The following is a 57,347-nucleotide window of genomic DNA, read 5'->3' on the forward strand; positions in this document are numbered from 1 at the left end:
CGGGACACCCGGGGCCCCCGGGCCCCTGCCGGCCCGCCCCGCCCCCCCCCCCCCCCCCCCCCCCCCGGCCGGCACGAGCCGCCGTGGATCCCGGCGCCGAGCCGGCACGGCCATCCGGCCCGGACCAGGCAAAGCCCTCCCGCCGGGGCCCGCACCGGAGAGTCACCCGTGGTCCCGCCGCGATGCGGCACGGCCCCGGCACCGGATCCCCGGGGAACCCGGCCCGGACCGGCGGGGAGACCCGGCAACGGCATCGGCCTGGCACTGCCGACCCGCCCCGGCCCGGCACGGCCCGGCGTCCCGCAGGGACCCCGCGCCGACCCCCCGCACCCGGCGGCGAGCAACGAGCCGCAGCGCGGGATCACCCGTTCGGCGGCACAATGGCCCCATGCGTACGCTCCGCGCATTCACGGCAGCCGGAGCAGCCGCCCTCCTGGCCACGGCCGGGACCGCGACCGCCGCCCCGAGCCCGCCGCCCGCGCCCACCGCCCAGCTCACCGACGCCCAGGTCGACACGGCCGTGCGGAGCCTCGACGCCACCGTCGCCGAGATGATGCGCCGCACCGGGGTGCCCGGCGTCTCCGTCGCCGTCGTCCACGACGACGAGGTGGTCTACCTCAAGGGCTTCGGTCTGCGCCGCGTCGGCGACCCGGCCGCGGTGGGTCCCGACACCGTCTTCCAGATCGCCTCGCTCTCCAAGCCGGTCTCCTCCACCGTCGCCGCCGGGGTCCTCAAGGACCCGGCCGACTTCGACCGGCACGCGGAGCTGCCCGGCTTCGCCCTCAAGGACCCCTGGGTGACCTCCCACGTCACCACCGCCGACCTGCTCTCCCACCGCAGCGGCCTGCCCGACCACGCCGGCGACCTCCTCGAAGACCTCGGCTACGACCAGGCGTACATCCTCGACCATCTGCGCCTGGCGCCCCTGACCCCCTTCCGCGCGAGCTACGCCTACACCAACTTCGGGTTCACCGCCGCCGCCGAGGCCCTCGCCCGCTCCCGCGGCGTGAGCTGGCAGAAGCTCAGTTCCGACACCCTCTTCAAGCCCGCCGGCATGACGCACACCAGCACCGAGTTCCAGGCCTTCGTCGACGCCCCCGACCATGCCGCCACCCACGTCAAGGCCGTGCCCGACGGCACGACGGGGGACGCCGCCTGGATCCCCCGCTACGTCCGCGACCCCGACGCCCAGGCCCCCGCCGGCGGAGTGAGCAGCACCGCCCGCGACATGTCCCGCTGGCTGCGGCTCCAGCTCTCCGGCGGCACCCTCGACGGCAAGCGGATCATCCCCGCCGACACCCTCGCCCGCACCCACCTCCCCGAGATCGTGTCGCAGCCGCCCGCCTCCCCCACCGGCCGGACCGGGTTCTACGGGCTGGGCTGGAACGTCAACTACGACGACGCGGGCCGCCTGCGCCTGAGCCACTCCGGCGCCTTCGAACTCGGCGCCAACACCAGCGTCGGCATGCTCCCGCTGGAGCGGCTCGGCATCGTCGTCCTCACCAACGGCGCCCCCGTCGGCCTCCCCGACGCCATCGCCGCCGACTTCTTCGACACCGCCGAACACGGCAAGGCCACCACCGACTGGCTGGCCCTGACGGGCGCCCTCTACGCCCAGATCAACGCGGAGGGCCGCTCCCCCACCGACTACGCCCACCCGCCCACCGGGGCGAAGCCGGCCGGGGAGGACTCCACCTACACCGGCACCTACGACAACCCCTACTACGGCAAGGCCACCGTGGCGGCCACGAGCGAGGGCAAGCTGACCCTGTCCCTCGGCCCGGAGCCGATGGTCTTCCCCCTCACCCACTACGACGGGGACACCTTCAGCTACGAGACCACCGGCGAGAACGCGGTCGGCCGCACCGGGGTGTTCTTCTCCCCCGCCGACCGCACGGTCCGCATCGAGCACCTGGACGCCGACCACCTGGGCACCTTCACCCGGGGCTAGGGGTCGGACCCAGGCCGTCGGGAACGACCCGGCCGCATAGCCTGTACCCGGTGAAGCGCAGATCCCACATCCCCGACGCGCCCCTGCCCCAGGTCTCCGGCATCGACCCGGTCCGCATGCGGCTGCCCCCCGACCCGGACGGGACCTGGCCGGACCTCGGCTCCTACCTCACGGCACGCTACGAGGGCACGCGCGGCGCCGAGTCCATGGCCCGCCTGCTCCAGGACGGCCGGGTGCTGGGCCCCGGCGGCCGGGTGCTGCGGCCGCGGGACCCGTACGAGCCCGGCGCCTTCCTGTGGTTCCACCGGGACATGCCGCCCGAGCCCGTGGTGCCCTTCCCCATCGGGGTCGTCTACCGCGACGAGCACCTGCTGGTGGCCGACAAGCCGCACTTCCTGGCCACCACCCCGCGCGGCAGCCACGTCTTCCAGACGGCCCTGGCCCGGCTCCGGGTGGAGCTCGGCCTGCCCGCGCTGAGCCCCGCTCACCGGCTGGACCGGATGACCGCCGGGCTGGTGCTGTTCAGCATCCGCCCCGAGGACCGGGGCGCCTACCAGCTGATGTTCCAGGAGCGGCGGATCCGCAAGGAGTACGAGGCGCTCGCGCCCCACGACCCGGCGGTGGAGTTCCCCCGGACCCTGCGCAGCCACATCGAGAAGGTCCGCGGGGTGATGGCGGCGACGGAGGTCGCGGGCGCCGAGCCCAATGCCGAGACCCTGGCCGAACTCCTCGCGGTCAAGGGGGACACCGGGCACTACCGGCTGACCCCGCACACCGGGCGCACCCACCAGCTGCGGGTCCACATGAACAGCCTGGGCCTGCCGATCCTGGGCGACCCGGTCTATCCGGTGGTCCGCGACCCGGCGCCCGACGACTACCGGCGCCCGCTCCAACTCCTGGCCCGCACACTGGAGTTCACCGACCCCGTCACCGGGATCGCGCACCGCATCGAGAGCGCCCGCACCCTGCGGGCCTGGGAGGACCGGCCCGGCTGGGAAGCGGGATCCGGGGACCGGTGCTGAGGCACCCGGCCCAGGCCGAGACGGCCTAGGGGGCCACGTCCGCGATCCGCAGCGCGGCGTCGGCGGTGGCCTCCGCGAAGGCGGCCACCGGGCGCCCCGGATCGGAGCGGTGGATCAGCATCACGCCTTCGATGAGCCCGAAGACGAGGTCGTTGCGGAGCACCAATCCGGCCTTGTCACCGGCGAGTTCGGCTCCGACATGGGTCCCGTCGAGCAACTCGCGGTAAATGTCCTTGAGTTCCTGTCGCATCCGGCGGAAGCGGGCGAAGCGCGCGCCGGCGACCTCGGGCAACAGGTAGAGCGCGCCCAGGTTGTACGGACCGCCGCACAGCAGCATCACGTCCGAGCGGCACAGCTCCCAGAGCCGGCGGCCGGCGGGCCGGTCCGCTTCCCCGGCCAGCCTGCGGGCCAGCTCCAGGGAGGGCGCGACCGTGGACTCCAGGAGTTCGGCGAGGAGTTCCTCCTTGCCGGCGAAGTAGTGGTACATCGTGGCCTGGCGCATTCCGGCCCGTTCGGCCACCGCCCGCGTGGTCGTCGCCGCATACCCCTTCACCGTGAACAATTCGGCCGCCGCGTAGAGGAGTTCCTCGCGCGGCGGCCGCCCGCTCGCCGGTCTCAGCTGATCGGCGCGCGGCCGACCGACCCGTCTCGGCCCGTCATCCGTTCCACCAGTCATGGCCCGATTTTCCCACGGGACACGCCGAAGCGATCATGGCAAGAGGTGAGATCCGGCCATGACCGCTTCTGGAGGAACCTACAAATCCGGCTACCCCACCGAGCTGTAGGCCACCACACCGCGCAGCAGCGCGTCCACGGCCTTGCGGGCGTTGCGGGCCACGGTGCTCCCGCCCTCCGAAGACGGCGGCGCCGAAGAGGAGGGCGCCGCGGCGGCCACCTGCCCCAGCACGTCGATGACCTGCTTGCACCAGCGCACGAAGTCGCCGGCCGGCATCTCCGCCTCGCGCAGCACCTCGTCCAGGCTCTTGTCGGAGGCCCACTGGTACACCGCCCACGCGAAGCCGAGGTCCGGCTCGCGCTGGCCCACGCCCTCCGCCTGGTTGATGCCGTGCTCCTCCTCGAGCGCGTCGAGCCGGCCCCAGATGTGGACCATCTCGCCGAGCGCGGCCTTCGCCGCACCGCCCGGCACCTTCGGCGCGACCGCGTCGTCGGACTGCCGTGCCTCGAAGACCAGCGCCGAGATGCAGGCGGCCAGTTCGGCCGGGCTCAGCCCCTCCCAGACACCGGCCCGCAGGCACTCCGACGCCAGCAGGTCGAGCTCTCCGTAGAGCCGCGCGAGGCGCCGCCCGTGCGGGGTCACCTCGTCCTCGCGCAGGTAGTCCAGGTCCGTCAGTAGCGCGTGGATCCGGTCGAAGGTCCGGGCGATGGTGTTCGTCCGGCCCTCGATGCGCTGCTCCAGCTGCCGCGTGTCCCGCTGCAGCCGGTGGTAGCGCTCCGCCCAGCGCGCGTGGTCCTCGCGCTCGTCGCAGCCGTGGCACGGGTGCGCCCGCAAGGCGGTGCGCAGCCGCGTGATCTCCCGGTCGTCGGCCGCGGCCGCCCGGCCGCCCCGGTGCCGCTCCACCGTGATGTGCCCGGCCTTGCTCCGCAGCTGGGACGCCAGGTCCCGACGGGACTGCGGGGAACGGGCGTTGAACGTCTTGGGGATCCGCATCCGCTCGATGGCCTCGACCGGCACCGGGAAGTCGATCCCGGCGAGCCGCTTGACCTGCCGCTCCACGGTGAGCACCAGCGGGCGCGGGCCCTCGGTGTACTCGTGCCCGCGGTGCCCGTTCGACCGACCGGCCGGCACGCCCGGGTCCAGCACCAGGGCCAGCCCGGCGAACTTGCCCGTCGGCACGTGGATGATGTCGCCCGGCTTCAGCTTCTCCAGCGAGGTCGCCGCCTGCGCCCGCCGCTGGGCGGCGCCCTGCTTGGCCAGGTCGTTCTCACGGTCCTTGAGGTCGCGGCGCAGCCGCGCGTACTCCTCGAAGTCCCCCAGGTGGCAGGTCATGCCCTCCCGGTAGCCGTCCAGGCCCTCCTCGTTGCGCTGCACCTGCCGGGAGATCCCGACGACCGAGCGGTCGGCCTGGAACTGCGCGAAGGAGGTCTCCAGCAGCTCGCGCGAACGGTGCCGCCCGAACTGCTGGACCAGGTTGACGGCCATGTTGTACGAGGGCTTGAAGCTGGAGCGCAGCGGATACGTACGGGTACCCGCGAGCCCGGCCAGGCCCGCCGGGTCCATGCCCCGCTGCCACAACACCACCGCGTGGCCCTCGACGTCGATGCCGCGCCGCCCGGCCCGCCCCGTCAGCTGCGTGTACTCGCCCGGGGTGATGTCGGCGTGCTGCTCGCCGTTCCACTTGACGAGCTTCTCCAGGATGACCGTGCGCGCCGGCATGTTGATGCCCAGCGCCAGGGTCTCGGTGGCGAAGACGGCCTTCACCAGACCCCGTACGAACAGCTCCTCGACGACCTCCTTGAAGGTGGGCAGCATGCCCGCGTGGTGCGCGGCGATGCCCCGCTCCAGCCCTTCGAGCCATTCGTAGTAGCCCAGGACGTGCAGGTCCTCGGTGGGGATGGACGCGGTCCGCTCCTCCACGATCTCGCGCACCTTCAGGCGCGCGGTGTCGTCGTTGAGCCGCAGCCCGGCGTACAGGCACTGCTGGACGGCGGCCTCGCAGCCGGCCCGGCTGAAGATGAAGTTGATGGCGGGCAGCAGCCCGTCACCGTCCAGCCTCGCGATGACCTCGGGACGCGAAGGGGTCCAGATCCGGCCGCGGGAGCGCCGCTCGCGCTCGCGGTCGGCCTCGCGGACCATCTTTCCGCGCCGCCGGTCCTTCGGGCTGTACCGGCTGCTGTTCTCCTCCCGCGCCATCCGCAGCAGGTCGGGGTTGACCTCGCGGCGCGCGGAGCCGCGGCCGCCGTGGTCGGAACCCTCCTCGAACAGGTCGTAGATCCGCCGGCCCGCCATGACGTGCTGCCACAGCGGTACGGGCCGCTCCTCGGAGACGATCACCTGGGTGTCGCCGCGCACGGTGTCGAGCCAGTCGCCGAACTCCTCGGCGTTGGAGACGGTGGCGGAGAGCGAGACCAGGGTCACCGACTCGGGGAGGTGGATGATCACTTCCTCCCAGACGGCTCCGCGGAACCGGTCGGAGAGGTAGTGCACCTCGTCCATCACCACGTAGCCCAGACCGTTCAGCGCCTGCGAGCCCGCGTACAGCATGTTGCGGAGCACTTCGGTGGTCATGACGACCACCGGGGCATTGGCGTTGACGCTGTTGTCACCGGTGAGCAGGCCGACCTTGTCGGCGCCGTAGCGCTTGGCGAGGTCGGCGTACTTCTGGTTCGACAGGGCCTTGATGGGCGTGGTGTAGAAACACTTGCGGCCCTGTTGGAGCGCCAGGTGCACGGCGAACTCGCCGACGATGGTCTTGCCCGAGCCGGTCGGCGCGGCGACCAGGACGCCCTTGCCGGCCTCCAGTGCCTTGCAGGCCTCGATCTGGTAGGGATCCAGGTCGAATTCGTACATCTCGCGGAAGGGCGCCAGGGCGGAGGCCTCTTCGGCGGCGCGGATCCGGGCAGCGGCGTACCGCTCGGCGGGAGAAAGTTCTTCGGTCATCTTGTCTTCGAGCCTACCCGCCGCCCCTGACAACAGTCGCGATCTTTTGCGCGGGCCCGGACCGCCTACGCCAGGAGCCGCAGGGCCGCCGGGACGCACTCGGCGCTCACCGGGAGCGGACCCAGCGGCTCGCCGTCCGCGTAGGCCGTGATGCCGGCCGCCTCCAGGGTCACCTTCGAGGCCCGGTGCACGGTCACCTTCGGATGGTCGAGGTGGGTGCCCTTGTAGACCCGGGGGAACACCTTCAGCAGGGTGGTGCGGCTGCAGTCGCCGACGACGGTGACGTCGAAGAGCCCGTCGTCGGGCACGGCGTCCGCGCATATCCGCATGCCACCGCCGTAGGACGAGCCGTTGCCGACGGCCACCAGCGTGGCCTCGGTCTCCAGGACCGGGCCGCCGTCCAGGGTGATCCGGTACGGGAAGGGCCGGAAGGCGGCCAGTTCCAGCGCCATCGCCAGGTCGTACTTGAACCGGCCGGCCGGCAGCCGCATCCGGTTGCCGCGGTCGTTGACCCGCGAGTCGAAGCCGGAGCACAGCACGGTCCCGTACCAGGTACCGCCGGAGCCGTCCCCCGCCCCCACGCCTTCCCCGGCCCCGGAACCAGCCCCGGCACCGGCTCCAACCACCCGGCCCAGGTCGATCTCGCGGACCCGGCCCTCCTTGAGCGCCTCGGCTGCCAGCCGGCCCGCCCGCGCGGGTTCCCGTACGGGCAGTCCCATCGCGCGCGCGAAATCGTTCCCGGTGCCCACCGCCACCACCCCGAGCGGCACCGCCGTGCCCGCGAGCGCCTGCAGCGCGAGGGAGACCATCCCGTCGCCGCCGACCGCGATCACCGCCCCGGTGCCCTCGCGCACGGCGGTCCGCAGCCGGGCCAGGGCATCGGGGGCATCGCCGCCGACGACGCTGCGCACCGAGAAACCGGCCTCACGCAGCGCGGAAGCGGCCGGCTGCGCGGCGTGCGCGGCCCGGCCGCTTCCGGCGGTGGGATTGACGAAGAGGGTGATCTCAGCACTCACCCGCGGGAATGTACCCGTCGGGGCGGACCCTCGTCGATCAGGTGGCGTCGTCGTAGCCGTTGATCCGCTGGCGTCCGCCGTCGGCCTGCTCGGGCAGGGCGCCCGGGGCCGCCACGGGCTCGACCGCGCCCACGGTCGCGGGGGTCAGGTCCACCTCGGAGGCCTCGTCGTCGTCGAGGCCGGCGTCGGGGTTGTTGCGGGCCCGCCGGCGGTCGTTGAGGTAACAGAGCAGCAGCGCGATGAAGTACAGGGTGACGATCGGCGCGGCCAGCGCCAGCATCGTCAGCGGGTCACCGGTGGGCGTCGCGAACGCCGCGAAGATCGTGATGCCCAGCACCATCGCCCGCCACCAGCTCGCCAGCCGCTTCGCGGTCAGCACCCCGGTGACGTTGAGCAGGATCAGCAGCAGCGGCAGCTCGAAGGCCAGGCCGAAGACCACGATCATGCGCGTGATCAGGTCGAGGTAGTCGTCCACCGGCAGCAGGTTGCTCGCGTTCTCGGGGGTGAACTCCAGCAGGATCACCGCGGTCTGCGGCAGCACCTTGTACGCGAGGACCGCGCCCGCGCCGAACAGCGGAGCACCGACCGCCACGAAGCCCACGGCGTACTTGCGCTCGTGGTTGTGCAGCCCTGGGGCCACGAAGGCCCACAGCTGGTACAGCCACACCGGCGCGGAGAGCACCACACCGGCGGTGAGGGAGACCTTCAGGGCGATGGAGAACGGCGCGATGAGGCCGTTGACCGTCATGGCGGCGCAGGGCTTCCCGTTGCGCTGCGCGACCACGCCGTTGGCGCAGCCGACGGAGTCCAGGATCGGCTTCATCATGAAGTCGATGAGGTCCTTGTAGAAGAACGCGGCCACGATCGTGATCACGAGGATCCCAAGAACCGCCTTCATCAGCCGGTTTCTCAGCTCACGCAGGTGCTCGACAAGGGGCATCCGCCCTTCGGCGTCCTTCGCCTTCTTGTCCAGCTTCTCCTGCTTGCGGGCAGACTTGAGCAACCCACGTCCCTTGTCTCGTTGCAGTTGACTGATGCGGGCGCGACCGGAAGACCGGCCGCCGTCAGCCCTGCGTGGTGTGGTTGGGCTCGTTCACGGGGCGGGCGCTGGTCACGTCACCGGGCGAGGCCTGGATCGTGCGCGGGGCCGTGGCCTGCTGCTGGGGCGCCGGGTCGGCGACGGAAGCGGCGGTGGCGGCGTCCTCCGCCTCCCCCTCCTTCTTCATCGCCTTCGCCTCGCTCTTGAGGATGCGGGCGGACTTGCCGAGCGAGCGGGCCATGTCGGGAAGCTTCTTGGCACCGAACAGCAGGAAGATCACGGCGACGATCAGGAGGATCTCGAGGGGCTTCAGGTTGCCGATCATGTGTGTCTTCCTTCTCACCGAAACGGCTGGTTGAGGTAGTCGAGGCGGCTCTGACCGAGATCGGTGAGCCGTTCTGACATGGATCGTAACCCCCGGGGGTTAACGCCTGGCAATGCCCTGGGGTATCACCGCCTGCGTGGTCAGACAGTACGACGGTTGCCCGACGATGGCTATGGCCGCACGGAGCGCCCGGCCCTGGCCAGGCCCGTAGCGGCCTGCTCCAGGTCCGCGGAGGCGTCCGCGATCCGGCGCCCGGCGTCCGCGACCTGGACGGAGAGCCGGCGCACCTCCGCGAAGACCCGCACGGCGAGCACGGCGAGGACGGCGAGCCCGAGGAAGCCCAGAGCGATTGCGAACATCGGCCACAGCATGTGACGAGCCTAGGCCACCGCGCGCCTCACACGCTGCGCAGGGTGCTCACGCCGCCGCCCGTCAGAAGTTCCACGATCCGCTCCCCGGCGGGCTTGCGGACCGCTGCCGCGCACTCGGGACAGGTGAAGGAATAGAAGGTCGTACGCCGGCTGCCGCCGATGGCGAGGCGCAGCGCGCCCGCGTCCAGCTCGAAGCGGGCCCGGCAGTCGGGACAGGACGCCTTGAACGCGACCGACATCGCGCGGATCCCCCCTCGGCCCCTCAGCCCCGGTCCCCGTCGTCGCTCTCCACGGCCCCGCCCTCATAGGCGGCGAGCGCCTCCCGGGCCGCCCGGCGGGCGCTGTCCGCCAGCTCCACGGGGGCCACGATCCGCCCCTCCCGGCCCAGCCGCAGCGCCAGGCGCCGCAGCGAGCCCGGATCAGGGGTGCGCAAGGTGATCCGCAGACCCCCCTCGGGCAGCTCCTCCGCACTGTCGTGCGGGTAGTACTCCGCCACCCAGCGCCCGCCGGGACCCACCTCGACCACGACCTCCGGGTCCTCGGCGGCCGGCTGCACCAGCCCCTCGGACAGATCGCGGGGCTCGATGGCCGGCGGCTCGGCCCGCTCGTCGAGCAGCCGGATCTCCGCCACCCGGTCCAGACGGAAGGTCCGCCGCGCCTCGGAGAGGTGGCACCACCCCTCCATGTAGGTGTGCCCGACGGCGAACAGCCTGATCGGGTCGACCTTGCGCTCGGTGAGCTCGTCGCGCGCCGGCGAGTAGTAGCGCAGCCACAGGCGGCGCCGCTCGGCGATGGCCCGGTCCACGTCGGCGAAGACCCCGCCCTCGGACTCGAAGGTCACCGACAGCCGGGAACTGGCCCCGGCGACCTCGCCCGCGGCCGCCTCCAGCTTCGCGGTGGCCCGCAGCAGTGCCTGGCGGTCCCCCTCGCGCAGCCCCGGCAGCGTGGCCACGGCCCGGGCGGCCACCAGCAGGGCCGTCGCCTCGTCCGCGGCCAGCCGCAGCGGCTCCGCGGTGGACTCCCCCGAGGCATCGGGGTTGCGCCACCAGATGCGCTCCCCGTCGGTGTCGATGTCGAGCAGGTCACCGCCCCGGAAGCTGGTCCCGCACATGGGCAGCACGTCGAGGTCCGAGATCAGCTCGTCCTCGGTGATCCCGAAGGCCCGGGCCACGTCCGCGACGTGCGCACCCGGGCGCTCGCGCAGGTACGTCACCAGGGACAGCATCCGGCGCGTCTGGTCGATGGCGTTGGCAGCCATGCTGGTACGTCTCCCCCTCAGGGCGTTGCTCACTGATCTTGCCCGGGTCCACCCGGTCGACCCGGTCCACCCGCTCCCGCACGGCTCCGCGCGGCCCGCGCCATCGCGCCGTCCGCCGGGCCGGCCCTAGCCCTTGGGCCCTAGCCCTTGGGCCCTAGCCCTTGGCCACGGCCCGCAGCCGGTCCACGACACCCGCCCGCAGGTCCGCCGGCTCCAGCACCACGACGTCGGGGCCGAACTCCACCAGCCAGGCGTCCAGCCCGTGCCCGTACGGGATCTCCAGCTCGTCCCAGCCCTCGCCACCGGCCCCCTCGCGCACCGCCGTGGCCCTGGACCGCAGCGGATATCCCGCCCCCGCCCGCAGCCGGATCAGCGCGGAGCGCTCCGCGCTCTCCCCGGCCCAGCTCGCCACGGTCTCCCGTACGGTCACCACGTCCGGGACCTCGGCGGTGTACTTGGCGGCCCGCGAACGGACCTTGCCCGTGATCCGGGAGAGCCGGAACACGCGCTCCGCCCCGCGGTCCCGGTCGAAGCCCGCCAGGTACCAGTGGCCGCGCCAGCACTCCAGGGCCCACGGCTCCACCTGCCGCGTCTCGGGACGCGCCGCGGTGGACTTGCGGTAGTCGAAGACCACCGGCCGCCGGTCGCGGCAGGCCAGCATCAGCGGCTCGAAGGCCGCCTCGTGCACCGGGATCCGCGGTTCGATCGCACTGTGCTGGCCCTCGTACGGGTCCGAGGCCTCCGGCATGCCGCCGGCGCGCAGCTTCTGCAGCGCGCCACTGGCCGCACCGGCGAGCCGGGCCTGCTGCCACACCTTGGCGGCGAGCCCCAGGGCCGCGGCCTCCTCGGCGTCCAGCGCCACGGGCGGCAGCCGGTTGGAGTCACGACGGGCCAGGTAACCCGTGTCGCCCTCGAGGTTCTCCACGGTCTCGATGACCAGCCCGAGCTCCCGCAGATCATCCTTGTCCCGCTCGAACATGCGGTTGAAGGACTCGTCGTTCCCGGCTTCCATGTAGGCCTCGATGGAACCGCGCAGTTCCCGCTTGCTGAGCGGCCGGCGCGTCCCCAGCAGACACAGCGCCAGATTCATCAGCCGCTCGGCCTTGGCAATCGCCATCGACGCCCATCCGCCCTTCCAGACCTTCGAGTCGTGTCCCCGGTACACCCTCGTGACCGCTGACCGTACCGCCCCGGCGGTCCAGGGCAAAAGCGAGGGCCCCCGCCTTCAAGGCGGGGGCCCCACACGCTTTCACAGCGGACCGATCAGGCGCCCATCAGGTCGCACACGAAGATCAGCGTCTCGCCCGGCTTGATGGCCGCGCCGGCACCACGGTCGCCGTAGGCGAGGTGGGCCGGGATGACCAGCTTGCGGCGGCCGCCGACCTTCATGCCCTGGATGCCCTGGTCCCAGCCGGAGATGACCTGGCCGATGCCGAGCTGGAACTGCAGCGGCGCGCCGCGGCCCCAGGAGGCGTCGAACTCCTCGCCGGTCGAGTAGGCCACGCCCACGTAGTGGACGGAGACCCGGGAACCGGCCTTGGCCTCGGCGCCCTCGCCCTCCCAGATCTCCTCGATCACGAGGTCCGCCGGGATCGGGAAATCAGGGAAGTCGATCTCGGGCTTCTCGAGCTTGTCGCTCACGGAACTGCTCCTCAAAAACTTACGAACAGGGGGACAACCTGGACAGTCTTACACCACGGCCAGGATGTCGAGGCTGAAGACCAGCGTCGAGTTGGCCGGGATGGTGCCCTGCTCCTTGTCGGCGAAACCCTGGTCCGGCGGGATGACCAGCAGGATGCGGCTGCCGGTCTTCTTCCCCACGATCCCGTCCTTCAGACCCTTGACCTGGAGCTCCGCCAGCGGCCACGTCACGGAGGCCCCGGTGGCGTACGTGCTCTCGAAGGTCTTGTCGTCCTTCCACGTCTTGCCGTGGAACTTGACCACCACGCTGTCGGTGTCCTTCACGACCGCGCCGTCGCCCTCCAGGACGTAGTTCGAGACGAGCTTCGTCGGCGCCGCGGCGTCCTTCGGAACGGCCACGGAGACTTCCTTGCCGTCCGTGTTCGTACCGACCTTCGGCAGGGCGGCGTCCGTCTGCGGGACCTCCTTGCCCGTGGCCGAAACCGGGATCGAGGTGCCCTTGACGATGTCCACGACGAAGACCAGCGTGGCGTTCGGCTTGATCTTCTCGCCCGAGCCCTGCTCGCCGTAACCGAGGTCCGGCGGGATCACGAGCTCCAGCCGGCTGCCGACCTTCTTGCCCAGCAGGCCCTGGTCCCAGCCCTTGATGACCTGGCCCTCGCCGACGGTCACGTCGAACGGCTTGCCCTTGCCGAAGCTCTGGTCGAACGGCTCCGTGCCGTCCCAGACCTGGCCGAGGTAGTTGACCTGGGCGATGTCGCCCTTCTTCAGCGCCGGGCCGTCACCCTCGCTGATGGTCACCACCTTCAGTTCCTTCGGCGGCTTCCCCTCGCCCTTCGACAGGGTGGGGGTCTCCCCGAACTTGGCACCCTTCGTGATCGCGGGCGCCCCGTTCTTCATCTGGGCGGAGTCGGAGCCGCTGTCGCCACAAGCCGCTGTCGACAGCAGCAGAAGGGGTACGACAAGCAGGCCGGCAAGTCGGCGCACGTGTTCCTCAGATCTCAGACGGCACATAGGTCGTCGCCACTCTAAGGCGTGGACAGGGCCCCGTACGAGATCCGTACGAGGCCCTGGCCAAGATCAGTGCGATGTCACACGGCGCCAACCGGCGCCCTGCAACTCCTCACATCCCCCTACATTCCCGCGATCAGCTTCTCCACCCGGTCGTCCACCGACCGGAACGGGTCCTTGCACAGCACCGTGCGCTGCGCCTGGTCGTTCAGCTTCAGATGCACCCAGTCGACCGTGAAGTCCCGCCGCTGCTCCTGCGCACGACGGATGAAGTCACCGCGCAACCTCGCGCGCGTCGTCTGCGGAGGCACCGACTTGCCCTCGAAGATCTTGAGGTCGTTGCAGATCCGCGCCGCCTGCCCCTTGCGCTCCAGCAGGTAGTACAGCCCGCGCCTGCGGTGGATGTCGTGGTACGCGAGGTCTATCTGAGCCACCCGCGGATTCGACATCGTCATGTTGTGCTTCGCCCGGTACCGCTCGATCAACTGGTACTTCATCACCCAGTCGATCTCGGTCCCGATCCGGTCCAGGTCCTCCGCGTCGATCGCGTCCAGCGTCCGGCCCCACAGCTCCAGCACCTGGTCCACGACACCCGTACGGATGCCCCGGCGCTCCGCGAAGTCCACCGCCTTGTCGTAGTACTCCCGCTGGATCTCCAGCGCCGAGGCCTCCCGACCGCTCGCCAGACGCACCTTGCGCTGACCCGTGATGTCGTGACTGACCTCCCGGATCGCCCGGATCGGGTTCTCCAGCGTCAGGTCCCGCATCACCGTGCCCGCCTCGATCATGCGCAGCACCAGATCGGTCGCCCCGACCTTCAGCAGCATGGTCGTCTCGGACATGTTCGAGTCGCCCACGATCACGTGCAGACGCCGGTAGCGCTCCGCGTCCGCGTGCGGCTCGTCCCGCGTGTTGATGATCGGCCGCGAACGCGTCGTGGCCGAACTGACACCCTCCCAGATGTGCTCGGCCCGCTGACTCACGCAGTAGACCGCGCCCCGGGGCGTCTGCAGCACCTTGCCCGCACCACAGATCAGCTGCCGCGTGACGAGGAACGGGATCAGAATGTCCGCGAGCCGGGAGAATTCCCCGTGCCGGGCCACCAGGTAGTTCTCATGGCAGCCGTACGAGTTTCCCGCCGAGTCGGTGTTGTTCTTGAACAGATAGACGTCGCCCGCGATTCCCTCCTCGTGCAAGCGACGTTCGGCGTCGACGAGAAGGCCTTCGAGAATGCGCTCGCCGGCCTTGTCGTGGGTGACCAGTTCGATCAGGTTGTCGCATTCGGGAGTTGCGTACTCCGGATGCGAACCCACGTCGAGGTAGAGGCGGGCGCCGTTCCGCAGGAAGACATTGCTGCTGCGGCCCCATGACACAACACGGCGGAAGAGGTAGCGCGCCACTTCGTCAGGAGACAGTCGGCGCTGTCCCCTGAACGTGCACGTGACGCCGTACTCGTTCTCCAGCCCGAAAATGCGGCGGTCCATGACTGAACATTACGCCTTCTGCTCTGTTCTGAAACCGAGTTCGCAGCCGCCGTTTCGATCATTTTCCCGAGAGGCCACCCCGGCGACCGCCCGACACGCACCCGAAACGCGCCCCCCGCGCGCCCGCCACACGCCCGCCGACCCGCCTAAGACCCCGTCACCGAAGCCTCCGCGGAACCCTCCAACGGCCCCGCCGACCCGGCCCCCGGCTCCCCACCCGGCCGCCCCGACACGGAACCCGCCACCGCACGGCTCGCACCCGGACGCGCCAGCACCCGCTGAGTCAGCGTCAGCACCAGCAGCGCCGCCGCACCCGCCACGCTCGCCACCGCGAACCCCGCCGCCGTACCCCCCCACTCCACCGAAGGACCCGCCGCCGCCGTACCCATCGCCGCACCCACCCCGAAGAACGTCACCAGCCACGAGAACGCCTCCGTCACCGTGCCCACCGGAGCGTGCCGGTCCACCACGATGAACGCGCACGCCAGAGCCGGAGCCAGGAACACCCCCGCCAGCGCCGCGAACCCCGTCATCGCCACCACACCCGGCACCAGCATCAACGGCAGGTAACACACCGCCAGCAACGCCACCAGCAACCGAAGCCGCCGCTCCGGCGCCCCCGCCCACTGCCGCGCCCCGTACAGCACACCACCGAACAGCGCGCCCAGACCCAGCGCCGCCATCAGCCAGCCGTACACCGCCTGGCCCCCGTGCTCGTCCGCGTACGCCACACCCGCCACCGTGATCGACCCCAGCGCCGTCCCCACGAAGAAGAACGCCCCCAGCAACGCCAGCAGACCCTTCGAACGAAGCGCCCCCAGCCAGTGCGCCTCCCGCGGCTCCGAACGCCACGTGCGCGAAGGCTCCGACACCACCACCGACAGCGCCCCCAGCACCCCGACCCCGTTCAGCACCAGCAGCGCCACCGCCGGATCCCACAACGCCACGCACAGCGTCACCAGCAACGGCCCCACGGTGAACATGACCTCCTGGGCCACCGCGTCCATCGCGTACGCCGCGTGCACCCGCTCCTCCTTGCCGCCCAGCACGCTCGGCCACAGCGCCCGCAGCCCGCCCTCCAGCGGCGGCGTGAACAGCCCCGCCACCACCACCGCCGCGTACGCCACCGCCACCGACCCGGTACCGGACAGCGCCAGCCACACCATGCCCAGCGCCGACACCACCGCGGCGGGCAACTGCACCCGCGGCTGCCCGAACAGGTCCACCGCCCGCCCCAGCAACGGCTGCCCCACCGCGTTGGACACCCCGTACGCGGCCGCGAGCGCCCCCGCCAGGCTGTAGCTGCCACCCTCCGCCCGGATGAACAGCACGATCGCTATCGGCCCCACCCCGTTCGGCAGCCGGCCTATGAGCGTGCCCACCAGCAGCCTCGCGGCATGCCGGGTCTTGAGCAGCTCCGCGTAACCCGCGGCCATGTCCGCCCCCTCTTCCGCCCGGACCCAGCCGGGAACCACCCAAGTAATACGTATAACGTGACCGGTCATACGTACCATGACCACAGTCGGACGGTCCACCCACCCGACCCCCACACCCCCCGTGACCTCGCACTACAGGAGCACCGTGTGACGAGACCCACCAGCCGCGACGTGGCCACCGCCGCCGGGGTCTCCCAGGCCACCGTCTCCCTCGTCCTCGGCGACAAATGGCGCGGCCGCGTCTCCGAACGCACCGCCGACCTGGTCCGCGAAACCGCCACCACCCTCGGCTACCGCCCCAACCTCGCCGCCCGCAACCTCCGCCTCGGCTCCACCCGCACCGCCCTCCTCGTCGTCCCCGCCCTCACCAACGAATTCTTCGCCCGCGTCTACACCGGCGCCGCCCGCATCGCCGCCGAACACGGCTTCGGCGTCGTCCTCTACCCCTCCCCCGACGGCACCGGCCCCGCCCGCGACCCCTTCGCCTCCGCCCGCGCCGCCCTCGACGGAGTCATCGCCTCCTCCATGGCCGCCGACGCCCTCCACGCCCTCGGCGGCGACGGACTCCCCCTCGTCATGCTCGACAGCGACCCCACCGCCGACACCGCCCACGCCCACGTCAACCTCGCCATCGCCGACGGCATGCGCCAAACCGCCGAACACCTCCTCACCCACGGCCACCACCGCTTCCTCCACCTCGCCTCCGCCATCGGCTCCTGGACCTTCACCGTCCGCGCCAACGCCCTCGCCGCCCACCTGCCGCCCCCCGCCGAGCTGCGCACCGTACGGGCCCACCTCAGCGTGGAAGCCGCCCGTACGGCCATGGAGACCGCCCTGGACACCTCCGCGGACCGCCGCCCCACCGCCGTCGTCTGTGACGACGACATCCTGGCCGCCGGCGCCTGCAAAGCCGCCCGCCGCCTCGGCCTGCGCATCCCCGAGGACCTCTCCGTCACCGGCTTCGACGACCTCGCCCTCGCCACCGCCGTCGAACCCGAACTCACCACCGTCCACCTCCCCGCCGAACGCGTCGGCGAACAGGGCATGACCGCCCTCCTCGCCGTCCTCGAAGGCACCCCCTGGACCCCGGTCGACATCCCGGTCCACCTCGTCGTCCGCGACTCCACGGGCCCGGCACCGAGCATCTGAGCCTCCGAGAACGTCCGGGAACGCGAAAGCGCCCCCGACCCGAAGGCCAGGGGCGCCCACTCAGCACTTCTCGCGACTACTCGGCTTCCTCTTCGGGAGCCTCGTCGTTCGACACGGCATCCGCCTGAGCGGCCGCCGGAACGTCCGCCTCCAGCAGCCGCGACAGCTGCCGGCCGCGGATCCGCTTGAACTTGCGCTGCTGGGCCCGCGTACGGTCCAGCACCGCCACCTCCAGCCGCTCCGCCGGAATCGACTTGTCCGTACCGTTCGCCTGGCTCGACAGCGCCTGCACCGCCAGCTTCAGCGCCTCGGACAGGGTCATCCCGTCCTGGTGCCGCTGATCGAGGTAGGTACTGATCTGCTCGGCGTTGCCGCCGACGGCCACGGACCCGTGCTCGTCGACGATCGACCCGTCGTGCGGCAGCCGGTAGATCTGGTCCCCGGCAGCCGTCGCGCCGACCTCGGCGACGACCAGCTCCACCTCGTACGGCTTCTCCCCGGCGCTCGAGAAGATCGTGCCGAGCGTCTGCGCGTAGACGTTCGCCAGCCCACGGGCCGTCACATCGTCGCGGTCGTAGGTGTATCCACGCAGATCGGCGTACCGCACACCGCCGATGCGCAGGTTCTCGTACTCGTTGTACTTGCCGGCGGCCGCGAAGCCGATCCGGTCGTAGATCTCGCTGAACTTGTGCAGCGCGCGGGACGGGTTCTCACCGACGAACACGATGCCGTCGGCGTACTGGATGACAACGAGGCTCCGACCGCGGGCGATGCCCTTGCGGGCGTATTCCGCCCGGTCGGCCATGGCCTGCTGGGGTGACACATAGAACGGAGTCGACACCGGCTTTCCGTCCCTTTCTTCTGGACGACGAGGAGGTCAGAGGGTCAGAGCAGGGCGGCGCGCGGACCGTCGGGCTGCTCCAGCCGGCGGTTCGTGATCTTGCGGGCCAGCTCCGAGGACTCCTCGTCGGTCAGCCTGCGGAATCCCTCGTCGGTCATGACGGTGACGATGGGGTAGATGTGGCGGTAGAGGTCCGGGCCACCGGTCGCCGAGTCGTCGTCGGCGGCGTCGTACAGCGCCTGCACGACCAGCGTCGTGGCCTCCTCCTCCGTCAGCTTGGAGTGGTACAGCTTCTTCATCGAACCGCGGGCGAAGATCGAACCCGAACCGGTCGCGGCGTAGCCGTGCTCCTCGGAGCGGCCGCCGGTCACGTCGTACGAGAAGATCCGGCCCCGCTCCTTGGCCTCGTCGTACCCCGCGAAGAGCGGCACGACGGCCAGACCCTGCATCGCCATCCCCAGATTGCTCCGGATCATGGTCGACAGCCGGTTGGCCTTACCTTCGAGACTGAGGGTCGTCCCCTCCACCTTCTCGAAGTGCTCCAGCTCCAGCTGGAACAGCTTCACCATCTCCACGGCCAGACCGGCGGTGCCGGCGATGCCGACGGCGGAGAACTCGTCCGCCGGGAACACCTTCTCGATGTCCCGCTGCGCGATCATGTTCCCCATGGTCGCCCGCCGGTCACCGGCGAGGACGACCCCGCCGGGGAAGGTGGCGGCCACGATGGTCGTCCCGTGCGGCGCCTCGATGACCCCGTCGGGCAGCTTCCGGTTGCCCGGGAGCATCTCGGGCTGGTGCGCGCCCAAGAAGTCCATGAAGGACGACGACCCCGGCGTCAGGAAGGCTGCCGGCAGACGCCCTGTGCTTCGAATGTTGGGTTCCACAGGTTTCCTTCCACGTAAGCGGCTGCACGCCTCAAGACGTCCGGCCGATCCTTGAGTTGCCCGATTCCTGCGTTGCAGCCGAAGCAAAGTACGCCTCGGACCTTACCCGTCTGATGATCGTGATCAACATGCTCCGCCGGAGCCTCTTGGCAGATCACGCAGACCCCGCGCTGGGCGGCGATCATCTGGTCACGCTCGGCCTCGGTGATGCCGTAGTGCCGCTTGAAGTAGGAGGCCCGGTTCCGTTGCGCGCGGCACTCGCGGCAGTAGCTGGCCCAACCGTCCGAGCTCGTCTTGTTCCGCTCCCACTCCGCGTGGGACTTGATCTCCCCGCATTGGGGACACCGCTTGTGGCCCGACGGCACGGGAATCTTCTCCCGCACCGTCCGCCCCTTCGCTTCCTGCTGCCGTTTGTAGTGGTCAGCCTGGCACTCACGGCAGTACGCCTGAAAGCCGTCCCGCATCGCGCGATTACTCGCGAATGCCTCGAATGGCTGAACGCGCTTACAGCGCGAGCAACGCTTCATCCCTTCAGGCGCCGCCTCGGCCACACAACCCCCCGGGCCTACGATCCGCAGGTCTAACTAGCCCCGGACCTTTACTCGCCGCCCTTTTGCACGAACGACCTCACGAAATCCTCGGCGTTCTCTTCCAAGACATCGTCAATCTCGTCAAGTACCGAGTCGACGTCGTCGGAGAGCTTTTCCTGTCGCTCCTTGAGGTCGGTCGATTCTTCGACCGCGGCCTCCTCGACCTCCTCGGTCGAGCGCTGCGCCTTCTGCTGTCCGCCGCCGGTGTCCTTGGTCGCCATGTCTAGCTCACCCCGCTCGGTTCGCACGCTCACGTGAAAGACCCCGCGAATTCGGGATCCCTCAAGATCAGACTCTACGTCGGACCCTACAAGGAGGGCCCGACATCCGTCCCGGTACTTTCATAACGTCCGGATGTGTTCATGATTCCCGGGCCGGGGGCCTTTCAGCCCCCGCGCCGGGTACCGGAAAGGCCTCAGCGCCCCGACAGCACCCGCACCAGGTCCTCCGCCGTGCGGCAGCGGTCCAGGAGCTCCTTCACGTGGGCACGGGTGCCCCGCAGGGGTTCCAGGGTCGGGACCCGCTGGAGGGAGTCGTGGCCCGGCAGATCGAAGATCACCGAGTCCCACGAGGCCGCCGCCACATCGTCCGCGTACTGCTCGAGGCACCGCCCCCGGAAGTACGCCCGGGTGTCCTCCGGCGGCTTGCTCTGCGCCCGTTCCACCGCCGTCTCGTCCAGCAGCCGCTTCATCTTGCCGCGGGCCACCAGGCGGTTGTACAGCCCCTTCTCGGGCCGTACGTCCGCGTATTGGAGGTCCACCAGGTGCAGGCGGGCCGCGTCCCATTCCAGGCCGTCCCGGCGCCGGTAGCCCTCCAGGATCTCCCGCTTCGCGATCCAGTCGAGCTCCCCCGACAGGCTCATCGGGTCGGTTTCCAGCCGGCCCAGTACGTCCTCCCAGCGGGCCAGCACATCCTTGGTCTGCTCGTCCGCGTCGGAGCCGAAACGCTCCTCCACGTACTTCCTGGCCAGCTCGTAGTACTCCATCTGGAGCTGTACGGCGGTCAGCGTCCGCCCGCTGCGCAGCGTGATCAGGTGCTGGAGGTCGGGGTCGTGGGAGACCTGGTGGAGGGTGCGTACGGGCTGGTCCACGGCGAGGTCGACGTTGATGTAGCCGTCTTCGATCATGGACAGGACCAGTGCGGTGGTGCCGAGCTTGAGGTAGGTGGAGATCTCGGAGAGGTTGGCGTCGCCGATGATCACGTGGAGCCGGCGGTACTTCTCCGCGTCCGAGTGCGGTTCGTCCCTCGTGTTGATGATGGGGCGCTTGAGGGTGGTCTCCAGGCCGACCTCGACTTCGAAGTAGTCGGCGCGCTGGCTGATCTGGAAGCCGTGTTCGCGGCCGTCCTGGCCGATGCCGACGCGGCCGGCGCCGGTGAAGACGAGGCGGGAGACGAAGAAGGGGGTGAGGTGGCGCACGATGTCCGAGAAGGGGGTTTCCCGCTTCATCAGGTAGTTCTCGTGCGTGCCGTAGGAGGCGCCCTTGTTGTCGGTGTTGTTCTTGTAGAGGTGGATGGGCTGGGCCCCGGGGAGCTGGGCGGCCCTGACCGCCGCTTCGGCCATGATCCGCTCGCCGGCCTTGTCCCAGAGGACGGCGTCGAGCGGGTTGGTGATCTCCGGGGAGCTGTATTCGGGGTGTGCGTGGTCCACGTAGAGGCGTGCGCCGTTGGTGAGGATCACGTTGGCGAGGCCGATGTCCTCGTCGGTGAGCTGGCTGTGGTCGGCGGCCTCGCGGGCGAGGTCGAAGCCGCGGGCGTCCCGCAGCGGGTTCTCTTCCTCGAAGTCCCAGCGGGCGCGTCGCGCCCGGTGCATCGCCGCCGCGTAGGCGTTGACGATCTGGGACGAGGTGAGCATGGCATTGGCGTTCGGGTGCCCCGGAACGGAGATCCCGTACTCCGTCTCGATCCCCATTACTCGCCGTACGGTCATGCGGCCCTCCTTGCCCGGCGGCGCTCCCGTTCGGGAGCGGCGCTCAAGTACCGCTGGTGCTCCGGTGCGTCGTGTGCGGTGCCCGTCCCCGCACTGCGCGACCTGCGGTATGGAAGAGCCTAGAACCACTCCGCGCTGGTGGGGAGATCATTTCAGTCATTGACTTTGCCCTGTCACCGGCTGAAAAGAGCGTTTGGTAAAGCAGTCGGCTGCGGGTGCCCTTGCCGGGCGCCCGCAGCCGGCCCGCTTTGTCAGAGGTACTGACCGGTGTTGGCCACCGTGTCGATGGAGCGTCCGGTGTCCGCGCCTTGCTTTCCGGTGACGAGGGTGCGGATGAATACGATCCGCTCGCCCTTCTTTCCGGAGATTCGGGCCCAGTCGTCGGGGTTGGTGGTGTTGGGCAGGTCTTCGTTCTCCTTGAACTCGTCCACGCAAGCCTGGAGGAGGTGGGCGACGCGAAGGCCCTTCTGGTTGTGCTCGAGGAAGGCCTTGATGGCCATCTTCTTCGCACGGTCCACGATGTTCTGGATCATCGCGCCCGAGTTGAAGTCCTTGAAGTAGAGGACTTCCTTGTCGCCGTTGGCGTACGTGACCTCGAGGAAGCGGTTCTCCTCGGTTTCGGCGTACATCTGCTCGACGACGGTCTGGATCATGCTGTGGACGGTTTCCGCCGTGGAGCCCTGGTGCTCGCCGAGGTCGTCGGTGTGCAGGGGCAGGGTGGCCTTGAGGTACTTCGCGAAGATGTCCTTGGCGGCCTCGGCGCCGGGGCGCTCGATCTTGATCTTCACGTCGAGCCGGCCGGGGCGCAGGATGGCCGGGTCGATCATGTCCTCGCGGTTGGAGGCGCCGATGACGATGACGTTCTCCAGGCCTTCCACGCCGTCGATCTCGGCGAGCAGCTGGGGGACGATGGTGTTCTCCACGTCCGAGCTGACTCCGGATCCGCGGGTGCGGAAGAGGGATTCCATCTCGTCGAAGAAGACGATGACGGGGGTGCCCTCGCTCGCCTTCTCCCTCGCACGCTGGAAGACGAGGCGGATGTGCCGCTCGGTCTCGCCGACGTACTTGTTGAGGAGTTCGGGGCCCTTGATGTTCAGGAAGTAGGACTTCCCGGTGGGCTGGCCGGTGACTTCGGCGACCTTCTTGGCAAGGGAGTTGGCGACGGCCTTGGCGATGAGCGTCTTGCCACAGCCGGGAGGGCCGTAGAGCAGGATGCCCTTCGGGGGCCGCAGTTCGTGTTCCTTGAAGAGGTCGGGGTAGAGGTAGGGGAGCTCGACGGCGTCGCGGATCAGTTCGATCTGGTCGCCCAGGCCGCCGATCTTGTCGTAGTCGATGTCCGGGACCTCTTCGAGGACGAGGTCTTCGACCTCGCTCTTGGGGACGATCTCGTAGACGTAGCCGGAGCGGGGTTCGAGCAGCAGGGAGTCGCCGGGGCGGATGGTGACGTCCAGGAGCGGCTCGGCGAGCCTCACCACCCTTTCCTCGTCGGTGTGCCCGACCACCAGGGCGCGCTCGCCGTCCTCGAGGATTTCCTTGAGGGTGACGATGTCCCCGGCCCGTTCGAACTCCATGGCCTCGACCACGTTGAGGGCCTCGTTGAGCATGACCTCCTGGCCTCGCCGGAGGTCTTCCGGTTCGACGCTGGGGCTCACGTTCACGCGGAGCTTTCGGCCGCCGGTGAAGATGTCGACGGTTCCGTCTTCGTTCGACTGCAGGAAGACTCCGAAGCCGGCCGGCGGCTGTGCGAGCCGGTCGACTTCTTCTTTGAGGGCCACGATCTGGTCGCGGGCCTCGCGCAGGGTGTTCGCCAGCCGCTCGTTCTGTGCGGAGACGCCTGCCAGGTTTGTCTGGAGCTCGACGATCCGCTCTTCGAGAATCCTCGTGTGTCGCGGAGAGTCGGCGAGCTTACGTCGCAGGACGGCGATTTCCTGCTCGAGATAGGCAACCTGGCCGGCGGGGTCCTCAGACCCTCGCCCGGGCCGGATGCCGCGGTTGATGTCGTCGTCGTGGGCTGCCACGGTCCTCACCTCCTCCAAGGGGAGCTGGACGCTTTCTGACCCTACCTGGGCTGGTGGTGATTGAAACCCCTAGATCACAAAGACGGTAGGGGTGTGTCCGATCTTCACCCTTGCGTACTCCCTCCCGTCAAGGAAATACCCACCCATCAACATCGGAAAGCAGCCGGTTGTAAGGTCGAACTGTTCAACACCCGTCAGAGCTCGTGCGACTTGCCTCGCGTTGTGACCGGGATGGATCACTCAGAGCAGGGAACGGCAGGGGATATGACCGTGCAGCAGGAGGCGGCCACCGAGGAGAACACGGGTGCCGCGGGCGTGGCCGGAGAGCCGTTGGAGGTCTGGATCGACCAGGATCTCTGTACGGGCGACGGAATCTGCGTGCAGTACGCACCGGAGGTGTTCGAGCTGGACATCGATGGTCTGGCGTACGTGAAGAGCCCTGCCGACGAGTTGCTCGTGGAGGCGGGGGCGACCACTCCGGTTCCGCTGGTACTGCTCCAGGACGTGGTGGATTCCGCGAAGGAATGTCCCGGGGATTGCATCCATGTAAGGCGGGTTTCGGACAGGGTGGAAGTCTTCGGTCCGGACGCCCCGTAATGGTTCCGGTGAGGGTTCAAACACCTGTGGGGGTCGAGTCGGTAAGCTCCTGGCGGAATTTTCCGCCGGTCCAGCGCCACTTGGCGAGCTGCTTGGTGTCGGGGCTGTAGCGGGGCACTTCGGGCGAGGAGTACCCGAGGAGGCTCGCGGTGACGAGGCCGTCGCGGATGGTGAGGTCGGTCGCGGTCTGCTTGCGGCCGGCTTCGAGGAGTGTGGCGACGACGCGGGGGGTCGCGGTCTTCGCGCGGTCTTGGGCGAGGACGTAGATGGCGTGCGGCGGGGTGCCCGAGCCGGCGTCGCAGCGGACGGCCGCGACGGTTTCGGGGCGGCCGTCGCCGTCGAGGTCGCCTTCGGCGGTGGCCGTGACGGCTTGTGGGAGGCCTTTGCAGTCCAGGGGGTACGTGACCGCGTGCGCGTCGGGAGCGGCCGCCTGGGGGCCGTTCACGGGGCTCTTGGGTGTGGTTCCCCCGGTGGTGTGCACCGGGTCCGCGGAGGCTCCGGTGGCCCGGTCGGGCTGCAGGAGTCCGGCGCCGGCTATGACGGCGGCCAGGGCCGAGGCGGTGGCCAGCCAGTGGACGGGCCGGGTCCGGTGGTGCGCCGGGGCGTGGTTGCTCGGCGCCGGCTCGGCGGGGCTGTGCGGCACGCGGGGTGTCTCCTGTGCGAAGGGTGACGGGGAGCCAGCATCGTGCCACACCTCACATCGGGGTGGAACGGGTGGGTCCGGACCGGTCGGGCCGCCGGCGCGGGGCCGTCCCGTAGGGCAACGAAAAGACGCTGTGCCGCAGTTCCCGGATGTTTCGGGGGAACTGCGGCACAGCGTCTTCGTGTTGGTGGCGCGGGTCGCCCTGCCGGGTGGCGGGGCGCTCCTGGGGGCGTCGGCTGCTCAGGCGCCGTCGCCGGTGTCGGCGGTGATCTCGGTGGCGGCCGTGGCGGCCGTCTCCGCGGTCTTGGCGGCGGACTGGCTGCCGGGGCCGTCGTAGTCCTCGCCGTAGGCGCCCTTGGAGGGGCGGCGGCGGCGCATGGGCGGCTCGACGCCGTCCGCGAGGCGGCGGGCGGTGACGAGGAAGCCGGTGTGGCCGATCATGCGGTGGTCCGGGCGGACGGCCAGGCCTTCGACGTGCCAGTTGCGGATCATCGATTCCCAGGGCTGCGGTTCGGCGTAGCAGCCGAACTCGCGGATGGATTCGACGGTCCGGGAGAGCTGGGTGGTGGTGGCCACGTAGCAGCAGAGGATGCCGCCGGGGACCAGCGCCTTGGAGACGGCCTCCAGGCACTCCCAGGGGGCGAGCATGTCGAGGATCACGCGGTCGACGTCCGTGTCGGACAGGTTGTCCTGGAGGTCGCCCACGGTGAGCTGCCACGCGGGGTGCGGGCCGCCGAAGTAGCGCTCGACGTTGGCCGTGGCGATCTCGGCGAAGTCGGGGCGGCGCTCGTAGCTGTGGAGCATGCCCTGGTCGCCGATGGCGCGCAGCAGGAAGCTGCTCAGGGAGCCGGAGCCGACGCCTGCTTCGACGACGCGGGCGCCGGGGAAGATGTCGGCGAAGGCCAGGATCTGGCCTGCGTCCTTGGGGTAGACCACGGCGGCACCGCGGGGCATGGACAGGACATAGTCGGGGAGCAGGGGACGCAGCGCGAGGTAGGCGACGTTGCCCGTGGTACGGACAACGCTTCCCTCGGGGGAGCCGATCAGCTCGTCGTGCGGGAAGGAACCCTTGTGGGTGTGGAAATTCTTCCCGGCTTCGAGCGTGAACGTGTAGTGGCGGCCCTTGGGGTCGGTGAGCTGTACCTGGTCCCCGACCTCGAAGGGCCCGCGTCGGCGGGCGGCACCGGTCGGTTCGGACATGTGACCAGTGTATTGGCTTCAGGACTGGGGCCGCGCCATGGCCTTCACGAAGGCCTTTTCCACGTCGAGGGTGGACAGGACGCCGTAGATGGCGCCGTCGGGTTGCAGGACGAGGTATTCGGTGGCGGGGGTGGCGCGCAGGTGGTCGAGGAGTTCTTCGCCGCCGAGGTCCGCTGAAACCTTCATGCCGTCGGTGAGGTCTTGGGCGAGGGTGCCGGCGGCGACCCAGGGGCGGCGGTGTTCGGGGACGGAGGCGATGGCGCTTTCGCGGACGATGCCGGTGGGGTCTCCGAGTCCGTCGACGATGACGAGGGCGCGGGCGCCGGCTTCGTTGGCGCGGCGGAGGGCTTCGGAGAGGGGGGTGGCGTTCTCGACGGGGATGGCGCGGCGGGTGAGTTTGCGGGCGTGGAGTTCCGGGAGGTGTTCGCGCAGGCGGGCGACGCGGAGGCTGTTGCCGGCTCCGGTCCAGATGATGCCGGCGAGGATCGCGGCGAGGAGGGCGTCCATGACGGTGTCCATGCCGCCGATGTCGGCGGTGGGGTTGCCGAGGGTCCCGGTGGAGTTCAGGAGGGGCAGGCCGAGGAGGACGGCGACGGCGAGGGCGCGGCCGGCCCAGGCGGCGGCGATGGTGCCGGTCATGGGTTTGCCGGTGATGCCCCAGATGACGGCGCGGAGCATGCGGCCGCCGTCGAGGGGGAGGCCGGGGAGGAGGTTGAAGGCGGCGACGAGGAGGTTGGAGATCATGAGGCCGGCGAGGAGGACGCCGGGGACGCTGGCGGGTTCGACGGTTTTCATGCCGAGGTAGAAGGCGCCGGCGAGGAGGAGGGAGAGGAGGGGGCCGACGAAGGCGAGGACGAATTCGCGGCCGGGGGTTTCGGATTCCTTCTCGATTTCGGAGACGCCGCCGAAGAACTGGAGCTGGATGCGGCGGACGGGGAGTTTGAAGCGGAGGGCGGCGATGGTGTGGGCGAGTTCGTGGACGAGGACCGAGGCGTAGAAGGCGACGGCGAAGAAGAGGGCCACGAGGTAGCGCAGGGTGCCGAGGTCGGGCAGGATGCGGTCGAGCTGGTCGCCGAAGACCCAGGTGATGAGGGCGGCGACGAGGAACCAGCTGGGCGAGACGTAGACGGGCACGCCGAAGGGGCGGCCCATGAGGAGTCCGCCGCCCGGTCCTGAGCGCCGTCCCGCGCGCTCGCCGGTTTCGTCGGTGTCTGCCACGGTTGTCCTTCGTTCGCTGCTGTCCGGTGCGGTGGTGCGCCGGTGGTTCGGGTGTCTTTTTCCCGTGGTGTCGGGGTGCGGCGTTGCGCGGTGTGATGCTCCGATCATGCAGTGCGAGGGGGGTCGGCGTCGATGGTATGCGCGTGCTGTCGGTGGCGGGTCGTAGGGTTTTGTCCATGACGACGAGCCCCGGCAGCGGTCCGGACGATGCAGTGAGTGGTTCCGTGCCCGGACAGGTGCCCGGTTCCGAGCGCGGTTCCGAGCCCGGTGCGGTGCCCGGTTCCGGTGCCGTGCCCGCGCAGGCGGTGGCCGTGGCGCCTTCTTCGCTGTCGCCTTCGCGGGCGAGTGACTTCATGCGGTGTCCGCTGCTGTACCGGTTCCGGGTGATCGACAAGTTGCCGGAGAAGCCGAGCGCGGCGGCGACGCGGGGGACGCTGGTGCACGCGGTGCTGGAGCGGCTCTTCGATCATCCGGCGCCGGAGCGGACGGCGCCGCGGGCGAAGGCGTTGATTCCGGGGCAGTGGGACCGGCTGCTGGAGTCGAAGCCGGAGTTGTCGGAGCTGTTCCCGGGGGGTGACGAGGGGGCGGGGCTGGCGCGCTGGCTGACGGAGGCCGAGGCGTTGGTGGACCGGTGGTTCACGTTGGAGGACCCGACGCGGCTGGAGCCGGTGGAGCGGGAGTTCTTCGTGGAGACGGAGCTGGAGTCGGGGCTGCGGCTGCGCGGGATCATCGACCGGGTGGACGTGGCGCCGACGGGTGAGGTGCGGATCGTCGATTACAAGACGGGGAAGGCGCCGCGGCCGGAGTATGCCGAGGGTGCGCTGTTCCAGATGAAGTTCTACGCGCTGGTGGTGTGGCGGCTGAAGCGGGTGGTGCCGCGGCGGCTGCAGCTGGTGTATCTGGGCAGTGGGGACGTGGTGACGTACGACCCGGTGATCGAGGACCTGGAGCGGATGGAGCGCAAGCTGCTGGCGCTGTGGGAGGCGATCCGGGAGGCGACGGTGACGGGTGACTGGCGGCCGCGGCAGTCGAAGCTGTGCGGCTGGTGTGATCATCAGGCGGTGTGTCCGGAGTTCGGGGGTACTCCCCCGGTCTATCCGCTGGCGTTGCCGTCCGGCGGGCGGGGCGAATCCTGATCTCGGCGTCAGGGCAGAATGGGCCGGGTTCCCTGGTGGTGTCCGATTGAACCCGATGGCCCGAAGACCCGATGGCCCGATGATCCGATGAGCCCTACGAATACGAGGTGGACCCCGTGGCGATCCGCGTACTGCTGGTCGACGATCAGCCCCTGCTGCGTACCGGTTTCCGGATGATCCTGGAGGCCGAGCAGGACTTGGCGGTGGTCGGTGAGGCCGGGGACGGTCTGCAGGCGCTGGACCAGGTGCGGGCGTTGCAGCCCGATGTGGTGCTGATGGACATCCGGATGCCGCGGATGGACGGGGTGGAGGCGACGCGGCAGATCACGGGTCCGGGCCGGGACGGTCCGGCGAAGGTGCTGGTGCTGACGACGTTCGATCTGGACGAGTACGTGGTGGAGGCGCTGCGGGCGGGGGCCAGCGGGTTCTTGCTGAAGGACGCGCCGGCGACGGAGCTGGTGCAGGCGATCCGGGTGGTGGCGGGTGGCGAGGCGATGCTGGCGCCGAGCATCACGCGTCGGCTGCTGGACAAGTACGCGGGGCATCTGCCGTCGGGTGAGGACACCGTTCCGGACATGATCGCTTCGTTGACGGAGCGTGAGGTCGAGGTGCTGAAGCTGGTGGCCCGGGGGTTGTCGAACGCGGAGATCGCGGCGGATCTGTTCGTGAGCGAGACGACGGTGAAGACGCATGTGGGTCATGTGCTGACGAAGCTGGGTCTGCGTGACCGGGTGCAGGCGGCGGTGTACGCGTACGAGAGCGGTCTGGTGCGTCCGGGGGCCGGCCAGTAGGCAGGTCGGCGGGCGGGTCGCCGGGCGGCTCCGTTCGCTGGTTCGCAGGTACGGGTACGGGCCCGCTTCCGCTTCGTGCGGAGGCGGGCCCGTAGCCGTTGCGCCGGCCCTGACGGGGTGGCTCAGCCCTTGCTGATCTCCCAGAAGCGGAAGACGGTGGAGGCGTCCAGGGACCACTGCAGGCCGGTCACGTTCTGGCGGGTGACGGCGTACTGCTTGCTCTGCCAGAGCGGGAGCAGGGGGATCTCGTCGGCGACGATGTCCTGGAGGCGGGCGTAGTCGCCGCTGGTGGAGGAGCGGTCGGCCTTGGCGGAGGTCGACGGGATGATGCTCCCGGTGATCTCCTTGTTGTCGTAGTTGTTGTGCAGCACGTTGTCGGGGCCGAAGAAGGGCTGCGTGAAGTTGTCGGCGTCGGGGTAGTCGGGGACCCAGCCCTTGACGTAGACGCCGTACTTGCCGGCCTGGATGTCCTTCTCGTACTGCTCGAACTCGACGGACTTCACGTCGGCCTGGAAGAGGCCGCTGGCGTTGAGCTGCTTGGCGATGAGCTGGAATTCCTGGTCCGTCGAGGGGCCGTAGCGGCTGGGCGTCGAGTACAGGGTGATCTTGACCTTGTCCTTGATGCCGGCCGCGCGGAGGGTGGCCTTGGCCTTCTCGGGCTGGGGGGTGCCGCCGTAGCGGTCGAAGAAGGCGGTGGTGTGGGAGGCGATGCCGGCCGGGACGATGGAGTAGAGCGGGGTGGCGGTGCCGTCGTAGACCTCGCGGACGAGCGCTTCGCGGTCGACGAGGTAGGCGATGGCCTTGCGGACGGGGAGCTTCCCGGCGACGGGGTCGGCCGTGTTGAAGACGAGGTGTTCGACTTCGGCGCCGGCGCCCTGGACGACTTCGACCTTCTGCTCGCCGGTCTGGGAGGCGAGGCCCGCGATGTCCTTGGCGGCGAGGCCGCGGAAGGCGAAGTCGACCTCTCCGCTTTCGAGGACCTTCTTGAGGGCGGCCTGGTCCTCGTTGAAGAACTTCATGGTGACGCCGCTGTTCTTCGCCTTGGCCTTGCCGGTGTAGCTGTCGTTGACGGAGAAGGAGGCGCTCTTGTCGTTGATGGAGTCCAGCTTGTAGACGCCGGATCCGACGGCCTTGCCGTCGGTGCGGAGCTTGTCGGCCGGGTACTCGGTGTGGTCGACGATGGAGCCGGCGCCGGATGCGATCTTGCTGGGGAAGGTCGCGTCGGGGGCCTTGAGGTGGAAGACGACGGTCTTGTCGTCGGGGGTGTCGATGCTGCCGATCGACGCGAGCATGACGGCGGGGCCGTTCTCGTCGTTGATCTTGAGGGTGCGCTCGAAGGAGTACTTGACGTCCTTGGCGGTGAGGCTGTTGCCGTTGCTGAACTTCAGGCCGCCGCGCAGGGTGCAGCTGTAGGTCTTGCTCTCGTTGCCCTCGAAGCCGCAGGACTGTGCCGCGTCGGGTTCGGGGTTGGTGCCGCCCTTGGGGAAGCCGAGCAGGGACTGGAAGACGTTGTTGAAGAGCACCCAGGAGCCGGGGTCGTAGCCCGAGGCGGGGTCGGTGGCCTTCACCTTGTCGGATATGCCCATGACGACGCCCTTGCCGCCGCCGGCGGCGTTGGAGCCGTCGGTCGCACCGCAACCGGTCAGCAGCGCGGCGGCGGTGGCCGCTCCGAGGGGGGCGACCAACCACTGGTTCCGTGTCTTCACGCGAACATCCTTCTCAGTCTTACTGCTCGTCTGGTTCTGGTGCCGGGGAGGGCCGGCACCAGGACCTGGTGCCGAGGGCTTGGTGCCGGGGCGTCAGCCGCTGACGCCGCGGCCGAGTTCCCACAGCTGGAGGTCGGAGATGGCGTTGACCGACCATTCCACTCCGGTGATCCCGTCGCGTGCGGCGACGTACTGCTTGCCCTGCCACAGGGGCAGGACGGGTACGTCCTCGGCGACGATGTCCTGCATCTCCGCGATCGCGGGGCCGGCGACGCCTCGGTCGACGGCGCGGCGCGATTCGGGGATGAGCTTGGTGCGCACCGTGGTGTTGGCGTACGGCGTGCCCAGGAAGTTGTCCTGCTCCAGGAAGGGGGCGAGGAAGTTGTCGGCGTCGGGGTAGTCGGGGAACCAGCCGAGCCCGTAGGCGGCGTATTCGCCCTTCTTCTGGGCGGGCCGGAAGTCGGCCCAGTCGGTGCCCTGGACGGTGATGTCGAAGAGCCGGGTGGAGTTCAGCTGGGCCTTGAGGGCTTCGAACTCGGCCGCGGTGCCGTCGCCGTAGTGGTCGTTGGTGTAGTGGAGGGTGAGCTTGACCGGGGTTTTGATCCCGGCGGCCTTCAGCAGGTCGGCGGCCTTGGCGGTGTTGGCTTCGCCGTACTTGTTGAAGAAGGAGTTGACATGGCCGGTCACGGTGGTGGGGACCAGTGAGTACAGGGGCTGCGCGGACTTGCCGTAGACCTTGGTGATGAGGGCGTTCCGGTCGACGGCCGCGGCGAGGGCCTGGCGTACGGCCTTGTCCTTGACGGTGGGGGCGTCGGTGTTGAAGCCGAGGTAGCGGATCTCCAGGCCGGGCATGGGGACGAGCTTGATGCCCTTGGGGGGGTTGGCGGAGAGTTCGGTGATCTGCGCGGGCGACAGGGTGCGGGAGACCATGTGGACGGCCCCGTCCTCCAGTGCCTTGCCGACGGCTTCGGAGTCGTCGAAGGTGCGCAGTTCGGCCTTGTCGTTCTGGAGTTTGAGATCGCCCCGGTAGTGCGGGTTCTTGGTGAAGACGGCGCGGACGAGGCGGTTGTCCTTGACTTCGGCCTTCATCGTGTAGGGGCCGGAGCCGTCGACGTTGAAGCCGGTGCGGAGCTTTTTGGCGTCGTACTTCTTGGCGCTGACGATGCCCGCGGCGGGGGTGGAGAGCTTCTGCGGGAAGGTGGCGTCGGCGGTCTTGAGGTGGAAGACGACGGTGTCGGTGCCCTTGGTCTCGACGGTGTCGATGGTGGAGAGCAGCGAGGAGGGGCCGTTCTCGTCCTTGATGGCGAGGACGCGTTCGATGGAGAACTTGACGTCCTTGGCGGTGAGGGGGCTGCCGTCGGCGAAGGTGAGGCCGGTGCGCAGGACGCAGCGGTAGCTCTCGTTGCCGGTGTCGGTGAAGCGGCAGTCGTTGGCCGCTTCGGGGACGGGGCTGCCGCCGCCGCGCGGGGTGTGCATCAGCGTCTGGACGGTCTGGCGGAGGATGTTCCAGGCGCCGGCGTCGTAGGCGTAGGCGGGGTCGAGCGGGGCGGGGGCGTATTCGGCTGCCTCGAACCGGTCGGTGGTGCCGACGACGATCGTTCCGGATCCCGCTCCTGCGCCGCTGGTGCTGCCGCAGGCGGTCAGCGCGGGGGTGAGCAGTCCGGCGGCTGCCGTCAGCGCCATGGTCGTGCGGTTCATGCTGGTAGTACTCCCTCGACCCGGCACTTGTTCAAAGCTGGCGTGGAGGGCATCGCGACGGTCGCCCGTTCTGGGCGGAACGATCGGGCCGGTGGTGTGACGATCGGTCCACGCGGTTCCGGATACAGGGGTGTGTGTCCGGGACGGCTGAGGTGCGGCGCAGTGCCCGGATCGACATTAGTGGCCTGCGGAGGGGTGGCTTGAACGGTGTGGCGCGGGGGTGTTGTCGCTCTGTCGCGGGAGCTGACGGGGGGTGTGCGCGGGGGTGTGCGCAGATTCGGTCAGGTGCTGATCAATGGGGACACAAGGGGTGGTGCGGGAGGGCGCGCAGTGGTGCGAAGGGGTCTTTGCGGGTGACAAAGGTCACCCGGGACAACTCCCCCGGTAGGGATGGAATTTCGGCCTCCGGGGAAGTGCGCGGGAGATCCGCCCGCGGGACCTTGGTCCTGGGGCGGATCGTCCGGTACGGAGCGTGCGCGGTCAGTTCAGCGGAGTGATGAGGGAGCGCAGGAAGGGCAGGTCGACGTCTTCGAGGGAGCGGACGATGGTGCGGCCGGGGGCGGGTGCGATCAGGCCCACGGAGGGGATGGCGACGACCCTGCATCCGGCGGCTTCGGCGGCGGCGACGCCGGTGGCGGTGTCCTCGATGACGGCGCAGCGGGAGGGGTGGGCGCCGAGGGCGCCGGCGGCGAGGAGGTAGGGGTCGGGGTGCGGCTTGGTGCGCGCGACCTCGTCTCCGGCGACGGTCATGGTGAAGCGGTCGCGGCCGAGGGTGAGCAGGACCTGGTCGATGACGCGCCGGTGGGAGGCGGAGACCAGGGCGGTGGGGACGTTGTGCCGGGCGAGTTCGCTCAGGAGGCGTTCGGCGCCGGGCATGAGGGGGACGCGGTCGGCGATACGGGCTTCGAAGCGCTCGTTGAGCAGGACGCTGAGTTCGGCGAGGCCGATGTCGGCGCCGGTGGCTTCGATGAGGAAGGCGCCGCTGCGGGTCATGGGGCCGCCGACGACGATGTCGCGCCAGGATTCGTCGAGGCGGTGGCCGAGTTCGCCGAAGACGCCGACTTCGATCTCCCACCAGAATCCCTCGGTGTCGACGAGGGTGCCGTCCATGTCGAGCAGCACCGCCTGCAGGGCGTGTCCGTCGGCCGTACGGGCGACGGGGGCGGGGACTGTGCTCGTCATGCGCGCACCTTTCCGGGGGTCCGTTGGGGACGAGAAGGCCGGTCACCTCGCCTCCGGGGGCGTGCCCGGGGGAACAGGTGACCGGCCTGTATGGGACCGACTAGTGTACGCCGGTCCGTCTCGATGTGCGCTGTATTACGCCGCCGCGTGCGCGGGGGCGCTTTTCCGCTGGCGCCGGGGTGCGTCTCAGCGGGCGTTGAAGTACTTCGCTTCGGGGTGGTGGATGACGATGGCGTCGGTGGACTGCTCGGGGTGGAGCTGGAACTCCTCCGAGAGGTGGACGCCGATGCGCTCCGGCTGGAGGAGGTCGGCGATCTTGGCGCGGTCCTCCAGGTCGGGGCAGGCGCCGTAGCCGAGGGAGAAGCGGGCGCCGCGGTACTTCAGGTCGAACATGTCCTCGACCTTGGAGGGGTCCTCGCCGCCGAAGCCGAGCTCGGCGCGGACGCGGGCGTGCCAGTACTCGGCCATGGCCTCGGCGAGCTGGACGGAGAGGCCGTGGAGCTCCAGGTAGTCGCGGTAGGAGTCGGACTCGAACAGCTTGGCCGTGGCCTCGCCGATCTTGGAGCCGACGGTGACGACCTGGAGGCCGACGACGTCGATCTCGCCGGATTCCTCGGGGCGGAAGAAGTCGGCGAGGCACAGGCGGCGGCCGCGGCGCTGGCGGGGGAAGGTGAAGCGGGTCCGCTCGTTGCCGGCGTCGTCGAGGATGATCAGGTCCTCGCCCTTGGAGACGCAGGGGAAGTAGCCGTAGACGACCGCGGCTTCGAGGAGGTTCTCGGTGTGCAGCTTGTCGAGGAGGCCGCGCAGGCGCGGGCGGCCCTCGCTCTCGACGAGTTCCTCGTAGGTGGCGCCGCCGGCGCGGGCCTGCTTGAGGCCCCACTGGCCCTTGAAGAGGGCGCCTTCGTCGAGCCAGGAGGCGTAGTCCTTGAGCGGGATGCCCTTGACGACGCGGGTGCCCCAGAACGGCGGGGTGGGGACGGGGTTGTCGGTGGAGGTGTCGGAGCGGCCGCCGGGCTCTTCGGTCTCCTCCACCGCCAGGGGGGTGTCGCGCTTGGCGACGCGGCGCTGCTTGAGTTCGGGGAGGCTCGCCCCGGGGACTCCGCGCTTGACGGCGATGAGGGCGTCCATCAGGCGCAGGCCCTCGAAGGCGTCGCGGGCGTAGCGGACTTCGCCCTCGTAGATCTCGTGGAGGTCCTGTTCGACGTAGGCGCGGGTGAGGGCGGCGCCGCCGAGGATGACCGGGTAGTCGGCCGCCAGCTTGCGCTGGTTCAGCTCCTCCAGGTTCTCCTTCATGATCACCGTGGACTTGACCAGCAGGCCGGACATGCCGATGACGTCGGCCTTGTGTTCCTGTGCGGCTTCCAGGATCGCGGAGACCGGCTGCTTGATGCCGATGTTGACCACGTTGTAGCCGTTGTTGGTCAGGATGATGTCGACGAGGTTCTTGCCGATGTCGTGGACGTCGCCGCGGACGGTGGCCAGGACGATGGTGCCCTTGCCCTCGTCGTCGCTCTTCTCCATGTGCGGTTCCAGGTGGGCCACCGCGGTCTTCATGACCTCGGCGGACTGCAGGACGAAGGGGAGCTGCATCTGGCCGGAGCCGAACAGCTCGCCGACGACCTTCATGCCCTCCAGGAGGGTGTCGTTGACGATGTCGAGGGCGGGGCGGGTCTGGAGGGCCTCGTCGAGGTCGTCGCCCAGGCCGTTCTTCTCGCCGTCGATGATGCGGCGCTGCAGGCGCTCGTCCAGCGGCAGGGCGAGGAGTTCCTCGGCGCGGCCGGCCTTCATCGACTTGGTGTTGACGCCTTCGAAGAGGGCCATCAGCTTCTGCAGCGGGTCGTAGCCCTCGGCGCGCCGGTCGTAGATCAGGTCGAGGGCGGTGGTGACCTGCTCCTCGTCGAACCGGGCGATCGGCAGGATCTTGGAGGCGTGCACGATCGCGGAGTCCAGGCCGGCCTTGACGCACTCGTCGAGGAAGACGGAGTTCAGCAGGACGCGGGCGGCCGGGTTGAGGCCGAAGGAGATGTTGGAGAGGCCGAGCGTGGTCTGGACGTCGGGGTGGCGGCGCTTGAGTTCGCGGATCGACTCGATCGTGGCGATGCCGTCCTTGCGGGACTCTTCCTGGCCGGTGCAGATGGTGAAGGTCAGGGTGTCGATGAGGATGTCCGACTCGAGGATTCCCCAGTTCCCGGTGAGGTCCTCGATGAGGCGCTGGGCGATGGCGACCTTGTGCTCGACGGTGCGGGCTTGGCCCTCCTCGTCGATGGTCAGCGCGATCAGTGCGGCGCCGTGCTCCTGGGCGAGGCGGGTGACCTTCGCGAAGCGGGATTCGGGGCCGTCGCCGTCCTCGTAGTTCACGGAGTTGATGACGGCGCGGCCGCCGAGCTTCTCCAGGCCGGCCCGCAGGACGGGGACCTCGGTGGAGTCCAGGACGATGGGCAGGGTGGAGGCGGTCGCGAAGCGGCCGGCGAGCTCCTTCATGTCGGCGACGCCGTCGCGGCCGACGTAGTCCACGCACAGGTCGAGCATGTGCGCGCCTTCGCGGATCTGGTCGCGGACCATCTCCACGCAGTCGTCCCAGCGGGCTTCGAGCATGGCCTCGCGGAACTTCTTGGATCCGTTGGCGTTCGTGCGCTCGCCGATCGCCATGTACGAGATGTCCTGGCGGAAGGGGACGGTCTGGTAGAGCGAGGAGGCGCCGGGCTCGGGGCGGGGGTCGCGGACGGCCGGGTTCAGGCCGCGGACGCGCTCGACGACCTGGCGCAGGTGCTCGGGGGTGGTGCCGCAGCAGCCGCCGACCAGGGAGAGGCCGTATTCGCGGACGAAGGTCTCCTGGGCGTCGGCGAGCTCGCTCGCGGACAGCGGGTAGTGGGCGCCGTTCTTGCCGAGGACCGGCAGGCCCGCGTTGGGCATGCAGGAGAGCGGGATGCGGGAGTTGCGCGCGAGGTAGCGCAGGTGCTCGCTCATCTCGGCGGGGCCGGTGGCGCAGTTCAGGCCGATCATGTCGATGCCCAGGGGCTCCAGCGCGGTCAGCGCGGCGCCGATCTCCGAGCCGAGGAGCATCGTGCCGGTGGTTTCCACGGTCACGGAGCAGATCAGCGGGACGGAGACGCCGAGGGCTTCCATGGCGCGGCGGGCGCCGACGATGGAGGACTTGGTCTGCAGGAGGTCCTGGGTGGTCTCGACGAGGAGCGCGTCGGCGCCGCCGGTGATCAGGCCTTCGGCGTTGATCTGGTAGGCGTCGCGGATGGTTCCGTAGTCGATGTGACCGAGGGTGGGCAGCTTGGTGCCGGGGCCCATCGAGCCGAGGACCCAGCGCTGCTGTCCGGTGGAGGCGGTGAACTCGTCGGCGATCTCGCGGGCGATCCGGGCACCGGCGAGCGACAGCTCGTGGTTGCGGTCGGCGATGTCGTACTCGGCGAGGGCGGCGTAGTTGGTGCCGAAGGTGTTGGTCTCGACGCAGTCGACGCCGGCTTCGAAGTACTCGCGGTGCACGTTGGCCACGATGTCGGGGCGGGTGACGTTGAGGACCTCGTTGCAGCCTTCGAGCTGTTCGAAGTCTTCCAGGGTGGGGTCCTGGGCCTGGAGCATGGTTCCCATGGCTCCGTCGGCGACGACCACGCGGGTCGCCAGTGCCTGGCGGAGGGCATCGGCCCGGGTCTGGGTGTCAGCGGGCGGGTTCGGCAACGAGGCCATGGTTGAGCTCCCTGGGATGCGACGGCTGTCGGCTTTGCACCCCCTCTGTGTCAAGGGTGCACGCGGCCAGGGTAACGGGGGAGACCCTGCCCCGGTGAGGCCGTCCCACGTGGCGGACTGCATTCTGTGCCCGGGGGATGGCGACTTCCGGCCGGGGTGTCCTGGGCCACTCGTATCGGTGGACTCTGCCCTCATCATGCACAAAGTCGGCATCGACCGATAGTGTTCAGCATTGTCGAACTACGTCAGCAGGAGGCTGCGCGATGGCACGGAACATCCAGTCGCTCGAACGAGCCGCTGCGATGCTGCGGCTCCTGGCGGGCGGCGAGCGCCGGCTGGGCCTCTCGGACGTGGCGTCTTCCCTCGGCCTGGCCAAGGGGACGGCACACGGGATCCTGCGCACGCTGCAGGCCGAGGGTTTCGTGGAGCAGGACCCGGCGTCGGGCCGCTACCAGCTCGGCGCGGAGCTGCTGCGCCTGGGCAACAGCTATCTGGACGTCCACGAGCTGCGGGCGCGCGCCCTGGTCTGGACGGACGATCTGGCCCGTGCGAGCGGGGAGAGCGTGTACGTGGGGGTGCTGCACAAGAGCGGGGTGCTGATCATGCACCACGTGTTCCGGCCCGACGACAGCCGTCAAGTGCTGGAGGTGGGCGCCATGCAGCCGCTGCACTCCACGGCCCTGGGCAAGGTGCTGTCCGCGTACGACCCGGTGGCGCACACGCAGGTCACGGAGGTGGAGCGGGAGGCGTTCACGCCCCGCACGGTCACCGACGGCGCCGGCTTCGAGGAGGTGCTGGGGCTGATCCGGGCCCGGGGCTGGGCCAGCGACATCGAGGAGACCTGGGACGGGATCGCCTCGGTCGCGGCCCCCATCCACGACCGCCGCAGGATGCCGGTCGGCGCGGTGGCCGTCGCGGGCGCGGTGGAGCGGGTGTGCGGGGAGTCCGGGGAGCCGCGGGCGTCCCTGGTGGCGTCCGTACGGGACTGCGCACGGTCGGTTTCGCGCGATCTCGGAGCGGGCCGGTTCTGACCTTGGCGTGACCCCATCGCCCCACCTTGACCACCCAAGAGCCACGCCAAAGTGGCATTTGGGTGGTTTTTGGCGTTTGATGATCACACATTGGCGCGTTTTGTTCGATCGCACCGGCCGGTAACGATCCGGCTCATTGGCCTGGTCAACCCTTGACGCCCGCTTCACCTGGGCGGAAAACTGCCGTTCATCGGTCGGCAATGCCGAACACCTACCGGCAATACGCGTTAGGGTGTGGCAAGGCCAAGGACCGGTGCAGCACTCACCGAGTGCGTGGACCGCCGGAGGGACCCGGCGGCCACCACCCCTGAACGACAAAGGAGTCGCGGGTGTCCAGCTCCGACATCTTCATCGGCGAGACCATCGGTACCGCCCTGCTCACCCTGCTCGGTGGCGGCGTGTGCGCCGCACTGACGCTCAAGAGCTCCAAGGCCCGGGGCGCCGGCTGGCTCGCGATCACCTTCGGCTGGGGTTTCGCCGTCCTGATCGCCGCCTACGTCTCCGCGCCGCTCTCCGGTGCGCACCTCAACCCGGCGGTCACCGTCGGCATCGCGATCAAGGACGGCGCCTGGGGCGACGTTCCGGTCTACTTCGCCGGCCAGCTGCTCGGCGCCATGATCGGCGCGGTGCTGATGTGGCTCGCCTACTACGGCCAGTTCCGGGCACACCTGGCCGACCCGGAGCACATCCGTGACGCCAAGCTCGGCCCCGAGGACCCGCACCCGCACGACGTGGCCGGCCCGGTGCTCGGGATCTTCGCCACGGGCCCCGAGATCCGCAACGTCGTCCAGAACCTGACGACCGAGATCATCGGCACCGCCGTCCTGGTCCTGGCCATCCTGACCCAGGGCCTGCAGGACGACGGCAAGGGCCTCGGCGTCATCGGCGTCCTGATCACCTCGTTCGTCGTCGTCGGCATCGGCCTCTCGCTCGGCGGCCCGACCGGCTACGCCATCAACCCGGTCCGCGACCTCGGCCCGCGCATCGTCCACTCCCTGCTGCCGCTGCCCAACAAGGGCGGCTCGGACTGGAGCTACTCCTGGATCCCGGTCCTCGGCCCCCTCGCGGGTGCCGCGCTCGCCGGCGGTCTGTACAACATCGCGTTCGCCTGATCAGCAATCGGCACCACGGCACCATCCGCACCGCCATTCTGATTCCGCCTACTTCGACACCTGCCAGGAGCAGCCACCATGACCATCAGCACCGGCCCCTTCATCGCCGCGATCGACCAGGGCACCACCTCTTCCCGCTGCATCGTCTTCGACCGTGACGGGCGCATCGTCTCGGTCGACCAGAAGGAGCACGCGCAGATCCTCCCGCAGCCGGGCTGGGTCGAGCACGACGCCGCGGAGATCTGGACCAACGTCCAGGAAGTCGTCGCCGGAGCCCTGTCCAAGGGCGACATCGACCCGGCCGAAGTCAAGGCCGTGGGCATCACCAACCAGCGCGAGACCACCGTCCTGTGGGACCGCCACACCGGCGAGCCGGTCCACAACGCGCTGGTCTGGCAGGACACCCGCACCGACTCCCTGTGCAAGGAGCTCGGCCGCAACGTCGGCCAGGACCGCTTCCGCCGCGAGACGGGCCTGCCGCTGGCGAGCTACTTCGCCGGCCCGAAGATCCGCTGGCTGCTGGACAACGTCGAGGGCCTGCGCGAGCGCGCCGAGGCCGGGGACATCCTCTTCGGCACCATGGACTCCTGGGTCATCTGGAACCTGACCGGCGGCGCCGAGGGCGGCGTGCACGTCACCGACGTCACCAACGCCTCGCGCACCATGCTGTTCAACCTGCACACCATGGCCTGGGACGAGCGCATCGCCGAGTCCATGGAGGTGCCGCTCAACGTCCTCCCGGAGATCAAGTCCTCCGCCGAGGTCTACGGCCACGTCAAGGAGGGCGTCCTCGCGGGCGTCCCGGTGGCCTCGGCGCTCGGTGACCAGCAGGCCGCGCTGTTCGGGCAGACCTGTTTCGCCGAGGGCGAGGCGAAGTCCACGTACGGCACCGGCACGTTCATGCTGATGAACACCGGCGACAAGATCATCAACTCCTACAGCGGCCTGCTGACCACGGTCGGCTACCAGATCGGCGACCAGAAGCCGGTCTACGCGCTGGAGGGCTCCATCGCCGTCACCGGCTCGCTCGTCCAGTGGATGCGCGACCAGATGGGCATGATCAAGACCGCGGCCGAGATCGAGACCCTGGCCTCCTCCGTCGAGGACAACGGCGGCGCGTACTTCGTGCCCGCCTTCTCCGGCCTCTTCGCCCCGTACTGGCGCTCCGACGCCCGCGGTGTGATCGCCGGCCTCACCCGGTACGTCACCAAGGCGCACATCGCCCGTGCCGTCCTGGAGGCCACCGCCTGGCAGACCCGCGAGATCACGGACGCCATGACCAAGGACTCGGGCGTCGAGCTCGCCGCCCTCAAGGTCGACGGCGGCATGACCTCCAACAACCTGCTGATGCAGACGCTCTCCGACTTCGTGGACGCCCCCGTGGTGCGCCCGATGGTCGCCGAGACCACCTGCCTCGGCGCCGCCTACGCCGCCGGCCTGGCCGTCGGCTTCTGGCCCGACACCGACGCCCTGCGCGCCAACTGGCGCCGCGCGGCGGAGTGGACCCCGCGGATGCCCGCCGAGCAGCGGGAGCGCGAGTACAAGAGCTGGCTCAAGGCCGTGGAGCGGTCCATGGGCTGGGTCGACGACGAAGACGCCAGCTGACCGCAGACAGCTCCGGCGCAATTCGACGAGCAAGTAGGAGTCAAGGGATATGAGCAGCCTGCAGAGCGTTCCCACCCTGGGGACGCACCCGACCGCCGGTTCGAACGCGAGCCGCGCCGAGACCCGTGAGCAGCTGGCGAAGGCCACGTACGACCTGCTGGTCATCGGCGGTGGAATCCTGGGCACCTCGGTGGCCTGGCACGCCGCGCAGTCGGGTCTGCGGGTCGCGATGGTGGACGCCGGCGACTTCGCCGGCGCCACCTCCTCGGCCTCTTCCAAGCTCGTCCACGGCGGCCTGCGCTACCTGCAGACCGGTTCGGTCAAGCTGGTCGCGGAGAACCACCACGAGCGCCGGGTGCTGGCCAAGGACGTGGCCCCGCACCTGGTCAACCCGCTCACCTTCTACCTCCCGGTGTACAAGGGCGGTCCGGTGGGCGCGGCGAAGCTGGGCGCGGGCGTGTTCGCGTACTCGGCGCTCTCCGCGTTCGGTGACGGCATGGGCAAGATCATTTCTCCGGCCCGTGCCGCCGCCGACAACCCCGGTCTCAAGACGGACGACCTCAAGGCCGTCGCGGTCTACTACGACCACCAGATGAACGACTCGCGCGTCGCCGTCATGACGGTCCGCGCGGCCGTCGAGTCGGGCGCGGTCGTCCTGAACCACGCCGAGGTCACCGGGCTGCGCATGACGCGCGGCCGGGTCTCGGGCGCCGAGCTCAAGGACCGCCTGGACGGCACCGAGTTCGGTGTGGACGCCCGCGTCGTGCTGAACGCCACCGGCCCGTGGGTGGACCACCTGCGGCGCATGGAGGACAAGCACTCCATGCCGTCCATCCGCCTCTCCAAGGGCGCGCACATCGTGATGAAGCGCAAGTCGCCGTGGAAGGCCGCCATGGCCACCCCGATCGACAAGTACCGCATCACCTTCGCCCTGCCGTGGGAGGACCAGCTGCTGCTGGGCACCACGGACGAGGTGTACGAGGGCGACCCGGCGGACGTGCGCGCCACCGAGGGCGACATCCAGCAGATCCTGGACGAGGCGGCCTTCTCGGTGAAGGACGCCGATCTGGACCGCTCGCTGATGACGTACGCCTTCGCGGGCCTGCGCGTGCTGCCCGGCGGCCCGGGCGGGGTGGAGAAGGCCAAGCGCGAGACGGTCGTCTCCGAGGGCGCGGGCGGCATGCTGTCGGTGGCCGGCGGCAAGTGGACCACGTACCGGCACATCGGCCGCGTGGTCATGGACAAGCTGGCCAAGCTTCCGGGCAGCCCGCTGACCGAGGACATGGAGCCGGTGAAGTCCCTCGTACGACGGATCGCGCTGCCCGGTGTCGCCAACCCGAACGCGGTGGCGCACCGACTGCTCGTGGACCGCGAGCCGGGCTCCCGGATGGACCCGCTGACCGCGCGCCACCTGGCCTCGCACTACGGCTCGCTCGCCTTCGACATCGCGCGCCTCGCGAACGAGGACCCGGCGCTGGCCGAGCGGATCCACCCGGACGGGCCGGAGATCTGGGCGCAGGTCGCCTACGCCCGGGACAACGAGTGGGCCGAGACGGTGGACGACGTGCTGCGCCGCCGTACGACGGTGACGGTCCGCGGTCTGGACAGCGCGGAAGTGCGCGGCCGGGTCGAGGAGATGCTGGCCCGCAAGGCATAGCCGGTGGCGTGAGTGGGCAGAGGGGCGGTTCCAGGGGGAACCGCCCCTCTGTCGTGGGCTGTGGCCGGTGCCTCATCAAGGCTTAGGCTGACCCACGTACACAAGGGAACTTCGGAAGGAGACCTGGGTGATCGAGCTTGAGGGCGTGCCCGAGCTGATCGACCCGGTCATGGTGGCCGCGTTCGAGGGCTGGAACGACGCGGGTGACGCGGCTTCCGGTGCGGTCGCACACCTGGACCGGGAGTGGAAGGGCGAGGTCTTCGCGGCTCTGGACGCCGAGGACTACTACGACTTCCAGGTCAACCGGCCGACGGTGTGGCTGGACAACGGGGTGCGGAAGATCACCTGGCCGACGACCCGGCTGTCGGTGGTCCGCATCGGCGGGACCAAGCCGCGCGACCTCGTGCTGGTGCGGGGCATCGAACCGTCCATGCGGTGGCGTTCGTTCTGCAACGAGATCCTGGGCTTCGCCCACGAGCTGGGCGTGGAGATGGTCGTCATCCTGGGGGCGCTGCTGGGCGACACCCCGCACACCCGGCCGGTGCCGGTCAGCGGGGTGACCTCGGACGCGGATCTGGCGCGGACGATGGACCTGGAGGAGACCAAGTACGAGGGCCCGACCGGAATCGTGGGCATCCTCCAGGAGGCCTGCACCCATGCCGGGGTGCCGGCGGTGTCCCTGTGGGCGGCGGTGCCGCACTACGTGTCGCAGCCGCCGAACCCGAAGGCGACCCTCGCGCTGCTCAACCGGCTGGAGGATCTGATCGACATCCGGATCCCGCTGGGCGAACTCCCCGAGGACGCGCGGGCGTGGCAGCTGGGCGTGGACCAACTGGCGGCGGAGGACTCCGAGGTGGCGGAGTACGTCCAGACGCTGGAGGAGGCGCGGGACACCGCGGATCTGCCGGAGGCTTCGGGCGATGCCATCGCCCGGGAGTTCGAGCGGTACCTGCGGCGGCGGGATCCTTCCGCGGGTGCGGAGTCGGGTGACGGGTCGTACCTGAGGGACACCTCGGGTGGGATGCCGCGGCCGCCGAAGCGGAAGCAGGAGCCGGAGCCGTCCGGGTCCGGGGACGAGCCCCCGGCTCCCCCGGCGGTCGCGCCGGACGAGGACGAGGCGCCTCCGGAGGCGTAGTCCGTGCGGGGGCGGGGCAGGGGTTTTTCTCCCCGCCCCGCCCTTTCGCCGTATCCCGGGGCTCCGCCCCGGACCCCGCTCCTCACAACGCCGGAGGGGCTGGAATTGCCTGACGGCAATCCAGCCCCTCCGGGTACACCCCGCGCCACAGTGGCGCACGGTGCTTACAGGGCCACGCCCAGGAGTGCGTCCACCGTGCGGGACACGAGACCCGGGGCCGACTCGTCGTCGCCGTCGGAGACGAGCTGCCGCTCGACCCAGCGGTCCACCGCCGCGAGGGCGGCAGGGGCGTTCAGGTCGTTGGAGAGGGCCTCGCGGACCTCCTCGACCAGATCGTCGGCCGGGACGCCGTCGGGGCGGGAGACGGCCGCGCGCCAGCGCTCGAGGCGGGCCACCGCCTCCGCGAGGACCGCGTCGGTCCACTCCCAGTCCGCACGGTAGTGGTGCGAGAGCAGCGCCAGGCGGATCGCCGCCGGGTCCACCCCGGCGCGGCGCAGGGCCGATACGAAGACCAGGTTGCCCTTGGACTTCGACATCTTCTCGCCGTGCAGCGCGACCATCCCGGCGTGTACGTACGCCTTGGCCATCGGGAACTCGCCCGTCAGCACCTGGGCGTGCGAGGCGCCCATCTCGTGGTGCGGGAAGGCGAGGTCGGAGCCGCCGCCCTGGATGTCGAAGGTCATGCCCAAGTGGTCCAGGGCGATGGCCACGCACTCGATGTGCCAGCCGGGCCGGCCGCGGCCCAGCGAGCCGCCGTCCCAGCTCGGCTCGCCCGGGCGGGCCGCCATCCACAGCATCGGGTCGAGCGGGTTCTTCTTGCCCGCCCGGTCCGGGTCGCCGCCGCGCTCGGCCGAGAGCAGCCGCATCGCCTCGGCGTCCAGGTGGGACACCTTGCCGAAGTTCGGGTCGGACTCCACCGAGAAGTAGACGTCGCCGTCCAGCTCGTAGGCGGCGCCCGCGTCCCGCAGCCGCTCGACCAGCGGCACGATGCCGGGTATGGCCTCGACGGCGCCGATGTAGTGCTGCGGGGGCAGCATCCGCAGGGCGGTCATGTCCTCACGGAAGAGAGCGGTCTCGCGTTCGGCGAGCTCGGTCCAGTCCTGGTTGTCGCGCAGGGCCCGCTCCAGCAGCGGATCGTCGACGTCCGTGACGTTCTGGACGTAGATGACCTGCCGCTTGGTGTCGAGCCACACGCGCTGCACGAGGTCGAACGCGTTGTAGGTCGCCGCGTGACCGATGTGCGTCGCGTCGTACGGGGTGATTCCGCAGACGTAGATACGGGCGACGGGACCGGGGGCGAGGGTGATCGTCCCTTGGGTCGCGGTGTCGTGGATCTGGAGGTCGCGGCCCTTGCCAGGAAGGGCGGGGACCTCAGAAGCGGGCCAGGCATGCATGACTCGAGACTAACCGGACGGGTGTTCCGAAAACTAACCGGACCTGCACTGTTGTCTTGATCGGCGCTCTTGCGCCATGGCCGGTTCTATGCGTGCGGGCCCGTACGGGACGCTGCCCGCTCAGAGCGTGCGGCGCCCTGCTCAGACGGGCGGCCAGGGGATCGCGGGCCACTGCCCGGAGGGCTGCGGATGCTTCCCGGTGCGCAGCAGCAGGGCCACGCGGGCCCGTACGGCGGCCAGCTCGGCGGCGGTGACCAGTTCGGCCAGTCGGGTGGCGAGGGGCTCTCCGGCGGCCAGTGCGGCCGCCAGGCCGGTCAGGACGGAGGCCGCTTCCTCCGTCAGCGGCTCCCCCGCCCAGCCCCAGAGCAGGGTGCGCAGTTTGTCCTCGGTGTGGAAGGTCACTCCGTGGTCGATGCCGTAGAGCCGTCCGTCGGGAGCGGGCAGCAGGTGGCCGCCCTTGCGGTCGCCGTTGTTGATCACGGCGTCGAGGACGGACATCCGGCGCAGCCGCTCGTCGTCGGCGTGCACGAGGAGCGCGGTGCGGCCCTCGCCGACCTCGGCGAAGGCGACGGGCTTCCAGCCCTCTCCCGCCTCCTCGCCGTCCACGAGCGCGAGGAGCTCGGCCTCCGGGGACTCCCCCGTCTCGATCCACTGCTGGACCATGCCCTCGCCGTACGGTCCGTCGCGCAGCACGGTCGGGGGCACCAGCCCCCAGCCGGTGGCCTCGGAGACCAGGTACGCGGCGACCTCGCGCTGGGCGAGGTTGCCGTCGGGGAAGTCCCACAGCGGACGCTCGCCCTTGACCGGTTTGTACACGCAGTCGGTGCTCGCGCCCCCGTGGGTGACGGTGCACAGCAGGACGGCGTTGGACGCCTCCCGGATCTGGCCGACGACGGTGAGTTCCCCGCGGACCAGCAGCTCCTCCACCTCCCCCGTGCTGTTCACGCCTGGCGCCGGTAGCCGTTCTGGCGCGGGCAGACGTGCCCTTCGGGGTCCAGCGGGAGGCTGCACAGCGGGCACGGCGGCCGGCCCGCGTTGACCACGTCCAGGGCCCGCTTGGTGAAGGCCCGGGCCTGGGCGCCGGTGAGGCGCACGCGCAGCATCGGCGGCCCGTTCTCCTCGTCCTGCAGGAGCCGCTCCTCCGCCTCGGCGAGGTCCTCCTCCGAGTCCGCGTCGAGTTCCACCAGGGCCTGCGCCTCGACGATCATGCGCTGGTCCTCGCCGTCCCAGGCCAGGGCCATGGTGCCGACGCGGAACTCCTCCTCGACGGGGACGTCGAGGGGGGCGGTGTCGGTCGCCTCGGCGGGGGCCACGGCGGGGACGGGAGCGTTGCCCCCGGTGCGCCGTACGACCTCGTCCAGCAGTTCTTCCATCCGCTCCGCGAGCGCCGCCACCTGCGTCTTCTCCAGGGAGACGGAGGTGACGCGGGGGCCGGTGGAGGCCTGCAGGAAGAACGTACGGCGTCCAGGCAGGCCGACCGTGCCGGCCACGAAACGGTCCGGTGGGTCGTAGAGGAACACCTGACGGGGCACGTCCAGTCTCCAAGCGTCGGCAGCAGGGGCAGGGCTGCGCCCATGGGTTGGCCCGTCCACCCTACTGCGCCGTTCGATCACACCGCGCCCGCACCACCCCCTACGACCGCTTCGTCGCCCGCTGCCGCGTCGCCCGGGTCCGGCGCGGCGTCCGGCGACGCGCTCTCGCGGGGGGCGAAGGAGGCGAAGTCGCCGGTGTCGCCGAGCCGGAGCAGGAACGGCCGGGTCGGCGTGTAGCGGATCGCGGTGACCGAGCAGGGGTCGACGTGGATCCGCTGGAAGAGGTCCAGGTGCATCCCGAGGGCGTCCGCGACAAGGGACTTGATGATGTCGCCGTGCGAGCACATCAGGAACACGGCGTCGGCGCCGTGCTCCTCCTCGATCCGCGCGTTCCAGTCCCGGACGGCGTCCACGGCGCGGGCCTGCATGGCGCGCATCGACTCGCCGCCGGGGAAGGCGGCGGCCGAGGGGTGCTGCTGGACGATGCGCATCAGCGGTTCTTCGGACAGTTCGGAGAGTTTGCGGCCCGACCAGTCGCCGTAGTGGCACTCGCCGATCCGCTCGTCGGTGTGCAGCGGGAGACCGGGCCGGGCCGCCAGCAGCGGGGCCAGGGTCTCGGCGCACCGCTCCAGCGGGCTGGTGACGGCGGCGGCGAGGGGCACGGCGGCGAGCCGCCCGGGCAGCGCGGCGGCCTGTGCGGCTCCGTGCTCGTCGAGGGTCACCCCCGGGGTCCATCCGGCGAGCAGCCCTGCGGTGTTGGCGGTGGACCGCCCGTGTCGTACGAGGATCAGCGTGGCCATGGCAGAAGGGTATGCGGTGACGCCGGTGTGCGGTCGGGGCCCGGGCGGGGAACAATGCGCGAGTGATTGTGGACTGCGCCATGTACCGAGAGGGCCGCCGCCTGGAGGCGCCCGACGACTTCTCCGACGCCCTCGACGAGGCGCGGGCCACCGGCGACGCCTTCCTCTGGGTGGGCATGTACGAGCCGACGGAGAAGGAGTTCGAGCACGTCAGCCAGGAGTTCGGGCTGCACCCGCTGGCGGTGGAGGACGCGCTGACCGCGCACCAGCGGCCGAAGATGGAGGTCTACGACGATTCGCTCTTCGTGGTCCTGAAGCCGGTGATGTACGACGACACGTCGGACACGGTGAGCACGGGCGAGCTGATGGTGTTCATCGGCGACTCCTTCGTGGTCACGGTCCGGCACGGCGAGGGGGCCGCGCTGGCCGCCGTACGGCGGCGGCTGGAGCAGGATCCGGAGGTGCTGGGGCACGGGCCGACGGCGGTGCTGTACGCGGTCTCGGACGCGGTGGTCGACCACTACATCGAGGTCGCGGCCGAGCTCCAGGCGGATCTGGAGGAGCTGGAGGCGGAGGTCTTCTCGCCGAATCCCGCGGACAGCAAGAACACCGCCGCCCGGATCTACGGGTTCAAGCGGCAGGTCCTGGAGTTCCGCCGGGCCACGAGCCCGCTGCTCCAGCCCATGGACCGGCTCGCCTTCGGGGACGTGCCCTTCGTGCACGAGCACGCCCAGCCGTTCTTCCGCGACGTCGCGGACCACCTGACGAAGGCGAACGAGTACGTCGAGGGCCTGGACCGGCTGCTCTCGGACGCGCTGGCCGCGCACCTGGCGCAGATGGGCGTCCGGCAGAACGACGACATGCGCAAGATCTCGGCCTGGGCGGCCATGGCGGCGGTCCCGACGATGGTGGCGGGGATCTACGGGATGAACTTCGAGCACATGCCGGAGCTCAAGCACCGCTGGGGCTATCCGCTGGTGGTCCTGGTGATGGTGGCCATGTGTCTGGGCCTGCACCGGATGTTCAAGCGCCGCGGCTGGCTGTAGGCGGGGCGCCGGCGGGCCCGGGCCCGTGCGGTCCTAGGCGAACTCGGGCGCCGAGGTCGGCTTCCCGCCCAGGGGGTCGGTCCGCTCCGGCGGGCTCAGGTCGACCATCCGGTGCCAGCCGCTGAAGCGCTCGTACGCGTACGTCCCGCGGATCCCGGCGGCCAGCGCGGCCGCCTTCGGCGCGGGCCAGGCCAGCAGCCGCCCCATCTGACGCATGACCGCGAGGCTCACGTCGCGGTAGACGGTGATCTCGGCGAGCGCGCACTCGCGCAGCACCCGGTGGATGGTGCGGCCGTGGCCGGCGCGGGCGAGGCGGAGCAGTTCCTCGTGGCAGTAGGCCAGGTGGTTGTCCTCGTCCGCACCGATCATGCGGATGGCCTTGCCGAGTTCGGGATCGTCCCCGAAATGCCGGACGAGCATGATCATCTGGTCGGCGGCGCGCTGTTCGGTGACCCGGCTGTGCGCGAGGTAGACGACGATGTCCTCCTCGCTCAGGTCCCGCTCGCCGCGCAGCTTCTCGTGGCTCAGGCCGATGCCGCGCCGCTCCAGCAGCATCGTGTAGTCGGTCTCCGGCGGGACGGGCACCGGGGGCAGGCCGCGCTTGCGCAGCAGCGCGTTGAAGATCCGGCCGTGTTTGTCCTCGTCGGCGCCGTGCCGGGTGATCTTGGGCGCGAGGTCGCGCATGGAGTCGGGGACCAGGGCCGCGATCCGAGCGTTCTCCCAGCCGCCCTGGGACTCGCCGCCGGCGGCGATGGAGCAGAACAGCTGGAAGGAGGCGTCGTGGTCGACGATCTCCCGGAACAGGCTGCGCGCAGAGAGCATGAGTCGAGTCAAGGGCCGATTCGCGGGCCGGGCAACCGGGTGCGGCGTACGGCTCGGCCGAATGAACGACTGCGACCGGCGGCTCCGGGGGCGTAACCCCACGGCCGCCCCGCGCGTTGTTGGCTGTGTCGGCCGTGGCGGGGAAGACCCCCCGAGCCCCCACCACGGCCGCAGAACTTTTCTCCACTCCGCCCTCGCGCCATCGGGGGGACCCCCAGGCAGGCTTCGGGCGGCTGCGCCGGACTCCGTCCGGCGGCCGGGTCAGGCCAGGCCCGCCCGTTCCATGGCCTCGACGCCGGCCCGCAGGGCGGCGGTCCGCTCCTCCAGGGTGAAGCCGGCCGGGGCGAGCGTCAGGGTGGTGACCCCCGCCTCGGCGTAGGCCCGCATCCCGTCGGCGATCCGCTCGACCGGGCCCAGCAGGGTGGTGGAGTCGATCAGCGAGTGCGGGACCGCGGCGGCCGCGCCCTGCTTGTCGCCGGACAGGTACTTGTCCTGGATCTCGGCGGCTTCCTTCTCGTAGCCCATGCGCTGGGCCAGCTGGTTGTAGAAGTTCTGCTTGCGGCTGCCCATGCCGCCCACGTACAGGGCGGTGTAGGGGCGGAACATGTCGGCGAGCCCGGCCACGTCCTCGCCGAGGGCCAGCGGCACAGTCGGGCAGACGTCGAAGCCGTCCATGGTCAGCCCGGCCTTCTCGCGGCCCGCCCGGATGTGGGTGAGGGCGGTGGCCTCCAGGTGCTCGGCGGCCGGGAAGATCAGCAGGGCGCCGTCGGCGATCTCGCCGGTCTGCTCCAGGTTCTTCGGGCCGATCGCGGCGATGTAGAGCGGGATGTGCTCGCGCTCGGGGTGCACGGTCAGCTTGAGCGGCTTGCCGGGCCCGCCGGGCAGCGGCAGGGTCCAGTGCTCGCCCTCGTAGGACAGCCGCTCGCGGGTCATCGCCTTGCGGACGATCTCCACGTACTCGCGGGTCCGCGCGAGCGGCTTGTCGAACTTCACCCCGTACCAGCCCTCGGACACCTGCGGTCCGGAGACGCCCAGGCCGAGCCGGAAACGGCCCTTGGTGAGCGAGTCGAGGGTGGCGGCGGTCATGGCCGTCATGGCGGGCTGGCGGGCCGGGATCTGCAGGATCGCGGAGCCCACGTCGATCCGCTCGGTCTGGGCGGCGACCCAGGCGAGCACGGTCGGCGCGTCGGAGCCGTAGGCCTCCGCGGCCCAGCAGACGTCGTAGCCGAGGCGGTCGGCCTCCTGCGCGACGGCCAGGTTGTCGGCGTCCATGCCAGCGCCCCAGTAGCCGAGATTGATGCCGAGCCGCATAAGTCGTCCCCTTACCGGTTTACCGATCAGTAACGTAGGTCTGCGGGGACTGTAGCGCGCCCGGCCGTCCCGCGTCAGTGCGGCAGTAGTCTCAGCCCTCATGGAGCAGAGGCATCTCGGCCGCACCGGACTGCGCGTCTCCCGGATCGGTCTCGGCACACTGACCTGGGGCCGGTCGGCGGACGGACCGGACGAGGCGGAAGCGGCCGCGCAGTTGAAGACGTTCTGGAACGCGGGCGGCACGCTCGTGGACACCGCGGACGTGTACGGGGGCGGTGAGGCGGAGTACCTCCTCGGACAGTTGATCGGTTCCGTCGTCCCGCGGCGGGATCTGGTGATCGCGACGAAGGCCGGCGGGGTGGCCGATCCGGACCGCCGCTTCGACGCCTCGCGCGGCCACCTGCTCGCCGCGCTGGACGATTCCCTGGCCCGTCTGGACACGGACTACGTCGACCTCTGGCAGGTCCACGCCTTCGACCCCTGGACCCCGCTGGAGGAGACCCTCCAGGCGCTGGACATCGCCGTGAGCAGCGGCCGGGCCCGGTACGCGGGCGTGTCGAACTTCAGCGGCTGGCAGCTCGCGAAGGCGGCGACCTGGCAGCTGGCGGCGCCGGGTGTACGGACCCGGCTGGCATCGACGCAGATGGAGTACTCCCTGCTCCAGCGCGGCGTGGAACGGGAGGTGGTCCCGGCCGCGCTGGACCTGGGCCTGTCCCTCCTCCCCTCCTCTCCCCTCGGCCGGGGCGTCCTGACGGGCAAGTACCGGGCGGGCACCCCGGCGGACTCCCGGGGCGCCTCGGAGACCATGGCCGCGTTCGTGGACCCCTACCTGGACGAGGCGGCGAGCCGGATCGTGGACGCGGTGGCGACGGCCGCGCACGGCCTCGCGGTGACGCCGCTCCAGGTGTCCCTGGCCTGGGTCCGGGACCGCCCCGGGGTGGCCGCGCCGATCGTCGGGGCGCGCACGTCGGCGCAGCTCGGGGCGGCCCTGTCGGTGGAGGCCCTTAGTCTTCCGGAGGAGATCCGCCAAGCGCTGGACGACGTCTCGGCGCCCGTCCACCGCTACCCCGATCAGGACTGGAGCACCTTGTGAGCGACACCGCCGCCGCGGCCGAACCGGCCGACCCGGCCCGGGAGGACACCCCCGCCGCCGCGGAAGCCGATCGGTCCCCGGCCCCGCAGAACCCCGGCGAACCCGAGGAAGGCGCCCCACGGCCCGATTCCCTGCCGCCCGGCGAAGCGGAAGGCGGCGACGCGGCCGCCGCGCCGACCGGCGAAGCGGCGCACGGTGACCCGCGAGCGGAGACGCCTCCGTCCGACGGAGCCGAGGACGGGGGGACGGGGGCGGAGCCCCCGGTTTCGGGAAGGGGCGGGGTGGGGGAAAGCCCCGCAGAACCCCCGACCGGCAGCGCTGACACGGACGCAGACACAGACGCCGGCCCGGAGGCGGAAGCGGAAGCGGAAGCGGAAGCTGCCGAAGGGGCCGGCGCGGGGGCCGGCCCGGACGCGTCCGCCGAGGCCAAGCCCCAGCTGAGCGAGGCCGCCGCGGAACTGGCCGCCCAGAAGATCGAGCGGGAGCGCATCGCCCGCCGCAAGGCGGAGCGCGAGGCCCCCGTGGAGGCCGGCGCCAAGCTCAGCGGCACGGCCGCCGACCTGCTGGCCGCCGTACGGGCCGTGGAGAGCGGCGCCAAGCCCCCCGCCCGGTTCGACGCACCGGCGCCGCGGAGGACCGTCCCGGCGCCCGCGCCGGAGCGCACCCCGGCCACGGCCCCGGCGCCGGCATCCGCCCCCTCGCCCACGCCGGCCGCGCTGCCCACGCCGGCCGCCGCGCCCGCACCGGCCTCGCCCGACGCCCTCCGGGCCGTCCGCGAGGTTCTCCTCCGGGGTGGCGCCCCCGAGGCCCTGGCCCCGCAGACCACCGCCACCCTCGGCGAGGACGCCGCCGCGCAGCTCGCGGAGTCGCCCTGGCGGCTGCTGGCCGTCGCCGGGGTCCGGCCGACGCAGGCCGACGGGTTCGCCCGCGCCCTGCTCGGCGCCGAGGAGACCGGGCCCGGTGACGAGCGGCGCGCCGCCGCCCTGGTGGGCTGGCTGCTGGCACAGGCCGCCGCCAAGGGCCACACGGTGCTGGAGGCCCCCACCCTGGAGTCGGCTCTCGCCCAGTACGGCGTGCCCGACCCCGCGGAGGCCCTGGAGGCGGCCGTCGGCGAAGGCGCCGCGCTGGCCTTCGAGGAGCCTGTGGGTCCGCCCGTCGGCGAGGACGAGGAGCAGCCCGTACGCATCCTGGTGGGCCTGGAGGGCTCCGCCATGGCCGAGGAAAGCCTCGCCGAGGGCCTGGCCCGGATCGCCAACGCCTTCACGGACCCCGCCGACTGGGACAAGGCCGCCACCGGCGCCGGCGCCGAACTGATCCGCGCCGCCGCCGGGCACGGCCTGGTCACCCACACCGGCGGCGAGGCCGCCCGCGCCGAGCCCCGCGCCCTGCTGGCGGCTGCCCGGGAGTTCGGCCTGCGGGCCTGCCTGGCCGCGCACGCCCCCGCCGAGGGGGCCGTCACCGTGGCGGGCCTGCTGGCCGGCGCCGAGGGCCCGGGGCGGGACGCGGACGGGCAGTTCGCGCTGGACCTGCTGATCGTGCTGGACGCCCCGCAGCTGGACGTGGAGACCGCCGCCGCGCTGGTGGAGTCCGTCCCCGACGGGGCCCGCCTGGTCCTGTCCGGTGACCCGGCCGTGCTCGGCTCCGCGGGCCCCGGCCGGGTCTTCGCGGATGTGCTCGCGGCCCGTGCCTGCCCGCAGCTCGTCTCCCGGATCCCGGACCCGGGCCCGATCGGCGAGCTGGTCTCGGGGATCGGCGTCGGGGAGCTGTACCAGGTCGACGCCCCCGGCAAGGAGGTCGTCATCGTCCCGGTCCGCGACGCCGGGGAGGCGGTGCACCGCACCGTGCAGCTGGTCGCCGAGTCGGTTCCCCGCGCCTTCGGGATCCCGGCGGACGCCGTCCAGGTGATCACGCCGGGCCACGGCGGCCCGGCGGGCACCCGCGCGCTCAACGCGGCCCTCAAGGAGCGGCTGAACCCGGGCCCCGGCCGGTTCCTCGGCTTCGATCCCGGTGACCGGGTGGTCCATGTGCCCTCCGCCGGGCGGGCCTTGCCGGCCCGCGTGGTGTCGGCCGACGCGCAGGGGCTGCACCTGGCCGGAGCCGCGGGCGCGCGGATCGTCGTACCGAAGGAGCGGGTGGAGTCGCAGGTGCGGCACGGCTGGGCCGTGACGGCGCACCAGGCCGTCGGCTCGCGCTGGCCGGCGGCCGTCGTGGTCCTGCCCGGGGACGCGGCTCAGGCCCTGTCCCGGGACTGGGTGTACACGGCCTTCGGGCGGGCCGAGCGGCACCTCTCGGTGGTGCACGGGGTGGACCAGGCCCTGCCGCGCGCGGTCGCGGAGGTCCCGGCGAAGCCCCGTACGACCCGGCTGACGGCTCTGCTGCGGGGCCTCGTCGCCTCGGCCTCGGAGTCGGCACCGGAGTCGGCGCGGTCCGAGTGACGGACGCACCGCGGCCCCCGTCCCGGGTGGGACGGGGGCCGCGGTGCGTTGCGTACGGGGTGTCGCGCGGGGAGGTACGGACCGCGGCCGGACCGGGCTCGGGCCGGGGTCCGGACCGGGATCAGGCCGGGGTCAGGCCGGGGTCAGACCCCGCTCGGCCGGCGCGCCGTCCCCGGCCTCCTCCTCGTCGCCCTCGCCCTCGTCCTCCTCGTCGAAGACCGAGCTGACGTCGAACCGGTGCATGACGTCCTGCGGATCGATGTGTCCGAAGGGCGAACCGAGCCAGTCCCCCGGTTCCGCGACCTCCTCCGAAGCGGCGATCCACAGGGTGGAATCGCCCTCCTCCAGTCCGAAGTCCTTTGCCCGGGAGGCGATTTCGTCGGGCTCGTACTCGCCGAAGAGCACGCCGAGGGCGTCGGCGGTGCCGCCGTCGTGGTCGAGTTCGGCCTCGCGGTCGTGCGCGACGACGCGTTCGGCCTGGGCGATCAGGCGCGCCGGTTCGACGACGGCGTAGTCACGGCGGATGAGCACGCTGAAGGCGGCGGGTTCGGCGGGGCCGGTGTACGGGAGCCCGTCCTCCGGAGTGGGGATCTCGAACGGGGTGACCTCGTCGTAGCGGTCGTAGAGGAGTTCGTCGTACTCCTCGGCGGCGGCGGCGAGTTCGTTGAACGCGGCGTAGACGTCCGGATCATCGTCCCCGATCCTGCTCTCGACCGCGGCGAGGTGACGGTCGAGCGCGGCCTTGACCGCCTCGGCGGCGGCGCGTACCTCGGCAACAGTGGGCAGAGCGGCATCAGACATAGTGCAGACGCTATCCGTAGAGGGGCTCTCACGGCACAATAGATGCGATGCCGGAATACGAATTTGTCGACTTGTACGTGCCCCGTGGGGTTCCACGTCAGGAAACGACCCGCCTGCTGACCGAACACGCCGAGTACGGGCACTGGGAGCTCGACCGGCTGACCCTGCTTCGGGACGGCAGTCGCCGCGTGCGACTGCGCCGCCGGATCATCCGTCAGGTCCGCGCGACCTGGTGACAAGGGCCGGAAAACCCGACAGCCCCGGAGCGCTGGAATGCGCTCCGGGGCCGAGTACTTCAGATGCGTCAGGCGTTGACGCAGGTGTTGCCGAAAGCCGGGTTCAGCAGGCCGATCACGGAGATCGTGTTACCGCAGACGTTCACGGGAACGTGGACCGGAACCTGGACGACGTTGCCGGACAGGACACCCGGCGAACCGATGGCCGCACCCTGGGCACCAGCGTCGGCGACAGCCAGACCCGCACCCGCGAGAACCAGACCACCGGTGACAGCCGCAGCGGCGGCAACCTTCTTGAACATTGTTCCTCCTAGTAGGCAAGCGCGGTCCCAGCCGCGGACCGCACCACCTGTAACGAGGAGGGATCACCGGGGCTACGAGCGTATGAGCGCATTCACTCTTCTCAGTGGTTTCCGCACACCTTCCCGATTCCCGGGCGTTAGCTACGCCCGGCCCGTCCGGAACCCGGCCGCCGCCCGCCTCAGGACTCGTCGATGAACCGGTCGAGCACCCGGACGCCGAACTTCAGACCCTCCACCGGCACCCGCTCGTCCACGCCGTGGAACATCCCGGCGAAGTCCAGCTCCGGCGGGAGCTGGAGCGGAGCGAAGCCGAAGCAGCGGATGCCGAGGTCGTCGAAGGACTTGGCGTCCGTACCGCCGGAGAGCATGTACGGGACCGCGCGGGCGATCGGGTCGTGCGCCTTCAGGGCGGTCTGCATGGCGTCCACGAGCTTGCCGTCGAAGCCCGTCTCCAGCGCCTTGTCCGCGTGGACGTCCTCGCGCTTCACGCGCGGCCCGAGGATCCGGTCGAGGTCGGCGAAGAACTCCTCCTCGTAGCCCGGCAGGAAACGGCCGTCCACGTGGGCGGTGGCCTGGCCGGGGATGACGTTGACCTTGTAGCCGGCGCCGAGCATGGTCGGGGCGGCGGAGTTGCGCAGGGTCGCGCCGACCATCTTGGCGATGCCGCCGAGCTTGACGAGCGTGGCGTCCATGTCGTCCGGGTCGAGCGGGGTGCCCAGCGCGTCCGAGAGCTCGTCCAGGAAGTGCCGGACGGTCTTGGTGACCCGTACCGGCCAGGTGTGGCGGCCCAGGCGCCCGACGGCCTCGCAGAGCTCGGTGATGGCGTTGTCGTTGTTGGTCATCGATCCGTGGCCGGCGGTGCCCTCCACCGTCAGGCGCATCCAGTGCATGCCCTTCTGGGCGGTCTCCACCAGGTACAGCCGCAGGTTCTCGTTCACGGTGAAGGAGAAGCCGCCGACCTCGCCGATCGCCTCCGTCACCCCCTCGAAGAGCCCGGGGTGCTTGTCGACGAGGTACCGGGCGCCGTAGGTGCCGCCCGCCTCCTCGTCGGCGAGGAAGGCCAGCACGATGTCGCGCGGGGGCTTGCGGCCGCTGCGCATGCGGTCGCGCACGACGGCCAGCGTCATCGCGTCCATGTCCTTCATGTCGACCGCGCCGCGGCCCCATACGCAGCCGTCGGCGATCTCGCCCGCGAAGGGGTCGTAGGTCCAGTCGGCGGCGTTGGCCGGAACCACGTCGGTGTGCCCGTGGATCAGCAGCGCCGGCCGAGAGGGGTCCTCGCCCTCGATCCGCGCCACGGTCGAGGCGCGCCCCTTGTGCGATTCGAAGATCTGCGGCTCCAGCCCGACCTCGGCGAGCTGCTCGGCGACCCACTCGGCCGCCTTGCGCTCGCCGGGTCCCGAGTGGTCCCCGTAGTTGCTGGTGTCGATCCGGATGAGGTCCCGGCAGAGGCCGACGACCTCGTCCTCGCCGGAGACGGTCCTGCCCGCGCCCGATTCGCTCACGCTGCTTCCTCCCACTGATCAGTTCCGAACTGCCTCCATCCTCGCCCCCCGGGCCGCTTCCCCCAAGGGCGATCCCCGGCC

At 70.6% G+C, this 57,347-nt stretch carries 50 protein-coding genes; 15 read left to right on the forward strand and 35 right to left on the reverse strand.

Annotated features, from left to right (window positions below; all coding sequences use genetic code 11):
* The first annotated feature begins 388 nt into the window (after positions 1–388).
* Both ACFYYB_RS24970 and ACFYYB_RS24975 read left to right on the forward strand, forming a co-directional pair.
* Complete coding sequence (locus ACFYYB_RS24970) at positions 389–1,951, forward strand: serine hydrolase (protein WP_389437509.1); 1,563 nt, start codon at positions 389–391, stop codon at positions 1,949–1,951.
* Between the two features lie 50 nt (positions 1,952–2,001).
* Positions 2,002–2,973, forward strand: a complete 972-nt coding sequence (locus ACFYYB_RS24975) for an RluA family pseudouridine synthase (RefSeq protein WP_389437511.1) — start codon at positions 2,002–2,004, stop codon at positions 2,971–2,973.
* Between the two features lie 25 nt (positions 2,974–2,998).
* On the opposite strand, the gene ACFYYB_RS24980 is transcribed toward ACFYYB_RS24975, so the two are convergent.
* The 13 genes from ACFYYB_RS24980 to ACFYYB_RS25040 all read right to left on the reverse strand — a co-directional run bounded on the left by ACFYYB_RS24980 (position 2,999) and on the right by ACFYYB_RS25040 (position 16,173).
* Positions 2,999–3,649, reverse strand: a complete 651-nt coding sequence (locus ACFYYB_RS24980; RefSeq protein ID WP_389437514.1) for a helix-turn-helix domain-containing protein — start codon at positions 3,647–3,649, stop codon at positions 2,999–3,001.
* 90 nt (positions 3,650–3,739) lie between these two features.
* Positions 3,740–6,592, reverse strand: coding sequence for a DEAD/DEAH box helicase (locus ACFYYB_RS24985; protein WP_389437515.1), 2,853 nt, complete (start codon positions 6,590–6,592; stop codon positions 3,740–3,742).
* Between the two features lie 65 nt (positions 6,593–6,657).
* Entirely contained in the window at positions 6,658–7,608 is a 951-nt protein-coding gene (locus ACFYYB_RS24990; protein WP_389437517.1) for a diacylglycerol kinase, read from the reverse strand.
* Between the two features lie 37 nt (positions 7,609–7,645).
* The gene (tatC, locus tag ACFYYB_RS24995) at positions 7,646–8,611 is read right to left on the reverse strand and encodes a twin-arginine translocase subunit TatC (RefSeq protein ID WP_389437520.1); all 966 of its coding nucleotides are present in this window, start codon (positions 8,609–8,611) and stop codon (positions 7,646–7,648) included.
* A 61-nt stretch (positions 8,612–8,672) separates the two neighbouring features.
* Positions 8,673–8,972 carry a Sec-independent protein translocase subunit TatA gene (tatA, locus tag ACFYYB_RS25000; RefSeq protein ID WP_243334040.1) on the reverse strand — a complete coding sequence of 100 codons (300 nt, stop codon included), beginning with the start codon at positions 8,970–8,972 and terminating at the stop codon, positions 8,673–8,675.
* A 170-nt stretch (positions 8,973–9,142) separates the two neighbouring features.
* Entirely contained in the window at positions 9,143–9,343 is a 201-nt protein-coding gene (locus ACFYYB_RS25005; RefSeq protein ID WP_389437521.1) for a hypothetical protein, read from the reverse strand.
* A gap of 26 nt (positions 9,344–9,369) precedes the next feature.
* Positions 9,370–9,582 (reverse strand): hypothetical protein, encoded by a 213-nt coding sequence (locus ACFYYB_RS25010; RefSeq protein ID WP_327307581.1) that lies wholly within the window; start codon positions 9,580–9,582, stop codon positions 9,370–9,372.
* Between the two features lie 23 nt (positions 9,583–9,605).
* Positions 9,606–10,601 carry a WYL domain-containing protein gene (locus ACFYYB_RS25015; protein WP_327307580.1) on the reverse strand — a complete coding sequence of 332 codons (996 nt, stop codon included), beginning with the start codon at positions 10,599–10,601 and terminating at the stop codon, positions 9,606–9,608.
* A 154-nt stretch (positions 10,602–10,755) separates the two neighbouring features.
* Positions 10,756–11,718, reverse strand: a complete 963-nt coding sequence (locus tag ACFYYB_RS25020; protein ID WP_327307579.1) for a WYL domain-containing protein — start codon at positions 11,716–11,718, stop codon at positions 10,756–10,758.
* 146 nt (positions 11,719–11,864) lie between these two features.
* Positions 11,865–12,242: an FKBP-type peptidyl-prolyl cis-trans isomerase gene (locus tag ACFYYB_RS25025; protein ID WP_327307578.1), complete on the reverse strand. Its 378-nt coding sequence runs from the start codon at positions 12,240–12,242 to the stop codon at positions 11,865–11,867.
* Between the two features lie 48 nt (positions 12,243–12,290).
* A complete protein-coding gene (locus ACFYYB_RS25030; RefSeq protein WP_389437526.1) occupies positions 12,291–13,229 on the reverse strand; it encodes an FKBP-type peptidyl-prolyl cis-trans isomerase in 939 nt (312 codons plus the stop codon).
* Positions 13,230–13,375: 146 nt separating this feature from the next.
* Complete coding sequence (gene pafA, locus ACFYYB_RS25035) at positions 13,376–14,737, reverse strand: Pup--protein ligase (protein WP_053678744.1); 1,362 nt, start codon at positions 14,735–14,737, stop codon at positions 13,376–13,378.
* Between the two features lie 146 nt (positions 14,738–14,883).
* Positions 14,884–16,173: an MFS transporter gene (locus ACFYYB_RS25040; protein WP_389437896.1), complete on the reverse strand. Its 1,290-nt coding sequence runs from the start codon at positions 16,171–16,173 to the stop codon at positions 14,884–14,886.
* A 147-nt stretch (positions 16,174–16,320) separates the two neighbouring features.
* Between ACFYYB_RS25040 and ACFYYB_RS25045 the strand changes: the two genes are divergently transcribed.
* Positions 16,321–17,322 (forward strand): LacI family DNA-binding transcriptional regulator, encoded by a 1,002-nt coding sequence (locus ACFYYB_RS25045; RefSeq protein WP_389437529.1) that lies wholly within the window; start codon positions 16,321–16,323, stop codon positions 17,320–17,322.
* 76 nt (positions 17,323–17,398) lie between these two features.
* On the opposite strand, the gene prcA is transcribed toward ACFYYB_RS25045, so the two are convergent.
* The 6 genes from prcA to arc all read right to left on the reverse strand — a co-directional run bounded on the left by prcA (position 17,399) and on the right by arc (position 23,582).
* Positions 17,399–18,163 carry a proteasome subunit alpha gene (gene prcA, locus ACFYYB_RS25050; RefSeq protein WP_254384775.1) on the reverse strand — a complete coding sequence of 255 codons (765 nt, stop codon included), beginning with the start codon at positions 18,161–18,163 and terminating at the stop codon, positions 17,399–17,401.
* Positions 18,164–18,207: 44 nt separating this feature from the next.
* A complete protein-coding gene (prcB, locus tag ACFYYB_RS25055) occupies positions 18,208–19,047 on the reverse strand; it encodes a proteasome subunit beta (RefSeq protein WP_389437533.1) in 840 nt (279 codons plus the stop codon).
* Positions 18,999–19,598, reverse strand: coding sequence for an endonuclease VII domain-containing protein (locus ACFYYB_RS25060; RefSeq protein WP_389437534.1), 600 nt, complete (start codon positions 19,596–19,598; stop codon positions 18,999–19,001). The genes prcB and ACFYYB_RS25060 overlap by 49 nt, the downstream gene beginning before the upstream one ends.
* Positions 19,599–19,645: 47 nt before the next feature.
* A complete protein-coding gene (locus ACFYYB_RS25065; RefSeq protein ID WP_030294332.1) occupies positions 19,646–19,858 on the reverse strand; it encodes a ubiquitin-like protein Pup in 213 nt (70 codons plus the stop codon).
* 194 nt (positions 19,859–20,052) lie between these two features.
* Complete coding sequence (gene dop, locus ACFYYB_RS25070) at positions 20,053–21,564, reverse strand: depupylase/deamidase Dop (RefSeq protein ID WP_266910138.1); 1,512 nt, start codon at positions 21,562–21,564, stop codon at positions 20,053–20,055.
* A gap of 251 nt (positions 21,565–21,815) precedes the next feature.
* Positions 21,816–23,582: a proteasome ATPase gene (gene arc, locus ACFYYB_RS25075; RefSeq protein ID WP_250740357.1), complete on the reverse strand. Its 1,767-nt coding sequence runs from the start codon at positions 23,580–23,582 to the stop codon at positions 21,816–21,818.
* 264 nt (positions 23,583–23,846) lie between these two features.
* Between arc and ACFYYB_RS25080 the strand changes: the two genes are divergently transcribed.
* Positions 23,847–24,179, forward strand: coding sequence for a ferredoxin (locus ACFYYB_RS25080; protein ID WP_389437537.1), 333 nt, complete (start codon positions 23,847–23,849; stop codon positions 24,177–24,179).
* A 16-nt stretch (positions 24,180–24,195) separates the two neighbouring features.
* On the opposite strand, the gene ACFYYB_RS25085 is transcribed toward ACFYYB_RS25080, so the two are convergent.
* From ACFYYB_RS25085 to ACFYYB_RS25095, 3 genes are all read right to left on the reverse strand, one after another.
* Complete coding sequence (locus ACFYYB_RS25085) at positions 24,196–24,822, reverse strand: hypothetical protein (RefSeq protein WP_389437540.1); 627 nt, start codon at positions 24,820–24,822, stop codon at positions 24,196–24,198.
* Positions 24,823–25,062: 240 nt separating this feature from the next.
* Positions 25,063–26,022 (reverse strand): tRNA (adenine-N1)-methyltransferase, encoded by a 960-nt coding sequence (locus ACFYYB_RS25090; RefSeq protein WP_389437542.1) that lies wholly within the window; start codon positions 26,020–26,022, stop codon positions 25,063–25,065.
* A gap of 18 nt (positions 26,023–26,040) precedes the next feature.
* Positions 26,041–27,348, reverse strand: a complete 1,308-nt coding sequence (locus ACFYYB_RS25095; protein ID WP_389437543.1) for a site-2 protease family protein — start codon at positions 27,346–27,348, stop codon at positions 26,041–26,043.
* Between the two features lie 68 nt (positions 27,349–27,416).
* On the opposite strand from ACFYYB_RS25095, the gene ACFYYB_RS25100 reads away from it, so the two are divergent.
* Complete coding sequence (locus ACFYYB_RS25100) at positions 27,417–28,376, forward strand: RecB family exonuclease (protein ID WP_389437544.1); 960 nt, start codon at positions 27,417–27,419, stop codon at positions 28,374–28,376.
* A 116-nt stretch (positions 28,377–28,492) separates the two neighbouring features.
* Positions 28,493–29,167 carry a response regulator transcription factor gene (locus tag ACFYYB_RS25105; RefSeq protein ID WP_327307567.1) on the forward strand — a complete coding sequence of 225 codons (675 nt, stop codon included), beginning with the start codon at positions 28,493–28,495 and terminating at the stop codon, positions 29,165–29,167.
* Positions 29,168–29,289: 122 nt separating this feature from the next.
* Here ACFYYB_RS25105 and ACFYYB_RS25110 read toward each other — a convergent pair whose 3' ends face one another.
* The 4 genes from ACFYYB_RS25110 to metH form a co-directional block, all read right to left on the reverse strand.
* Positions 29,290–30,873 carry an ABC transporter substrate-binding protein gene (locus ACFYYB_RS25110; RefSeq protein ID WP_389437547.1) on the reverse strand — a complete coding sequence of 528 codons (1,584 nt, stop codon included), beginning with the start codon at positions 30,871–30,873 and terminating at the stop codon, positions 29,290–29,292.
* A gap of 93 nt (positions 30,874–30,966) precedes the next feature.
* Positions 30,967–32,571: an ABC transporter substrate-binding protein gene (locus ACFYYB_RS25115; RefSeq protein WP_389437550.1), complete on the reverse strand. Its 1,605-nt coding sequence runs from the start codon at positions 32,569–32,571 to the stop codon at positions 30,967–30,969.
* A gap of 480 nt (positions 32,572–33,051) precedes the next feature.
* Positions 33,052–33,753, reverse strand: a complete 702-nt coding sequence (locus ACFYYB_RS25120) for an HAD family phosphatase (RefSeq protein WP_327307564.1) — start codon at positions 33,751–33,753, stop codon at positions 33,052–33,054.
* Positions 33,754–33,939: 186 nt separating this feature from the next.
* Positions 33,940–37,449 (reverse strand): methionine synthase, encoded by a 3,510-nt coding sequence (metH, locus tag ACFYYB_RS25125; RefSeq protein WP_389437554.1) that lies wholly within the window; start codon positions 37,447–37,449, stop codon positions 33,940–33,942.
* Between the two features lie 263 nt (positions 37,450–37,712).
* On the opposite strand from metH, the gene ACFYYB_RS25130 reads away from it, so the two are divergent.
* From ACFYYB_RS25130 to ACFYYB_RS25150, 5 genes are all read left to right on the forward strand, one after another.
* The gene (locus ACFYYB_RS25130) at positions 37,713–38,480 is read left to right on the forward strand and encodes an IclR family transcriptional regulator (protein ID WP_388504002.1); all 768 of its coding nucleotides are present in this window, start codon (positions 37,713–37,715) and stop codon (positions 38,478–38,480) included.
* Positions 38,481–38,809: 329 nt separating this feature from the next.
* On the forward strand, positions 38,810–39,592 hold the full coding sequence (locus ACFYYB_RS25135; RefSeq protein WP_266910116.1) for an MIP/aquaporin family protein: 783 nt from the start codon (positions 38,810–38,812) through the stop codon (positions 39,590–39,592).
* Between the two features lie 78 nt (positions 39,593–39,670).
* Positions 39,671–41,197 (forward strand): glycerol kinase GlpK, encoded by a 1,527-nt coding sequence (gene glpK / locus ACFYYB_RS25140; protein WP_389437556.1) that lies wholly within the window; start codon positions 39,671–39,673, stop codon positions 41,195–41,197.
* A gap of 49 nt (positions 41,198–41,246) precedes the next feature.
* On the forward strand, positions 41,247–42,854 hold the full coding sequence (locus ACFYYB_RS25145; protein ID WP_389437557.1) for an FAD-dependent oxidoreductase: 1,608 nt from the start codon (positions 41,247–41,249) through the stop codon (positions 42,852–42,854).
* A 127-nt stretch (positions 42,855–42,981) separates the two neighbouring features.
* Positions 42,982–43,989 carry a PAC2 family protein gene (locus ACFYYB_RS25150; RefSeq protein ID WP_389437558.1) on the forward strand — a complete coding sequence of 336 codons (1,008 nt, stop codon included), beginning with the start codon at positions 42,982–42,984 and terminating at the stop codon, positions 43,987–43,989.
* A 164-nt stretch (positions 43,990–44,153) separates the two neighbouring features.
* Here ACFYYB_RS25150 and mshC read toward each other — a convergent pair whose 3' ends face one another.
* The 4 genes from mshC to ACFYYB_RS25170 form a co-directional block, all read right to left on the reverse strand.
* Positions 44,154–45,383 (reverse strand): cysteine--1-D-myo-inosityl 2-amino-2-deoxy-alpha-D-glucopyranoside ligase, encoded by a 1,230-nt coding sequence (gene mshC / locus ACFYYB_RS25155; protein WP_389437559.1) that lies wholly within the window; start codon positions 45,381–45,383, stop codon positions 44,154–44,156.
* Positions 45,384–45,524: 141 nt separating this feature from the next.
* Entirely contained in the window at positions 45,525–46,361 is an 837-nt protein-coding gene (locus tag ACFYYB_RS25160; RefSeq protein ID WP_389437897.1) for an SCO1664 family protein, read from the reverse strand.
* The gene (locus ACFYYB_RS25165) at positions 46,325–46,915 is read right to left on the reverse strand and encodes a DUF3090 domain-containing protein (RefSeq protein WP_243333987.1); all 591 of its coding nucleotides are present in this window, start codon (positions 46,913–46,915) and stop codon (positions 46,325–46,327) included. Before ACFYYB_RS25165 ends, ACFYYB_RS25160 begins: the two co-directional genes overlap by 37 nt.
* A 77-nt stretch (positions 46,916–46,992) precedes the next feature.
* Positions 46,993–47,715, reverse strand: a complete 723-nt coding sequence (locus tag ACFYYB_RS25170) for a histidine phosphatase family protein (protein WP_389437565.1) — start codon at positions 47,713–47,715, stop codon at positions 46,993–46,995.
* A 62-nt stretch (positions 47,716–47,777) separates the two neighbouring features.
* On the opposite strand from ACFYYB_RS25170, the gene corA reads away from it, so the two are divergent.
* On the forward strand, positions 47,778–48,761 hold the full coding sequence (gene corA / locus ACFYYB_RS25175) for a magnesium/cobalt transporter CorA (protein ID WP_389437569.1): 984 nt from the start codon (positions 47,778–47,780) through the stop codon (positions 48,759–48,761).
* A gap of 33 nt (positions 48,762–48,794) precedes the next feature.
* Here corA and ACFYYB_RS25180 read toward each other — a convergent pair whose 3' ends face one another.
* Both ACFYYB_RS25180 and ACFYYB_RS25185 read right to left on the reverse strand, forming a co-directional pair.
* Positions 48,795–49,583: a ferritin-like domain-containing protein gene (locus tag ACFYYB_RS25180; protein WP_389437571.1), complete on the reverse strand. Its 789-nt coding sequence runs from the start codon at positions 49,581–49,583 to the stop codon at positions 48,795–48,797.
* A gap of 261 nt (positions 49,584–49,844) precedes the next feature.
* A complete protein-coding gene (locus ACFYYB_RS25185) occupies positions 49,845–50,894 on the reverse strand; it encodes an LLM class F420-dependent oxidoreductase (RefSeq protein ID WP_389437574.1) in 1,050 nt (349 codons plus the stop codon).
* Positions 50,895–50,994: 100 nt separating this feature from the next.
* On the opposite strand from ACFYYB_RS25185, the gene ACFYYB_RS25190 reads away from it, so the two are divergent.
* Together ACFYYB_RS25190 and ACFYYB_RS25195 are read left to right on the forward strand one after the other, a co-directional pair.
* Positions 50,995–51,987: an aldo/keto reductase gene (locus ACFYYB_RS25190; protein WP_389437576.1), complete on the forward strand. Its 993-nt coding sequence runs from the start codon at positions 50,995–50,997 to the stop codon at positions 51,985–51,987.
* Complete coding sequence (locus ACFYYB_RS25195; protein ID WP_389437578.1) at positions 51,984–54,422, forward strand: helix-hairpin-helix domain-containing protein; 2,439 nt, start codon at positions 51,984–51,986, stop codon at positions 54,420–54,422. The genes ACFYYB_RS25190 and ACFYYB_RS25195 overlap by 4 nt, the downstream gene beginning before the upstream one ends.
* A 132-nt stretch (positions 54,423–54,554) precedes the next feature.
* Here ACFYYB_RS25195 and ACFYYB_RS25200 read toward each other — a convergent pair whose 3' ends face one another.
* Positions 54,555–55,223: a hypothetical protein gene (locus tag ACFYYB_RS25200; protein ID WP_389437579.1), complete on the reverse strand. Its 669-nt coding sequence runs from the start codon at positions 55,221–55,223 to the stop codon at positions 54,555–54,557.
* A gap of 47 nt (positions 55,224–55,270) precedes the next feature.
* Between ACFYYB_RS25200 and ACFYYB_RS25205 the strand changes: the two genes are divergently transcribed.
* Positions 55,271–55,459, forward strand: a complete 189-nt coding sequence (locus ACFYYB_RS25205; RefSeq protein WP_243333977.1) for a DUF5703 family protein — start codon at positions 55,271–55,273, stop codon at positions 55,457–55,459.
* A 68-nt stretch (positions 55,460–55,527) separates the two neighbouring features.
* Here ACFYYB_RS25205 and chpH read toward each other — a convergent pair whose 3' ends face one another.
* Together chpH and ACFYYB_RS25215 are read right to left on the reverse strand one after the other, a co-directional pair.
* Positions 55,528–55,761 (reverse strand): chaplin ChpH, encoded by a 234-nt coding sequence (gene chpH, locus ACFYYB_RS25210; protein ID WP_243333973.1) that lies wholly within the window; start codon positions 55,759–55,761, stop codon positions 55,528–55,530.
* A 179-nt stretch (positions 55,762–55,940) separates the two neighbouring features.
* Positions 55,941–57,266 (reverse strand): M20/M25/M40 family metallo-hydrolase, encoded by a 1,326-nt coding sequence (locus ACFYYB_RS25215; protein ID WP_389437580.1) that lies wholly within the window; start codon positions 57,264–57,266, stop codon positions 55,941–55,943.
* Positions 57,267–57,347: the final 81 nt, after the last annotated feature.

The sequence above is a fragment of the Streptomyces sp. NPDC002886 genome (assembly GCF_042888445.1).
Classification (GTDB): domain Bacteria; phylum Actinomycetota; class Actinomycetes; order Streptomycetales; family Streptomycetaceae; genus Streptomyces.

Bases quoted from the DNA above. Each gene is read 5' to 3' on its own strand.
- ACFYYB_RS24970 (WP_389437509.1), top strand. From the start codon at position 389: ATGCGTACGCTCCGCGCATTCACGGCAGCCGGAGCAGCCGCCCTCCTG.
- ACFYYB_RS24980 (WP_389437514.1), bottom strand. From the start codon at position 3,649: ATGACTGGTGGAACGGATGACGGGCCGAGACGGGTCGGTCGGCCGCGC.
- ACFYYB_RS24985 (WP_389437515.1), bottom strand. From the start codon at position 6,592: ATGACCGAAGAACTTTCTCCCGCCGAGCGGTACGCCGCTGCCCGGATC.
- tatA (WP_243334040.1), bottom strand. From the start codon at position 8,972: ATGATCGGCAACCTGAAGCCCCTCGAGATCCTCCTGATCGTCGCCGTG.
- ACFYYB_RS25005 (WP_389437521.1), bottom strand. From the start codon at position 9,343: ATGCTGTGGCCGATGTTCGCAATCGCTCTGGGCTTCCTCGGGCTCGCC.
- ACFYYB_RS25010 (WP_327307581.1), bottom strand. From the start codon at position 9,582: ATGTCGGTCGCGTTCAAGGCGTCCTGTCCCGACTGCCGGGCCCGCTTC.
- ACFYYB_RS25015 (WP_327307580.1), bottom strand. From the start codon at position 10,601: ATGGCTGCCAACGCCATCGACCAGACGCGCCGGATGCTGTCCCTGGTG.
- ACFYYB_RS25020 (WP_327307579.1), bottom strand. From the start codon at position 11,718: ATGGCGATTGCCAAGGCCGAGCGGCTGATGAATCTGGCGCTGTGTCTG.
- pafA (WP_053678744.1), bottom strand. From the start codon at position 14,737: ATGGACCGCCGCATTTTCGGGCTGGAGAACGAGTACGGCGTCACGTGC.
- ACFYYB_RS25040 (WP_389437896.1), bottom strand. From the start codon at position 16,173: ATGGCCGCGGGTTACGCGGAGCTGCTCAAGACCCGGCATGCCGCGAGG.
- ACFYYB_RS25065 (WP_030294332.1), bottom strand. From the start codon at position 19,858: ATGGCGACCAAGGACACCGGCGGCGGACAGCAGAAGGCGCAGCGCTCG.
- dop (WP_266910138.1), bottom strand. From the start codon at position 21,564: ATGACCGTACGGCGAGTAATGGGGATCGAGACGGAGTACGGGATCTCC.
- ACFYYB_RS25080 (WP_389437537.1), top strand. From the start codon at position 23,847: ATGACCGTGCAGCAGGAGGCGGCCACCGAGGAGAACACGGGTGCCGCG.
- ACFYYB_RS25090 (WP_389437542.1), bottom strand. From the start codon at position 26,022: ATGTCCGAACCGACCGGTGCCGCCCGCCGACGCGGGCCCTTCGAGGTC.
- ACFYYB_RS25095 (WP_389437543.1), bottom strand. From the start codon at position 27,348: ATGATCGGAGCATCACACCGCGCAACGCCGCACCCCGACACCACGGGA.
- ACFYYB_RS25100 (WP_389437544.1), top strand. From the start codon at position 27,417: ATGACGACGAGCCCCGGCAGCGGTCCGGACGATGCAGTGAGTGGTTCC.
- ACFYYB_RS25115 (WP_389437550.1), bottom strand. From the start codon at position 32,571: ATGAACCGCACGACCATGGCGCTGACGGCAGCCGCCGGACTGCTCACC.
- ACFYYB_RS25120 (WP_327307564.1), bottom strand. From the start codon at position 33,753: ATGACGAGCACAGTCCCCGCCCCCGTCGCCCGTACGGCCGACGGACAC.
- metH (WP_389437554.1), bottom strand. From the start codon at position 37,449: ATGGCCTCGTTGCCGAACCCGCCCGCTGACACCCAGACCCGGGCCGAT.
- ACFYYB_RS25130 (WP_388504002.1), top strand. From the start codon at position 37,713: ATGGCACGGAACATCCAGTCGCTCGAACGAGCCGCTGCGATGCTGCGG.
- glpK (WP_389437556.1), top strand. From the start codon at position 39,671: ATGACCATCAGCACCGGCCCCTTCATCGCCGCGATCGACCAGGGCACC.
- ACFYYB_RS25145 (WP_389437557.1), top strand. From the start codon at position 41,247: ATGAGCAGCCTGCAGAGCGTTCCCACCCTGGGGACGCACCCGACCGCC.
- mshC (WP_389437559.1), bottom strand. From the start codon at position 45,383: ATGCATGCCTGGCCCGCTTCTGAGGTCCCCGCCCTTCCTGGCAAGGGC.
- ACFYYB_RS25170 (WP_389437565.1), bottom strand. From the start codon at position 47,715: ATGGCCACGCTGATCCTCGTACGACACGGGCGGTCCACCGCCAACACC.
- ACFYYB_RS25180 (WP_389437571.1), bottom strand. From the start codon at position 49,583: ATGCTCTCTGCGCGCAGCCTGTTCCGGGAGATCGTCGACCACGACGCC.
- ACFYYB_RS25185 (WP_389437574.1), bottom strand. From the start codon at position 50,894: ATGCGGCTCGGCATCAATCTCGGCTACTGGGGCGCTGGCATGGACGCC.
- ACFYYB_RS25190 (WP_389437576.1), top strand. From the start codon at position 50,995: ATGGAGCAGAGGCATCTCGGCCGCACCGGACTGCGCGTCTCCCGGATC.
- ACFYYB_RS25200 (WP_389437579.1), bottom strand. From the start codon at position 55,223: ATGTCTGATGCCGCTCTGCCCACTGTTGCCGAGGTACGCGCCGCCGCC.
- ACFYYB_RS25205 (WP_243333977.1), top strand. From the start codon at position 55,271: ATGCCGGAATACGAATTTGTCGACTTGTACGTGCCCCGTGGGGTTCCA.
- chpH (WP_243333973.1), bottom strand. From the start codon at position 55,761: ATGTTCAAGAAGGTTGCCGCCGCTGCGGCTGTCACCGGTGGTCTGGTT.